General features: G+C 64.5%; 37 protein-coding genes. 19 read left to right on the forward strand and 18 right to left on the reverse strand.

The features are described 5' to 3' along the window. Window positions 1-111: 111 nt before the first annotated feature. A complete protein-coding gene (locus tag ACQ4OD_RS20655) occupies window positions 112-576 on the reverse strand; it encodes a CopD family protein (protein ID WP_139669320.1) in 465 nt (154 codons plus the stop codon). Window positions 577-674: 98 nt separating this feature from the next. Here ACQ4OD_RS20655 and dinG point away from each other — a divergent pair, with 98 nt between their 5' ends. The 5 genes from dinG to pdxH all read left to right on the forward strand — a co-directional run bounded on the left by dinG (window position 675) and on the right by pdxH (window position 8,103). After that, window positions 675-2,819 carry an ATP-dependent DNA helicase DinG gene (gene dinG, locus ACQ4OD_RS20660; protein ID WP_046854477.1) on the forward strand — a complete coding sequence of 715 codons (2,145 nt, stop codon included), beginning with the start codon at window positions 675-677 and terminating at the stop codon, window positions 2,817-2,819. Window positions 2,820-2,900: 81 nt separating this feature from the next. Continuing rightward, a complete protein-coding gene (locus ACQ4OD_RS20665) occupies window positions 2,901-5,117 on the forward strand; it encodes a beta-galactosidase (RefSeq protein WP_430944850.1) in 2,217 nt (738 codons plus the stop codon). A 97-nt stretch (window positions 5,118-5,214) separates the two neighbouring features. Beyond that, entirely contained in the window at window positions 5,215-6,360 is a 1,146-nt protein-coding gene (locus ACQ4OD_RS20670; RefSeq protein WP_139669326.1) for a serine hydrolase domain-containing protein, read from the forward strand. Window positions 6,361-6,459: 99 nt separating this feature from the next. Beyond that, window positions 6,460-7,437 (forward strand): OmpA family protein, encoded by a 978-nt coding sequence (locus tag ACQ4OD_RS20675; protein ID WP_430944851.1) that lies wholly within the window; start codon window positions 6,460-6,462, stop codon window positions 7,435-7,437. An 18-nt stretch (window positions 7,438-7,455) separates the two neighbouring features. Beyond that, window positions 7,456-8,103 (forward strand): pyridoxamine 5'-phosphate oxidase, encoded by a 648-nt coding sequence (pdxH, locus tag ACQ4OD_RS20680; protein ID WP_110704384.1) that lies wholly within the window; start codon window positions 7,456-7,458, stop codon window positions 8,101-8,103. A 30-nt stretch (window positions 8,104-8,133) separates the two neighbouring features. Here the strand turns inward: pdxH and ACQ4OD_RS20685 are convergent, their stop codons facing one another. Further along, complete coding sequence (locus ACQ4OD_RS20685; protein ID WP_139669330.1) at window positions 8,134-8,364, reverse strand: hypothetical protein; 231 nt, start codon at window positions 8,362-8,364, stop codon at window positions 8,134-8,136. A gap of 146 nt (window positions 8,365-8,510) precedes the next feature. Here ACQ4OD_RS20685 and ACQ4OD_RS20690 point away from each other — a divergent pair, with 146 nt between their 5' ends. Then, on the forward strand, window positions 8,511-8,975 hold the full coding sequence (locus tag ACQ4OD_RS20690) for a glycine zipper 2TM domain-containing protein (RefSeq protein ID WP_023632818.1): 465 nt from the start codon (window positions 8,511-8,513) through the stop codon (window positions 8,973-8,975). Window positions 8,976-9,050: 75 nt separating this feature from the next. Here ACQ4OD_RS20690 and ACQ4OD_RS20695 read toward each other — a convergent pair whose 3' ends face one another. The 7 genes from ACQ4OD_RS20695 to ACQ4OD_RS20725 all read right to left on the reverse strand — a co-directional run bounded on the left by ACQ4OD_RS20695 (window position 9,051) and on the right by ACQ4OD_RS20725 (window position 16,560). After that, window positions 9,051-10,664, reverse strand: a complete 1,614-nt coding sequence (locus tag ACQ4OD_RS20695; RefSeq protein WP_139669332.1) for an NAD(P)/FAD-dependent oxidoreductase — start codon at window positions 10,662-10,664, stop codon at window positions 9,051-9,053. Window positions 10,665-10,767: 103 nt separating this feature from the next. Next, entirely contained in the window at window positions 10,768-11,445 is a 678-nt protein-coding gene (locus ACQ4OD_RS20700; protein ID WP_046854484.1) for a COG3650 family protein, read from the reverse strand. Between the two features lie 121 nt (window positions 11,446-11,566). Next, window positions 11,567-12,268, reverse strand: a complete 702-nt coding sequence (locus ACQ4OD_RS20705; protein ID WP_430944852.1) for an ABC transporter ATP-binding protein — start codon at window positions 12,266-12,268, stop codon at window positions 11,567-11,569. Further along, on the reverse strand, window positions 12,269-13,036 hold the full coding sequence (gene livG, locus ACQ4OD_RS20710; RefSeq protein WP_084856089.1) for a high-affinity branched-chain amino acid ABC transporter ATP-binding protein LivG: 768 nt from the start codon (window positions 13,034-13,036) through the stop codon (window positions 12,269-12,271). Next, window positions 13,033-14,289 (reverse strand): high-affinity branched-chain amino acid ABC transporter permease LivM, encoded by a 1,257-nt coding sequence (locus tag ACQ4OD_RS20715; RefSeq protein WP_102684683.1) that lies wholly within the window; start codon window positions 14,287-14,289, stop codon window positions 13,033-13,035. The genes livG and ACQ4OD_RS20715 overlap by 4 nt, the downstream gene beginning before the upstream one ends. Next, window positions 14,286-15,209 carry a high-affinity branched-chain amino acid ABC transporter permease LivH gene (gene livH, locus ACQ4OD_RS20720; RefSeq protein WP_028692119.1) on the reverse strand — a complete coding sequence of 308 codons (924 nt, stop codon included), beginning with the start codon at window positions 15,207-15,209 and terminating at the stop codon, window positions 14,286-14,288. The genes ACQ4OD_RS20715 and livH overlap by 4 nt, the downstream gene beginning before the upstream one ends. Window positions 15,210-15,444: 235 nt before the next feature. Further along, window positions 15,445-16,560 (reverse strand): branched-chain amino acid ABC transporter substrate-binding protein, encoded by a 1,116-nt coding sequence (locus ACQ4OD_RS20725; protein ID WP_139669334.1) that lies wholly within the window; start codon window positions 16,558-16,560, stop codon window positions 15,445-15,447. 359 nt (window positions 16,561-16,919) lie between these two features. Here ACQ4OD_RS20725 and ACQ4OD_RS20730 point away from each other — a divergent pair, with 359 nt between their 5' ends. Next, entirely contained in the window at window positions 16,920-17,225 is a 306-nt protein-coding gene (locus ACQ4OD_RS20730) for a DUF2288 domain-containing protein (RefSeq protein WP_046854488.1), read from the forward strand. 160 nt (window positions 17,226-17,385) lie between these two features. Here the strand turns inward: ACQ4OD_RS20730 and ACQ4OD_RS20735 are convergent, their stop codons facing one another. Beyond that, the gene (locus ACQ4OD_RS20735; protein ID WP_371918144.1) at window positions 17,386-19,467 is read right to left on the reverse strand and encodes a hypothetical protein; all 2,082 of its coding nucleotides are present in this window, start codon (window positions 19,465-19,467) and stop codon (window positions 17,386-17,388) included. A 295-nt stretch (window positions 19,468-19,762) separates the two neighbouring features. Here ACQ4OD_RS20735 and ACQ4OD_RS20740 point away from each other — a divergent pair, with 295 nt between their 5' ends. Beyond that, window positions 19,763-20,650 carry an NAD(P)-dependent oxidoreductase gene (locus ACQ4OD_RS20740; protein WP_102684686.1) on the forward strand — a complete coding sequence of 296 codons (888 nt, stop codon included), beginning with the start codon at window positions 19,763-19,765 and terminating at the stop codon, window positions 20,648-20,650. Here ACQ4OD_RS20740 and ACQ4OD_RS20745 read toward each other — a convergent pair. After that, window positions 20,550-22,814 carry a putative bifunctional diguanylate cyclase/phosphodiesterase gene (locus ACQ4OD_RS20745; RefSeq protein ID WP_198755479.1) on the reverse strand — a complete coding sequence of 755 codons (2,265 nt, stop codon included), beginning with the start codon at window positions 22,812-22,814 and terminating at the stop codon, window positions 20,550-20,552. The genes ACQ4OD_RS20740 and ACQ4OD_RS20745 overlap by 101 nt on opposite strands. A 257-nt stretch (window positions 22,815-23,071) precedes the next feature. Continuing rightward, entirely contained in the window at window positions 23,072-25,918 is a 2,847-nt protein-coding gene (gene rapA, locus ACQ4OD_RS20750; protein ID WP_430944853.1) for an RNA polymerase-associated protein RapA, read from the reverse strand. Between the two features lie 124 nt (window positions 25,919-26,042). Here rapA and ACQ4OD_RS20755 point away from each other — a divergent pair, with 124 nt between their 5' ends. The 7 genes from ACQ4OD_RS20755 (at window position 26,043) to ACQ4OD_RS20785 (ending at window position 30,883) form a co-directional block, all read left to right on the forward strand. After that, on the forward strand, window positions 26,043-26,735 hold the full coding sequence (locus ACQ4OD_RS20755; RefSeq protein ID WP_139669342.1) for a M949_RS01915 family surface polysaccharide biosynthesis protein: 693 nt from the start codon (window positions 26,043-26,045) through the stop codon (window positions 26,733-26,735). A gap of 112 nt (window positions 26,736-26,847) precedes the next feature. Continuing rightward, the gene (locus tag ACQ4OD_RS20760) at window positions 26,848-27,174 is read left to right on the forward strand and encodes an aspartate-semialdehyde dehydrogenase (RefSeq protein WP_198755480.1); all 327 of its coding nucleotides are present in this window, start codon (window positions 26,848-26,850) and stop codon (window positions 27,172-27,174) included. 59 nt (window positions 27,175-27,233) lie between these two features. Continuing rightward, window positions 27,234-27,395: a hypothetical protein gene (locus ACQ4OD_RS20765; RefSeq protein ID WP_173862462.1), complete on the forward strand. Its 162-nt coding sequence runs from the start codon at window positions 27,234-27,236 to the stop codon at window positions 27,393-27,395. 135 nt (window positions 27,396-27,530) lie between these two features. Beyond that, the gene (gene ccoM / locus ACQ4OD_RS20770; protein WP_023629476.1) at window positions 27,531-27,647 is read left to right on the forward strand and encodes a cytochrome c oxidase subunit CcoM; all 117 of its coding nucleotides are present in this window, start codon (window positions 27,531-27,533) and stop codon (window positions 27,645-27,647) included. A 182-nt stretch (window positions 27,648-27,829) separates the two neighbouring features. Beyond that, entirely contained in the window at window positions 27,830-29,818 is a 1,989-nt protein-coding gene (locus ACQ4OD_RS20775; protein ID WP_198755481.1) for an FUSC family protein, read from the forward strand. Beyond that, on the forward strand, window positions 29,805-30,011 hold the full coding sequence (locus tag ACQ4OD_RS20780) for a DUF1656 domain-containing protein (protein ID WP_430944854.1): 207 nt from the start codon (window positions 29,805-29,807) through the stop codon (window positions 30,009-30,011). Before ACQ4OD_RS20775 ends, ACQ4OD_RS20780 begins: the two co-directional genes overlap by 14 nt. A gap of 11 nt (window positions 30,012-30,022) precedes the next feature. Continuing rightward, window positions 30,023-30,883, forward strand: a complete 861-nt coding sequence (locus ACQ4OD_RS20785; RefSeq protein WP_046854497.1) for an efflux RND transporter periplasmic adaptor subunit — start codon at window positions 30,023-30,025, stop codon at window positions 30,881-30,883. Between the two features lie 109 nt (window positions 30,884-30,992). Here ACQ4OD_RS20785 and ACQ4OD_RS20790 read toward each other — a convergent pair whose 3' ends face one another. Continuing rightward, entirely contained in the window at window positions 30,993-31,721 is a 729-nt protein-coding gene (locus ACQ4OD_RS20790; protein WP_198755482.1) for an SDR family oxidoreductase, read from the reverse strand. A gap of 101 nt (window positions 31,722-31,822) precedes the next feature. Here ACQ4OD_RS20790 and ACQ4OD_RS20795 point away from each other — a divergent pair, with 101 nt between their 5' ends. Next, window positions 31,823-32,602: a LysR family transcriptional regulator gene (locus ACQ4OD_RS20795; RefSeq protein WP_102684694.1), complete on the forward strand. Its 780-nt coding sequence runs from the start codon at window positions 31,823-31,825 to the stop codon at window positions 32,600-32,602. 21 nt (window positions 32,603-32,623) lie between these two features. Here the strand turns inward: ACQ4OD_RS20795 and ACQ4OD_RS20800 are convergent, their stop codons facing one another. Beyond that, window positions 32,624-33,382 (reverse strand): SDR family NAD(P)-dependent oxidoreductase, encoded by a 759-nt coding sequence (locus ACQ4OD_RS20800; protein WP_430944855.1) that lies wholly within the window; start codon window positions 33,380-33,382, stop codon window positions 32,624-32,626. Between the two features lie 113 nt (window positions 33,383-33,495). Between ACQ4OD_RS20800 and ACQ4OD_RS20805 the strand changes: the two genes are divergently transcribed. Continuing rightward, window positions 33,496-34,413: a LysR family transcriptional regulator gene (locus tag ACQ4OD_RS20805; RefSeq protein ID WP_430944856.1), complete on the forward strand. Its 918-nt coding sequence runs from the start codon at window positions 33,496-33,498 to the stop codon at window positions 34,411-34,413. Here ACQ4OD_RS20805 and ACQ4OD_RS20810 read toward each other — a convergent pair. Continuing rightward, complete coding sequence (locus ACQ4OD_RS20810; protein ID WP_430944857.1) at window positions 34,352-35,566, reverse strand: GAF domain-containing sensor histidine kinase; 1,215 nt, start codon at window positions 35,564-35,566, stop codon at window positions 34,352-34,354. The two genes, ACQ4OD_RS20805 and ACQ4OD_RS20810, sit on opposite strands and share 62 nt — an antisense overlap. 183 nt (window positions 35,567-35,749) lie before the next feature. Between ACQ4OD_RS20810 and ACQ4OD_RS20815 the strand changes: the two genes are divergently transcribed. Then, window positions 35,750-36,070, forward strand: coding sequence for a DUF2025 family protein (locus ACQ4OD_RS20815; RefSeq protein WP_102684698.1), 321 nt, complete (start codon window positions 35,750-35,752; stop codon window positions 36,068-36,070). Between the two features lie 17 nt (window positions 36,071-36,087). On the opposite strand, the gene ACQ4OD_RS20820 is transcribed toward ACQ4OD_RS20815, so the two are convergent. Both ACQ4OD_RS20820 and ACQ4OD_RS20825 read right to left on the reverse strand, forming a co-directional pair. Next, on the reverse strand, window positions 36,088-38,670 hold the full coding sequence (locus ACQ4OD_RS20820) for a bifunctional diguanylate cyclase/phosphodiesterase (protein ID WP_198755485.1): 2,583 nt from the start codon (window positions 38,668-38,670) through the stop codon (window positions 36,088-36,090). Between the two features lie 52 nt (window positions 38,671-38,722). Next, window positions 38,723-39,799 carry a diguanylate cyclase gene (locus ACQ4OD_RS20825; protein WP_430944858.1) on the reverse strand — a complete coding sequence of 359 codons (1,077 nt, stop codon included), beginning with the start codon at window positions 39,797-39,799 and terminating at the stop codon, window positions 38,723-38,725. Window positions 39,800-39,924: 125 nt separating this feature from the next. Here ACQ4OD_RS20825 and ACQ4OD_RS20830 point away from each other — a divergent pair, with 125 nt between their 5' ends. Next, window positions 39,925-41,019, forward strand: coding sequence for an MBL fold metallo-hydrolase (locus ACQ4OD_RS20830; RefSeq protein WP_430944859.1), 1,095 nt, complete (start codon window positions 39,925-39,927; stop codon window positions 41,017-41,019). Here ACQ4OD_RS20830 and ACQ4OD_RS20835 read toward each other — a convergent pair. Further along, window positions 41,016-41,891 carry a formate/nitrite transporter family protein gene (locus tag ACQ4OD_RS20835; protein ID WP_102684702.1) on the reverse strand — a complete coding sequence of 292 codons (876 nt, stop codon included), beginning with the start codon at window positions 41,889-41,891 and terminating at the stop codon, window positions 41,016-41,018. The two genes, ACQ4OD_RS20830 and ACQ4OD_RS20835, sit on opposite strands and share 4 nt — an antisense overlap. Between the last annotated feature and the right edge of the window lie 218 nt (window positions 41,892-42,109).

Genomic DNA, 42,109 nt, shown 5'->3' on the forward strand with positions numbered 1-42,109 from the left:
ACAAAAGTCGGCCGCCGTAAAGGCGGAAAGGTGACGAAATGTCGACATCGTCTACGAATGTGCTTGCAAATACCAAAACAATCTATCGAGCCGAAGCCGAAGCCGAACCCCTCAAACCAAAACCCGCGAACTCGCCACCCCCACCACCACAACGCCAATCAACAAATTAACCCCAACCAACCGCCGAATCCGCCCCAGCACCCCAGCCCCCGAAGCCCAATCCCCTGCCTCCACCGCCGCACGCAACTCAGGCAACAACAACCCCTGAACCCGCATGAACAACGCAAACATGACAATCCCCCCGCCAATCATCACCTGCACATAACGAGGCGCGGTCTCGAACCCGGCAAACCGCAGGTGGATCATGCCAACCCCGCTGACAGCCAACACCGCCACCGCCAGCCAGACCCATCTGAAGAACCGCTGGAAAACCTCCACCCACAAACGCAGCCGCGCAGGCCCTTCCAGCGCTGCAACCGTGGCCGGCCGCAGCACCAGCCAGGCGAAGAACATCCCGCCGACCCAGACGAGGGCAGCCAGGACATGCAAGGTGTAGGGCAGGGCAAAGGCAAGCATCGGGATCTCCATGCGGCACAAAGGGCAATAGCGGGGTATGATAGCCGGCCCATGCGAAACACTGAAAATATATCCAGCCCTCCGGGCGCCTGCAGACCATGATCAGCAACGAACTCAAAGCCACCATCCAGGGCGCCTACTCGCGTTTCCTCGAAGCCAAAAGCCTCAAGCCGCGTTACGGCCAGCGCCTGATGATCGCCGAAGTGGCCAAGGTGCTCGGCGACATCGCCAGCGATGATGAAGGCCGCCGTGCCGGCGAGCCCGCGGTGGTTGCCGTCGAGGCCGGTACCGGTACCGGCAAGACCGTCGCCTACAGCCTGGCCGCGATCCCCGCCGCCAAGGCCGCCGGCAAGCGCCTGGTGATCGCCACCGCGACCGTGGCGCTGCAGGAGCAGATCGTCTTCAAGGACCTGCCCGACCTGATGCGCAACAGCGGGCTGAACTTCAGCTTCGCCCTGGCCAAGGGCCGTGGCCGTTACCTGTGCCTGTCCAAACTGGACGTCCTGTTGCAGGAAGGCCACGCCCAGTCGGCCACCGCTCAGCTGTTCGAGGAGGAGGGCTTTCGCATCGAGGTCGACGAGCGCAGCCAGAAGCTGTTCAACAGCATGATCGAGAAGCTCGCCGGCAACCGCTGGGACGGCGATCGCGACAGCTGGTCGGAGGCCATCGAGGACCAGGATTGGGCGCGCCTGACCACCGATCACAGTCAATGCACCGGTCGGCACTGCCCCAACTTCCAGCAGTGCGTGTTCTACAAGGCCCGTGAAGGCATGGGCAAGGTCGATGTGATCGTCACCAACCACGACATGGTCCTGGCCGACCTGGCACTTGGCGGTGGCGCCGTGCTGCCCGACCCGCGCGATACAATGTACGTGTTCGACGAAGGCCACCACCTGCCGGACAAGGCCATCGGCCATTTCGCCCACTACTCGCGGCTGCGCTCCACCGCCGACTGGCTGGAGCAGACCGCCAAGAACCTGACCAAACTGCTGGCCCAGCATCCATTGCCGGGCGACCTCGGCAAGTACATCGAGCAGGTGCCGGAGCTGGCCCGCGAGGTGCGTACCCAGCAGCAATTTATGTTCACCCTCTGTGAGCAGGTGGCGGACTTCCGCGCCGGCGAGGACATGGAAGGCCGCGACCGCCCGCGCTATCGCTTCGAGGGCGGCGTGGTGCCGGAGCAGATCCGCGAAGTGGGCATCGAGCTCAAGAAAGGCTTCGCTCGCCTCAACGACCTGTTCACCCGCCTGGCCGACCTGCTCAAGGAAGGCATGGACGGCGAGAACAACATCGGTATCGCCAGCCATCAGGCCGAGGAGTGGTACCCGCTGTTCGGCAGCCTGGTGACCCGTGCCCAGGGCAATTGGGAGCTGTGGACCGCCTTTACCGCGGAAGACCCCGAAGACAACCCGCCCATGGCCCGTTGGCTGACCCTGGCCGAAAGCGGCGCGCTGTTCGATATCGAGGTCAACGCCAGCCCCATCCTGGCTGCCGAGATGCTGCGCAAGAGCCTGTGGAACGTCGCCTATGGCGCCCTGGTGACTTCGGCGACGCTCACTGCGCTGGGCAAGTTCGACCGCTTCCGCATGCGTTCGGGCCTGCCACGCGACGCGGTGCAGTGCGTGGTGCCCAGCCCGTTCGTGCATGGTGACGCCGGGCTGCTGCGGGTGCCCGACCTGGGTGCCGATCCGCGCGACGCCACGGCGCACACCGCGGCGATCATTCGCGAGCTGCCAGCCATCGTCGAGGACGCCCGCGGCGCGCTGGTGTTGTTCTCCTCGCGCAAACAGATGCAGGACGTGTTCGACGGCCTGGACCGCGACTGGCGCAAGCTGGTGCTGATCCAGGGCAATCTGTCCAAGCAGGAAACCCTGAACAAGCACAAGGCGCGGGTCGACGACGGCCAGCACAGCGTGTTGTTCGGCCTGGCCAGCTTCGCCGAGGGTGTCGACCTGCCGGGCGCCTATTGCGAGCATGTGGTGATCGCCAAGATCCCCTTCGCGGTGCCGGACGATCCGGTCGAGGCCGCGCTGGCCGAATGGATCGAAGCCCGTGGCGGCAATCCGTTCATGGAGATTGCCGTGCCCGACGCCTCGCTGCGCCTCATCCAGGCCTGCGGCCGGCTGCTGCGTACCGAGCAGGACCGTGGTGTGATTACCTTGCTTGACCGCCGTCTGGTCACGCAACGCTATGGCAAGGCTATTCTCAACGCGCTGCCACCTTTCCGACGGGAAATCGGCTGACTGCCGGAGCAACACGCACAACCCGTTGTCCATTACTCGATTGCGAGCCCATGACGGGCTCCGAAGGAGAGCCACCGCCCCATGATCCGCCGCGCCTTGCCTGTCGTGTTCTCCGTGTTGTTCAGTGCACCTTTGCTGGCCGGGCAGCAGACTCTGTTCAGCTTCGTGCGCCCGGCCTCGGTGGTGAATGTCATCACCCAGGACACCAGCCTGCCGCAGTACAACGCGGAACAGACAGTCGAAGGCGAGGTGCTGCGGCGAGTGGTGTTCAACCCGGTGGCGCAGCCGACACTGCGGCTCGCGCCGCAGAGCGGGGCGTGGGACTGGTCTGCCGGCCAGGCGCTGACCCTGCGCCTGCAGAGCGGCATGGATTGGGCGCTGACCGTTGATGTGGTGGTGCAAAGCAGCGACGGACGCACGCTCACCAGCCGCATCGACCTGCCGGCCGGGCCTGCGCAGACCGTGATGATTCCGCTCAAGGCCCGTTCACCACTGAGCCAGGGCATGCGCGCCGGGCCGCCGATGCCTTGGACCTACGAAGGCCAGCGCCTGTTGCTGACTAGCAGCGAAGGAGGAGCTGACCTGGCGCAGGTCACTTCGGTCAGCTTGAGCATCCCCGGCCCCAAGGTGGCGCAGAGCCTGTTGATCGAGAAGGTCGGCCTGCAGGATGACGATCAGGCGTTCAAGGCCGCCTACGCCGAGCTGATCGATGGTTATGGGCAATCGACCCGTGGCCGCTGGCCGGAAAAAATCGTCAACGACGAGCAGCTCAAGGCTGCCGACAGCCGTGAACAGGCACAGCTCAAGGGCTGGCTGGCCGAGCGCGACAAGCTAAAACTGGACACCTATGGCGGCCTGCTGGAGGGACCTGCGTTCGAAGCCAAGGGTTTTTTCCGTACCGAGAAACGCGACGGACGCTGGTACCTGGTGACGCCGGAAGGGCATCCGTTCTATTCGCTCGGCGTCAATGCCGTTGCCGCTGATGGCGGGCGCACCTATGTCGCCGGCCGTGAGGGCATGTTCAAAGCCTTGCCGGGAGAAGGCGACACCCTGAGTGCCTTCTATGGCGAAGGCAACAACGATGACGGCAATGCGTCGTCCCAAGGCCGTGGTTTCAAGCAGGGACGCTGGTTCGACTTCTACGCGGCCAATCTTCAGCGCACCTATGGCAAGCCTTGCCCGCAGGGAGAGGTGGCGTGCCCGGTGGCGGTGCTGGATGCCCAGCGCTGGCAGGCCCATACTCTGGATCGCCTGCAGGCCTGGGGCTTCAACACCCTTGGCAACTGGAGCGATGCGGCGCTCGGGCAAGCCAAGCGGCTGCCGTACACCTTGCCGCTGTCGATCGTCGGTGACTACGCCAGCATCAGCACCGGCATGGACTGGTGGGGGCGCATGCCCGACCCGTTCGACCCGCGTTTCGCCATGGCCACCGAGCGTGCCGTGGCCATTGCTGCCCGGGATCACCGTGATGATCCCTGGCTGATCGGTTACTTCGCTGACAACGAACTGGCCTGGGCCGCGCCGGGGGACGACCCCAAGGCTCGCTATGGCCTTGCCTATGGCACCTTGCGGCTGACCACTGATGTGCCGGCCAAGCGCGCTTTCCTCAAGCAACTGCGCGACAAGTACCGCAACCAGCAGGGGCTGTCGAAGGCCTGGGGTATTGAGCTGACCGCTTGGGAGCTGATGGAAGACCCGGGTTTCGAGGCGCCGTTGCCCAACCCTGAGCATCCGGAAATCGAGCGTGACTACCAGTATTTCCAGCAGGTGTTTGCCGAAACCTACTTCAAGACCATTTCCGATGCGCTGAAGTGGCATGCGCCCAACCACTTGCTGCTGGGTGGCCGCTACGCGCTCAGCACCCCCGAGGCAGTGAAGGCCTGCGCCGAGTTCTGCGATGTGCTGAGCTTCAACTTCTATACCTTGAAGCCTGATGACGGCTACGACTTTGCGCGGTTGGCCGAGCTCGACAAGCCGGTGCTGGTCTCGGAGTTCCAGTTCGGCTCGCGCGATCGTGGCCCATTCTGGCCCGGGCCGCTGGAAGTGGCCCGCGAGGAAGACCGTGGCCCGGCGTATGCCAACTTCCTCAAGGCGGCCATGGCCCAGCCGATGATCGTCGGTGCGCACTGGTTCCAGTATCTCGATCAACCCGCCAGCGGGCGCCTGCTCGATGGTGAGAACGGCCATCTTGGCCTGGTCGCTGTCACCGATGTGCCCTATGCGGGGTTCATCGAGGCGGTGCGCCGCAGCAACCTTCAAGCTCTTGGGCATTTGCGCACAGCGTTGGACAAGCCGTAGTTCCTGATAACCACCCAGCCATCTTAAGTAGGCAAATCGCCCAACTACTGAAACAATGCACCCCTTTGCAAGCCAGGCAGTAAAGAGAGGTAGTCGGGTGCAGATCCAGGGTCACTATGAGCTGAAGTTCGAGGCGGTGCGCGACGCTTTCGCCGCGTTGTTCGAAGATCCCCAGGAACGTGGTGCCGCGTTGTGCATCCAGGTCGGCGGAGAAACCGTGGTCGATCTGTGGGCCGGCAGTGCCGACAAGGATGGCCGCGAGGCCTGGCACAGCGACACCATCGCCAACCTGTTCTCCTGCACCAAGACCTTTACCGCCGTCACCGCCTTGCAACTGGTGGGCGAGGGCAAGCTCGCACTCGACGCTCCGGTGGCGCGCTACTGGCCGGAGTTCGCCCAGGCCGGCAAGGACCAGGTCACCCTGCGCCAACTGCTCAGCCACCGTGCCGGCCTGCCGGCCATCCGCGAGCTGCTGCCGGCCGAAGCCCTGTATGACTGGCAGGCCATGGTCGATGCCCTCGCCGCTGAAACGCCCTGGTGGACGCCCGGCAGCGAGCACGGGTACGCGGCGATCACCTACGGCTGGCTGATTGGCGAATTGATCCGCCGTGCCGATGGCCGTGGTCCGGGCGACTCCATCGTCGCCCGCACCGCCAAGCCGCTGGGCCTGGACTTCCACGTCGGCCTGGCGGATGAAGAATTCCACCGCGTGGCGCATATCGCCCGCGGCAAGGGCAACCCTGGCGATGCCGCCGCCCAGCGCCTGCTGCAGGTGACGATGCGCGAGCCCGAGGCCTTGTCCACTCGGGCCTTCACCAACCCGCCGGCGATCCTCACCAGCACCAACAAGCCTGAATGGCGGCGCATGCAGCAGCCGGCGGCCAATGGCCATGGCAATGCCCGCAGCCTGGCGGGCTTCTATGCCGGCCTGCTCGATGGCAGCCTGCTTGAGTCCGAACTGCTCGACGAGCTGACCCGCGAGCACAGCCTCGGCCAGGACCGCACCCTGCTCACCCAGACCCGTTTCGGCCTGGGTTGCATGCTTGACCAGCCAGACGTGGCCAACGCCACCTTCGGCCTTGGCGCGCGTGCCTTCGGTCACCCCGGCGCCGGCGGCTCTGTCGGTTTCGCCGACCCCGAACATGACGTGGCCTTCGGCTTCGTCACCAATACCCTCGGCCCTTACGTGCTGATGGACCCCCGCGCACAGAATCTGGTGCGGGTGCTTGGCAGTTGCCTTTGATCGGGTAACGCGGGTATTGCCACGTCCCTTTGACTATCCTCAATGCCAACGCCTGAAGCGTATGGGCAAAATTTCTTTCTATTTCATGGTGTATCGCTGATGTCTTCACATAAAACCTTAGCACTCGCCCTGTGCCTGGCCATGACCGGTTGTGCCAGCCACTCCCCGGACGCCGCAAAGGACGGTGGCCTGAACTGGTGGCCATTTGATTCGGACAAGGTCGCTGACAAGGAAGTGAAGGAGGCTGTCGTCGAGAACGTGGCCAAGGCCGACGCCAAGTCCGAAAGCGGCAGCCGCTGGTGGTGGCCGTTTGGCAGCGATGAGAAGAAGGACAAGGTCGCGGCGGTGCCGAAGATCGACCATAAGGCCACGCAGGCCTGGCTTGACCAGTACGAGCCGAAGGTCCGCGAAGCGATCAAGGGCAGCAAGTTCGAGCTGGAGCGCCGCGAGGATTTGCTGGCGGTGACCATCCCGGTCGACAGCTCCTACAACCCTGATCGCCCGAACATGCTGCTGCCCGCGACCCTTGGCCCGATCACCCAGGTTGCCAAGGTCATCGAGACCGATACCAAGACCGCTGTGCTGATCCTCGGCCACGCCGACACCAGCGGCGCCATGGCCGCCAACCAGAAACTCAGCCTCGAGCGCGCCGCTTCGGTGTCGGCGATCTTCCGTCTCAGCGGCCTGCAGCGCGACCGCCTGATGCTCAAGGGTATGGGCGCGGTGATGCCGCGTGCCGCCAACGACAGCGCTGAAGGCCGTGCCTTGAACCGCCGAGTCGAGCTGCTGCTGACCCCGCAGAACACCATGGTCGCGCTGCTGGCCAAGTACCAGCAGGCTGCCCCGTCGCCGGCTCCGGCGGCGATGGTTGCCACCCAGGACGCCAAGGCCCCGGCCGCCAAGCCTGTCGTCAAGGCCGCCGCCAAGCCGGCTGCGAAAAAGCCTGCCACCAAAGCCAAGGCGCCAGCCAAGGCCAGCACCGTCGCCAAGAAGAAAGCCGCTCCGGCCAAGCCAGCCGCGAAGAAGGCCGCCACCGACAAGAAAGTCGCCGCCAACAGCCCTGCGAAGACCAACTGATCGTCAAGGAAACGCAGCATGACCCAATCCCTGGCCGATATGCGCCGCGACTACACCCGTGATGGCCTGGCCGAAGCCCAGGCTCCCGGGGAGCCGTTCGCGCTGTTCCACCACTGGTTCGCCGATGCGGTGAAGACCGAGCAGCTACCGGTGGAAGCCAATGCCATGACCCTGGCCACCGTTGATGCCGAGGGGCGTCCGCATTGCCGGGTGTTGCTGCTCAAGGCGCTGGACGCACGCGGTTTTACCTTTTTCACCAACTATGAAAGTGCCAAGGGCCAGCACATTGCGGCCAACCCTTATGCGGCGATGACCTTCTTCTGGCCGGCGCTGGAGCGCCAGGTGCGGATCGAGGGACGGGTGGAGAAGGTCACGGCCAAGGAGTCGGACGACTACTACCAGGTGCGCCCGCTGGGCAGCCGGCTGGGGGCCTGGGCGTCGCCGCAGAGCCGGGTGATTGCCGATCGAGAGGAGCTGGAAGGCCTGGTCAAGGCCACCGAGGCGCGCTTTTCCGACAGCCAGCCGCATTGCCCGGAGCATTGGGGCGGTTACCGCTTGCTGCCCGAGCGCATCGAGTTCTGGCAGGGGCGTGCGAGCCGCTTGCATGACCGCCTGAACTACCGCCTGGTCGATGGCCAGTGGGCGCGCGAGCGTCTGGCGCCCTGACAAGAATGGGGCCGCGACGCGGCCCCATCATCAACGAGACCCCGTCGCTTCCCGCTCCAGCCACGCCGCCAACTCCTTGCGCCGCACCTTCTCCACCCGCGCCCGCTCCAGCAACTTGAGCATTAAGACCTGCTTCGCCGGATCCTCCCCGGCCAGCGACAGCGCCAGGTCCCGGTCCATCCAACGGCGCATGCGCACATACAGCCACCCGTGAAAATACAGCCCGGCGACCGTCACGACGACGACGATGAAGTAATCCATGGCTATCCTTGGTCTCATCTGTAGGCCCGCAATTCAGCCAGCAACGGCTGTACCTGAGCTGAATGAAAACAATTTTATAACGTTTGCGCCGTGACACTTGTCAAGGCGCGGAGTCTAATGGACACCTGTCTTATGGAGATTGTCCCATGCGTAAATCCGCTTTGCTGCTGGCCAGCTTCACCACCGTGTCGCTGCTGCTGGGCGGCTGCCAATCGTCGCTGACCGGCGACAGCTACTCCCGTGATGAGGCCCGCCGCGTGCAGACCGTGCGCATGGGTACCATCGAATCCCTGCGCCCGGTGAAGATCGAAGGCACCAAGACGCCAATCGGTGGTGGTGCTGGCGCCATTGTCGGTGGTGTCGCCGGCAGTGCCGTCGGTGGTGGCCGTGGCAGTATCGTTGCCGCAGTCATCGGTGCCGTGGCCGGTGGCCTGGCGGGCTCCGCCGCTGAAGAAGGCCTGACCCGTACCCAGGGTGTCGAAATCACCGTGCGTGAAGACGACGGCAGCATGCGTGCCTACGTGCAGCAAGTGCAGCAGAACGAGATCTTCCGTGTGGGTGAGCGTGTACGCATCATGACTGTCGACGGCACCAGCCGCGTCACTCACTGACAGCACGCTTGAAAAGAAAACCCCGACCGGCTTGGCCGTGTCGGGGTTTCTTTTTGTCTGCGAAAGACGATCGGGCTAGTCGTTCAACCCGAGGATATCCCGTGCCACCGCTTCGGCGATTCGAATCCCGTCGACGCCGGCGGACAGGATGCCGCCCGCGTAGCCTGCGCCTTCACCTGCCGGGAACAGGCCCTTGAGGTTGAGGCTCTGGAAGCTGGCGTCACGGGTGATGCGCAGCGGCGATGAGGTGCGGGTTTCGATGCCGGTCAGCACCGCGTCGTGCAGGTTGTAGCCCTTGATCTGGCGGTCGAAGGCCGGCAGCGCTTCACGGATCGCCTCGATGGCGAAGTCTGGCAGGCTCGGTGCCAGGTCGCCCAGGGTCACGCCCGGTTTGTAGGAGGGCTCGACGCTGCCCAGCGCGGTGGATGGGCGCCCGGCGACGAAGTCACCAACCAGCTGCGCCGGTGCCTGGTAGTTGCTGCCGCCCATCACGTAGGCATGGGCTTCCAGGCGCTCCTGCAGCTCGATACCGGCCAGCGGGCCACCTGGATAGTCGCGCTCGGGGTCGATACCGACGACGATGCCGGAGTTGGCGTTACGTTCATTGCGCGAGTATTGGCTCATGCCATTGGTGACCACGCGGCCAGGTTCGCTGGTGGCGGCGACCACGGTACCGCCCGGGCACATGCAGAAGCTGTATACCGAGCGGCCGTTCTTGGCGTGGTGCACCAGCTTGTAGTCGGCGGCGCCGAGTTTCGGGTGGCCGGCGTACTTGCCCAGGCGCGCCTTGTCGATCAGCGACTGCGGGTGCTCGATGCGGAAACCGACCGAGAACGGCTTGGCCTCCATGAACACACCCTTGGCGTGGAGCATGCGGAAGGTGTCGCGGGCGCTGTGCCCCAGGGCCAGCACCACATGGCGCGAATGCAGCTGTTCACCGCTCTGCAGCACCACGCCCGTGAGCTGCTCGCCATCCACCAGCAGGTCGGTGACCTTCTGCTCGAAGCGCACCTCACCGCCCAGGGTGATGATTTCCTCGCGCATCTTCTCGACCATGCTGGTCAGGCGGAAGGTACCGATATGCGGCTTGTTGATGTAGAGGATCTCGTCGGGTGCACCGGCCTTGACGAACTCTTCCAGCACCTTGCGGCCGTGGTGGTTCGGGTCCTTGATCTGGCTGTACAGCTTGCCGTCGGAGAAGGTGCCGGCGCCGCCTTCGCCGAACTGTACGTTGGATTCGGGGTTGAGCACGCTCTTGCGCCACAGGCCCCAGGTGTCCTTGGTACGCTGGCGCACCTCTTTACCGCGCTCGAGCACGATCGGCTTGAAGCCCATCTGCGCCAGCAGCAGCCCGGCGAAGATGCCGCAGGGGCCGAAGCCGACCACGACCGGGCGTGCAGGCAGCTCGGCCGGGGCCTGGCCGACGAACTTGTAGCTGACGTCCGGGGCCACGCCGATCTTGGCGTCGCCTTCGAAGCGGCGCAGCAGTTCGTCTTCGTTGCTGGTTTCAAGGTCGATGGTGTAGATGAACAGCAGCTCGCTGTTCTTCTTGCGCGCATCGTAGCTGCGCTTGAACAGGGTGAAGCCGAGCAGTTGCTCATCGCTGATGCCCAGGCGCTGGACGATGGCGGCGCGCAACTCGTCGTCGGAGTGGTCCAGGGGCAGCTTCAGTTCGGTGATTCGTAGCATGGCAGGGTCCAGTATCCCGGCCATGGGCGGCCGGCGGCTTTACACAAACCGCCAAGTATAAGCTGTTAGCCGCCCCGACTGGCAGGATAAAAGCACCCGGTGATCAGAGGTCGCGGGCGCCGCCGTAGTAGGCGCAGCCTTGCAGGGTCTTGCCGTCGATGCGCAGCTCGGCCTTGAGGTGGCGGATGGCGCCGGTGGCGCCGTCGACGCAGCGCTGTGGCGCGACCCACAGTTCGACACGCTGGCCGTTGGCCTCGCTGGACAGGCTCAGGCCGCCGCCGGGCAGCGCTTCTTCCAGGTAAGGCAGTGGCAACGGCTCCTGGCCGATGCGGTTGAGCACCATGCCCTTGCCGCTGGCCTTGATGTCCCAGTCCGGCTCGTGGCCGCCGGCGCGGAGGGTCAACTGCTTGAAGTTGGGGTCTTCGCAGCCACGGTATTCGGAGGTGTCGAGGCGGTACAGGCGGGTCACGTCGAGCTGGCCGTCGCTGCCTGCCTGCTTGCTGCCGGCCATGCGCGCACGGACATCGGCGAACAGCTTGTCACCGGCGTCGTCGGCCAGGGTGGCGGCCTCTTGCAGGATGCCGGTGCCAGCAGCGTCGTTGACGATGAAGCGGCGGCTTTCGTTACAGGGTTTGAACAGCAGATGGCCGCCGGCCGCGCTCAGTTCGCCTTGCAGGCGGGTAGTGCCCAGGTTCGGGTCGACCGGTTTTTCGGCCAGCATCTGGCAGCCTGCGAACAGCGGCAGCAGGGCAGTGAGCAGCAGGGAAGGGGTGAGGCGCATCAGGCGGGCTCCGGTGTTCGGGCAAAAAGTGCCGGTCACGTTACCGAGCCTGCCGGGCCTCTACAAGAGGCACGGCCTCATCGCGGCGCAAGAAAAAAGGGCCTGAAGGCCCTTTGATCATTCAACCCCCGAGGTACGCATCGCGTACCTTCGGGTCGGTCAGCAATGCTTCACCGGTACCCTGCATCACCACCTTGCCGTTCTCCAGCACATACGCCCGATCGGCGACCTTCAGTGCCTGGTTGGCGTTCTGCTCCACCAGGAACACGGTCACGCCATCGCGGCGCAGCTGTTCGATGATGTCGAAGATCTGCTGGATGATGATCGGCGCAAGGCCCAGCGATGGTTCGTCCAGCAACAGCAGCTTGGGCTTGCTCATCAGTGCCCGGCCGATGGCCAGCATCTGCTGCTCGCCACCGGACATGGTGCCGCCACGTTGGGTGTAACGCTCCTTCAGGCGCGGGAACAACTGCAGGACCTTGTCCAACTGCTCCTGGTAGTCGCCCTTGTTGGTGAAGAAGCCACCCATGGCCAGGTTTTCCTCGACGGTCAGGCGGGCGAACACACGGCGGCCTTCCGGCACCACCGCGATGCTCTTGCGCATGATGTGCGAGGACGGCTGGCCGACCAGTTCCTCACCCAGGTACTTGATGCTACCGCTGCTCGCCTGGGGCGAGCCGCACAGGGTCATCAGCAAGGTGGACTTGCCGGCGCCGTTGGCGCCGATCAGGGTGACGATCTCGCCCTGGTTGATCTCGACGTTGACGCTGTGCAGCGCCTGGATCTTGCCGTAGAAGGTGGAAACGTTCTCGAACTTCAGCATTTACGCCTCCCCCAGGTAGGCCTTGATCACATCAGGGTTGCCGCGGATCTCTTCCGGCGTACCGTCGGCCAGGGGCGTGCCCTGGTTGATCACCACGATGTGGTCGGAAATGCTCATCACCAGCTTCATGTCGTGCTCGATCAGCAGCACGGTCACGTTGTGCGATTCGCGTAGGTAGGCGATGAGGGCCTTGAGGTCCTCGGTCTCCTTGGGGTTCAGGCCGGCGGCCGGTTCGTCGAGCATGATGATCCGCGGTTGGGTCATCATGCAGCGGGCGATTTCCAGGCGCCGTTGCTGGCCGTAGGCCAGGGTGCCGGCGGTACGGTTGGCGAACTCGGTCAGGTTGACCTTCTCCAGCCAATACTGCGCGCGCTCCATGGCCTCTTTTTCGCTGCGGCGGAAGCTCGGGGTCTTGAACAGGCCGGCGAAGAAGTTGGTGTTCAGGTGACGGTGCTGGGCGATCAGCAGGTTTTCCAGCGCGGTCATTTCCTTGAACAGGCGCACGTTCTGGAAGGTTCGCACCACGCCCTTGCGGGCGATCTGATGGCCGGCCAGGCCCTGGATCGGCTGGCCGTCGAGCAGGATGGTGCCGCCGCTGGGCTTGTAGAAGCCGGTGAGGCAGTTGAACACGGTGGTCTTGCCGGCGCCGTTCGGGCCGATCAGTGCCACCACCTGTTTTTCCTTGACGGTCAGGCCCACGCCGTTGACCGCCAACAAGCCGCCGAAGCGCATGCTCAGGCCGCTGACTTGCAGAATTTCGCGGCTCATCGCGGCAGCTCCATGTGCGGACGTTGCATGGGCAGCAGGCCCTGCGGACGCCAGATCATCATCAACACCATCAGCGCACCGAACATCAGCATCCGGTATTCGCTGAACTCACGCATCATCTCCGGCAGCAGGATCATCACGATGGCCGCGAGAATCACGCCCAGCTGCGAACCCATGCCCCCCAGCACGACGATGGCGAGGATGATCGCCGACTCGATGAAGGTGAACGACTCTGGTGTCACCAGGCCCTGGCGGGCGGCGAAGAAGCTGCCGGCGAAACCGGCGAAGCAGGCACCCAGGGTGAACGCCGAGAGCTTGATCACGGTGGGGTTCAGGCCCAGCGCGCGGCAGGCGATCTCGTCTTCACGCAGCGCTTCCCAGGCACGGCCGATCGGCATGCGCAGCAGGCGGTTGATCACGAACAGCGCCAGCAGGGCCAGCAGCAGGGCGACCAGGTAGAGGAAGATGACCTTGTTGATCGAGTTGTATTCCAGCCCGAAGAACTCGTGGAAGGTCTGCATCCCCTCAGCGGCGCGGCGTTCGAAGGTCAAGCCGAAGAACTCCGGCTTGGGGATGTTGCTGATGCCGTTGGGGCCGCCGGTCCAGTCGGTGAGGTTACGCAGGAACAGGCGGATGATCTCGCCAAAGCCCAAGGTCACGATCGCCAGGTAGTCACCGCGCAGGCGCAGCACCGGGAAGCCGAGCAGGAAGCCGAAGGTGGCGGCCATCAGGCCGGCGATCGGCAGGCAGACCCAGAAGCTCCAGCCCAGGTAGTGGGAGAGCATGGCGTAGCTGTAGGCGCCGACGGCATAGAAGCCGACGTAACCCAGGTCGAGCAGGCCCGCCAGGCCGACCACGATGTTCAGGCCCAGGCCCAGCAACACGTAGATCAGGATCAGCGTGGCGATGTCGACCGCGCCGCGGGAGCCGAAGAACGGCCAGATCAGGGCGACGACGATCAGGCCCATGATCACCCAGCGCTGGGTTTTCGGCAGGGTCAGGAAGTTACTCACCGACGACGGTACCAGTTTGCGGTCGGAGCGGCGGCCCATCACCGAGCTCCACTGCTTGTCGAACAGCACGCGCAGGAACATCAGCACCGAGCACGCGGCGATGATGCCGATGGTGAACGAACCCTGGCTATGCACCACCAGGCTGATGCCATCGATGCTGAGTTTCAGGCCCAGCACCGGGAAGGCCACGGCCCAGACCAGCAAGGCGCTGAAGAACGCCTGTTTGAGATTTCTGTTCATACTTTTTCAACCTCCGGGCGGCCCAGGATGCCGGTCGGCCGGAACAGCAGGACAAGAACCAAAAGACCGAATGCCACCACGTCCTTGTACTGGTCGCCGAAGATGTCGGCGCCGAACGCTTCGGCCACGCCCAGCACCAGCCCGCCGAGCATGGCGCCCGGGATGCTGCCGATGCCGCCCAGTACCGCTGCGGTGAAGGCCTTCAGGCCCACCAGGAAACCGGCGTTGGGGTTGATCACCCCGTACTGCATGCTCAGCAGCACGGCCGCCACCGCCGCCAGCGCGGCACCGATGACGAAGGTCAGGGCAATGATGTTGTTGGTGTTGATGCCCAGCAGGTTGGCCATCTTGATGTCCTCGGCGCAGGCGCGGCAGGCGCGCCCCAGGCGGGAACGGGAGATGAACAGGGTGAGGCAGGTCATGGCGACGAGAGTTACCACGAACACCAGGATCTGCATGTACGAGACCAGCACTTCCTCTGCGCCCCCCGGGCCGAACGAGAAGCTGCCGGGGATCAGGTTGGGGATGGACTTGTCTTTCGAGTCCTGCGAGAGCAGGACGGTGTTCTGCAGGAAGATCGACATGCCGATGGCGGAGATCAGCGGGATCAGCCGGTTGCTGTTGCGCAGCGGCCGGTAGGCGACCCGTTCGATGCTGTAGCCGTAGGCACTGGTGACGAAGATCGTGGCGACGAAGGCCACGGTCATCAGGATCGGCAACGAGTGGATACCCATCATGGCCAGTCCGGCGAGGGCGATGAAGGCCACGTAGGAACCGATCATGTACACCTCGCCGTGGGCGAAGTTGATCATGCCGATGATGCCGTACACCATCGTGTAACCGATGGCGATCAGCGCGTAGGTACTGCCGATGGTCAATCCGTTAACCAGTTGTTGTAGGAAATGGTAGATCTCAGGCATTACAGCGCTCCTAAAAACCTGATTTGCATTTCTCTGGCGGGGGATGACCCCGGCCCATGTTCTCGTGTTCTACGCCACGTGATCTTGTGCGGGCACAACCAGGAAACCGCGGGTGACGGTTTTAAGATTTTCAGGTGAACCGGCTCCCGGATCACGGGAATCAGGTTCATGAACCTCGTAAAACAAAGCCCACTGCTCGCACAGTGGGCTTCTCGGTCAGCTATTAGTCACGCAGTTACTGAGGGGAGACTTCGGTCTTCGGCTTGCCGAAGTGCCATTCGTAGACCACGAACTTGAAGTCTTTCAGGTCGCCTTTCTCGTCATAGGACAGTTCGCCGGTCGGGGTCTTGAACTTGCCAGCGTGGATGGCGGCGGCCACCTTGTCGGTGTCTTCGGACTTGGCAGCCTTGATGCCTTCGGCGATCAGCTGGACAGCCGAGTAGGCCGGGAACACGAACGGACCGCTCGGATCCTTGCCGTCGGCCTTGATGGCGTCGACGATGGCCTTGTTCGCAGGGTCGGCGTCGAACGACTTCGGCAGGGTAACCAGCAGGCCTTCGGAGGCGCCCTGGGCGATCTGCGAGATGGAGTCGTTACCCACGCCTTCCGGACCCATGAACTTGGCTTTCAGGCCTTTCTCTTGCGCCTGGCGCAGGATCAGGCCCAGCTCCGGGTGGTAGCCGCCGTAGTAGACGAAGTCGACGTTGTTCTGCTTGAGTTTCTGGATGATCGAGGAGAAGTCCTTGTCACCGGCGTTCAGGCCCTCGAAGACGGCAACCTTGGTGCCCTTGCCTTCCAGGGTGGTCTTGACCGCGGTGGCGATGCCTTCGCCGTACTGCTGCTTGTCGTGCAGGACCGCAACGACCTTCGGCTTGACGTGGTCGGCGATGTAGTTGCCGGCGGCCGGGCCCTGGGCGCTGTCCAGGCCGATGGTGCGGAAGATCAGCTTGTAGCCACGGCTGGTGATGTCCGGGGAAGTGGCGGCGGGGGTGATCATGATCACGCCTTCGTCTTCGTAGATGTCGGACGCAGGCTGGGTGGAGCTGGAGCACAGGTGGCCGATCACGTACTTGACGCCATCGTTGACCACTTTGTTGGCGACGGCCACGGCCTGTTTAGGGTCGCATGCGTCGTCGTATTCCTTGGCTTCGAGCATCTTGCCATCGACGCCGCCCTTGGCGTTGATGTCCTTGATGGCCTGTTTGGCGCCGACGAACTGCATGTCGCCGTACTGGGTCACCGGCCCGGTCTTGGGACCGGCGATGCCGATCTTGATGGTGTCGGCGGCAAACGAATGGCTGGCGACTCCGGCCAGAACCATCGCGGCAAACAGCTTGGAAATCTTGATCATAGTGCTCCACTCATTCTGTTGTAATTCTTATAGTCCTGAGGCCAGGGCTACAGACCGGGCGGGATTCGCGGCCTGGCTACGCCAATGCCGTAAGCCCACCTTCCCCCGGAACATGTCCCGGAACTGTACCGGTACAGTGTAGAGCGCTGTCCGAGCGCTTGAAAAGCGGGCGAAAAGCGTCTGTCTCAAGGGGTGTCGCGTGATCGACATAAAGATACAGAAAAGCGCCATCACTTTGCCTGTATTCCCGGCCCGCCCCCACAAGTTCGGGCCTGATCGACCAAATTACGTATTTGAAACCGGGTTTTTCTGCAAAAATGCCGGCCTTTTTGTTGGCCGATCTTTGCGCAGGTAAACCCATGACTGATCAAGTAAGCACCCTCTATGCCAAACTGCTCGGCGAGACTGCCGTCATCGAGTGGAAAGCTCTGGAGCGTTTCTGGGCCAAGGGTGACCTGATTTGGGTCGACCCCAGCCTCGACCTGATCGCTGTTGCCGAGGCGATGGCCGAGAATCGCGGCGAGATCTTCGCCAAGTGGCGCAATGATGGCACTGTCGGGCCGGTCTCTGCCGAGCAGGCGCTCGACCTGCAAACCCGCGATCCAGAGATCTGGGCGGTGGTGGTTTCGCCGTTCATCGTGATCCAGGCGAAGAAAGCGGAATAAGCGCGGGCTTTTTTAGTGCGTGAAAACGCGCAAACGCTCCGCAATGGTGCGCATTGACGCTCACGTAAGGTGGAAGTTGGTAACAGTGGCGGGGTGATTCGGCGGGGCGGTAACAGTTTACGGGATGCGTAAATGGGGCCGCTTTGCGGCCCCCACTGGATCAGTAATCCACGCGCCCGGTATGGCTGTTCAGCGAAATCACCCGGGTCTTGCCGATGCGGTGCCTGAAGATCTCGCGCAGGTACTTCACCGCCTTCTTCACGCACTCGCGCGACAGGCGGATGTCGTTGATCGAGACGAAACGGCTCTTGTCGTTGATCAGCTCGCGGTACTTCTTCTCGTACATCGGCTTGATCGCGTACCAGTTGGTGTCGAGGATCTTCGCCGGGTTCTCGAACTCGTTGAGCAGGTCGTCGATGCTGTCTTCATCGAAGTGCTCGCTGGTGATGAACTCGAGGATCGCATTGTCCATGGTGTCGTCGAAACGGTACGGGTTGCGCGCGAAGCAACGCTTGATGAACGCCACGATCAGCGTGAGGAAATCGTCCGACAGGCACGGGCTCTTGGCGATCAGGGTGGTCAGCGACAGGTTGGCCGAGGCGCCGATCACCAGCGCATAGCGCTTGAGCGTGGTGTTGGGGAACAGGCTGTTGAGGTGGGTCTTGAGCCGGTTCAGGTCCATGTACGACAGTTTGTAATCCTTGGGCAGCGACACGATCGACACCACCGACGAGCAGTTCTTGAAGAAATGCAGGTCGTGCAGCGCCGCGGCGTCGTAGCCCGAGGCCTGGTACTGCTCCAGCGCGGCGCGGTAGCGACGCGACTCGATCGGCAGCAGGCTGATGCCTTCGATGGCCTGGGTCTGCTTGTTGAAGTGCGGCAGGTCGATGGAGCGGAAGAACAGGTCGTCGATGTCCAGGCGCGGCTGCTCGCGCTCGAACACCTTGAACTTGTCCGAGCCAGCCGGCGGCACTTCCGGCACCACCGACTCGGCATAGGCGATGGCCACTGGGCCGGCCAGGCTCATGAACAGGTCGTTGGCGTCCAGGCGGATGGTCTCGCCAATGTCGATGCCGGCGCGGCGGAAGTAGTTCTGGTCGTAGTCGGTGGTCACCGCCTGGGCGGTGAGGATGTTGAAGATCTGCTGGGAGATGTACTGGTTGGCGTGCTTCTCCATGGCATTGACGTCGATGTTCTGGATCGTGCCGTCGTCGCTCTCCTCGGCGTAGCGCATGATGTCGTTGGAGATCAGCATCATCGCGTTCCACGGGCGGATGCGGCCCATGACGCTGGCTTCGCTGCTGTCTTCATTGTCGAAGTTGTACGAGAAGTCCCATTCCTCCGACAGGTATTTGCACAGCAGGCGCCCGGCGTTGATGTGCAGAGCCTCGGACATTTCACTGCGGTGATCGGACGCATTGGGCAGCACGCAGATGCCGCTGGTGAAGATCGGCTCGAACACGAACGAATGCCCGCTCTTGCCGTCGTTCTCGTCGGCCGGTTTGGTATCGAATGTCTTGTTCATGTACGAGTACTGCTGGGCCAGGCCGAATTCCGAGGCCATGCCCGAGCCGGTGCCGCCGCCGGCGCTGAAGATGTAGAAGTACAGGCGCGACTGGTTGGCCTTGATGCCGCAGGAGTCGATCAGGTACGAGTGGATCAGCTTCCAGTCGGCGCTGGAAAAGCGCTGGGTGTCCTTGTTGAGGATGATCTTGGCCAGGTACTGGCCGAGGATCGGCGCGTTGCCGGCGCCACCGGCATGCACCTCGGACAGGTCCATGATCTTCATCTTGCTGTAGTCGCGCAAAAAGCCGCCGCGCTCGCCCTTGCGCGAGAAGCGGATGCGCCCGGCGATGTCCTTGTCCAGGTCGCCGAGCATCACCAGCGGCTCGACCAGGAACACCGGCTTGGCCGCCTTGTTCTGTACCAGGCGCAGGTTCTGGCGGATCCAGCGCGCCGGGCTGTAGCCCGCTTCGCCTTTGAAACGGTCCTCGTTGTTGTACTCATTGAGGAAGAAGGTGCGGGCGTTGTACACCAGTTCCGCCACGTCCAGGGCGATGTTCGAGCCGCAGCGGCCCAGGCCGATCAGGCACACCGACGGGAACTGCTGCTCCAGACGCAACTGGTCCTCGTCCTCGACATGCAGGTTGGGCGGAAACACCAGGTCGCGCAGGCCGTCGAGGTTGTCGAGGATGCGTTGGATGTCCTGTTCGGTGAAGTACAGGTACTGTTGCGCCGGCATGCTGCGCGCCGCGGGCAGGTCTCGAGCACTGCCGGCAGTCAGCGAGGTGGTGCTGAGGGAGGGCTCGGGAGCCGCATTGGCAGAAGTGATCGTAGAGGTCATAGTGCGCCATTTGCCTGGAGTGGTTGGCTTCCCGGTGATGCATATCATCTAGCCATCACGGAGAAATTTCGCGACTTTATCAGTGCGTCTTTTTCTTATGCGATAGGGGGTTTCCTTAGTCGTTCTAAGGTTTTTCCCTTCTCACCCGCATTGCATCGTCCGTTTGTCACGCTTCTTTAATCTGGAGTTGCTCATGAGTACTGCATTGCCTTCGTTGGGGTTTGCCGGGATCGGCCTGATGGGCCTGCCGATGTGCCGTCGGCTGCTGGCCGCGGGGTATCCGCTGACCGTGTGGAACCGCAGCCCGGACAAATGCGCCGAACTGGTTGCCGCCGGCGCCCAGCTGGCCGGTAGCCCTGCCGAGCTGTGCCAGGCGGCGGACATGGTGCTGCTGTGTCTGGCCGACACGGCGGTGGTGCGCGAGGTGGTGTTCGGTGAGCAGGGCATCGCCCGTGGCGGGCGCAGCGGTCAGCTGCTGGTGGACTTCTCCAGCCTCGAGCCGACCGCCACCCGCGAGATGGCGGCGGAGCTGGCGGCCCTGTGCGGCATGGCCTGGCTCGATGCCCCGGTGTCCGGCGGCACGCCGGGGGCCGAGGCCGGCACCCTGGCGATCATGGTCGGGGGCGAGGCGAGCGATCTGCAGCGGGCGCGGCCGGTGCTGTTGACCCTGGGCCAAAGGGTGACGCACATGGGCGCGGTGGGGGCCGGCCAGGTGACCAAGGCGTGCAACCAGATGATCGTGGCCTGCAACGCGCTGGTGATTGCCGAGGTGGTGGCGCTGGCCGAGCAGTCAGGGGTCGATGCGCGGCTGATCGCCGAAGCGCTGGCCGGCGGGTTTGCCGACTCGAAACCCTTGCAGATCCTCGCCCCGCAAATGGCCGAAAGCCGCTTCGAGCCGGTCAAGTGGCACGTGCGCACCTTGCTCAAGGACCTCGACAGCGCGGTGAAATTCTCCCGCGAGCAGGGCTCGGCGACGCCGCTCAGTGGCCTCGCCGCGCAACTGATGCGCCTGCACGGTAGCCAGGGTTATCTGCAAAAAGATCCCGCGACCCTGGTAGCGCTGTATCGCAGCAAGGACTGAGCTCGCCCGGCTGGCGGTCGAGCCGTTCGAGGATCGGCCGCAACTCGGCCAGTGGCACCGGCCGGCTGAGCAGGTAGCCCTGGAGGTAGTCGCAGCCGTGGCTGGCGAGGAATTCGTGCTGCTCGACAGTCTCGACGCCCTCGGTGACCACTTTCAGGTGCAGGGTATGGGCCATGATGATGATCGCCTGGACGATCTCGCGGTCTTTCTGGCTGCCGGGCACGTCCTGGATGAACGAGCGGTCGATCTTCAGCACGTCCAGCGGCAGGCGCTTGAGGTAGGCCAGCGATGAATAGCCGGTGCCGAAATCATCGATCGACAACGCCACACCCAGGGCACGGATGCGCTTGAGCAGGCTGATGGTGTGGTGGATGTCACCCATCAGGGCGTTTTCGGTGACCTCCAGCTCCAGCTGGCGCGGCGCCAGGCCGGCCTGGAACAAGGCCATTTCCACCTCGGTGGCCAGCTCCTCGCGGCCAAGGGTGAGGGCCGAGCAGTTCACCGTGACCTTGAGATCGCCATAGCCATGACGATTGAGCTGGGCCAGGTCCTCACAGGCCCGGCGCAGCACCCACAGGTCCAGCTCGGCGATCAGGCCGTTGGCTTCGGCAATACAGATGAAACGGTCGGGGCTGAGCAGGCCATGCTGTGGGTGTTGCCAGCGCACCAGCGCCTCGAGCTTGGCCACCTGGCCGCTGCGTAGGTCGAAGATCGGTTGGTAGTGCACGCACAGGCCACGCTCTTCGAACAGCGCCACGCGCAGTTCTTCTTCCAGTTGCAGCTCCAGGGTAGCGCGGGTCTTCAGGCCGTTGTTGAAGAAGTTCAGGCTGTTGCGCCCGCAGCCTTTGGACTGGTAAAGCGCCAGGTCGGCGTTCTTCAGCAACTCCTCGGTGCTCTGGCCGTCGTCGGGGAAGATGCTGATGCCGATGCTGGTGGTCATCACCATGCGCCGGCCGGCCAGATCGATCGGCTCCTTCATGCGCTGCATGATGCGCTGGGCCAGGTGGCGTGCCTCGTCACGGCTGTTGAGGCTGGTGACGATGCAGAACTCGTCGCCGCCGAAGCGGGCCACCAGGTCCTGGCCACGGGTGGCGGCCTTGATGTGATCGGCGATCACCTTGAGCAACTCGTCGCCGGCGGCATGCCCGAGGCTGTCGTTGATCCGCTTGAAGTGGTCGATGTCGAGGAACATCACCGCCAGCATACCGTCATGGGCAGCCTGCTCGGCCAGGCGCTCGGCGAAGACCTGGTTGAAGCCGCGGCGGTTGACCAGGTTGGTCAGGGCGTCGTAGTGGGCGGCCTGCTGCAGCGAGGCGCGGGCCTGGTCGAGCTGGCTGAGCAGTACATTGACCCGGCGCAGGTCGTGCTCCTTGCTCTGCAGCTTCTTGTCGGCCAGCGCCGCGCTGATGCTGCCAGCGCTGATCAACAGGGTGATGACGGCAATGGTCAGCGCCAGTTGCAGGCTGTTGTCGGCCGAAGGCAGTCGCAGCGCGGTCTCGCTGGGGATCACCAGGGTCATCGCCGCCATGCCGGTAAAATGGGTCAGGACGATACCTGCGGCCATCAGCAGGCTGGCGCCGTACTTGAGCAGCAGGTGCAGGGTGCCGCTGCCCTTGTTGAAATAGCGCGCCATCAGCAGCGCCACCAGGCTGGCGAGCACGGCGATGCCGACGGAGGCAAACAGCAGGCCGGTCTGGTAGTACTGCAGGGCGCTGGTCTGCAGGGCGGCCATGCCGGTGTAGTGCATGACACTGATGCCCAGGCCGATGAACAGCGCGGTCTGCAGGTAGTGGCGCAGGCGCATCTGGCTGCGGTTGAGGCTGTTCATCGCCAGCCAGGCGGCCAATAGGGCCACCAGCAGCGACAGGCCGGTCAGTGGGGCATCGAAGTGGATTTCCAGGGGCGCCTGGAAGGCCAGCATGCTGATGAAATGCATGGCCCAGATGCCCCCGGCCAGGCAGCAGGCACCGAGCACGCGCCATTGCCGGCGGGCGAAGCGGTCTTCGCATTGGCTCTGGCGTTCGCTCATGTCCAGGGTGGCGAAACAGGCGGCGCTCGCCACGATGAAGGCAAGCAGCACCAGGAAGGGATTGTGTCGGCAGTCGAGGATGATCTGTCCGGTCGCCGGCAGCTCAGCGAACAATTGCAGTCCCAGCCACTCCATTGCAGGCCTCTTCGTCGAGTCTTCACTCGTCCCCAAAAAGCACGGATGGAGACTGTTCCTGCTGGAGTATAGGAACCTGTACCTAAGCCTTCCTGATTAATGGCAATTTGATTTCTACCATTTGGATATGAAAGCAATAGCCAGATGGTCTAAATGGATGGCTTGCAGGACGAAACGAGCGCGGGGCAAGCCCGCTCCCACCAATTCCGAGCCGGAATTGTGGGAGCGAGCTTGCCCCGCGATGGCCTCTATGGCGATCAACCGGCGACGAGCACCCGGATCGCCTCGAGGCGCAGTGCCGCTTTTTCCAGCGCCGCCAAACCCTCTTCGCGCTGCTTGCGCAGGGCGTCGATCTCGCTGTCGCGCACGCTCGGGTTGACGGCCTTCAACGCGGTCAGGCGCGCCAGCTCCTCGTCGGCTTCGGCGGTCAGGCGCTGCCGGGCCTGGGCCACGCGCTCGTCGTGGGTTGGCAGGACCTTGGCCTCGCCTGCGGCGATGCGCTTGGCCAGCACGTCGCGCTGGGCCTGGACGAACTTGTTGGCGCTGGCCTTGGGCACGCTTTCGAGCTGGTCGTTGAGGGTTTCGAAGGCCACCCGCGGGCCAAGGTCGTTGCCGTTGGTATCGAGCAGGCAGCGCAGCGCGGCCGGTGGCAGGTAGCGCCCCAGCTGCAGGCTGCGCGGTGCCACCACTTCGCTGACGTAGAGCAGTTCGAGCAGCACGGTGCCGGGCTTGAGCGCCTTGTTCTTGATCAGCGCCACGGCGGTGTTGCCCATCGAGCCGGACAGCACCAGGTCCATGCCACCCTGGACCATCGGGTGCTCCCAGGTGAGGAACTGCATGTCTTCGCGCGACAGCGCCTGGCCACGGTCGTAGGTGATGGTCACGCCTTCGTCGTCACCCAGCGGGAAGCTGGCGTCGAGCATCTTCTCGCTCGGCTTGAGGATCAGGGCATTTTCCGAGTGGTCCTCGCTGTCGATACCGAAGGCGTCGAACAGGGTTTCCATGTAGATCGGCAGGGCGAACTGGTCGTCCTGCTCGAGGATTGCCTCGACCAGCGCCTGGCCTTCGCCGGCGCCACCGGAGTTGAGTTCCAGCAGGCGGTCGCGACCGGTGTGCAGCTCGGCCTCCAGGCGCTCGCGCTCGGCTCGGGCCTCGCCGACCAGCTGGGTCCAGCCCTTGTCGTCGCCACCGGCCAGCAGTTGCAGCAGGCGCGGGCCGAACTGATGCTGCAGGGCGTTGCCGGTCGGGCAGGTGTTGAGGAAGGCGTTGAGGCCTTCGTGGTACCACTGGAACAGGCGTTCCTGCGGGCTGTCCTGCAGGTACGGGATGTGCAGTTGGATCGTGTGCTTCTGGCCGATCCGGTCGAGGCGGCCAATGCGTTGCTCGAGCAGGTCCGGGTGTGCCGGCAGGTCGAACATCACCAGGTGATGGGCGAACTGGAAGTTGCGGCCTTCGCTGCCGATCTCGGAACACACCAGCACCTGGGCGCCGAACTCTTCGTCGGCGAAGTAGGCGGCGGCGCGGTCACGCTCGAGGATGCTCATGCCTTCGTGGAACACCGAGGCCGGGATGCCGGAGCGCACGCGCAGGGCGTCTTCCAGGTCCATGGCGGTCTCGGCGTGGGCGCAGATCACCAGGACCTTGGTGCGCTTGAGCATCTTCAGGGTGTCGATCAGCCAGTCGACCCGAGGGTCGAAACGCCACCAGCGCTCGTCGTCGCCGGTTTCGCCCTGGGCCTGGAAGGCCACTTCCGGGTACAGCTCGGCGCGCTCGCCCGAAGGCAGGTCGGCGTAGGCCTCGGGGTTGGCCAGCGGGTAGGGGTGCAGCTGGCGTTCGGGGAAGCCCTGGATTGCCGCCCGGGTGTTGCGGAACAGCACGCGGCCGGTGCCGTGGCGGTCGAGCAGTTCGCGGATCAGGCGCGCGCTGGCCTGGCTGTCGCCGTCGCTGACCGCGGCCAGCAGCGCTTCGCCTTCGGCGCCGAGGAAGCCCTGGATGGTGGCGTGGGCTTTCGGCGACAGGCGACCCTCGTCGAGCAGCTCCTGTACGGCTTCGGCCACCGGGCGATAGTGCTCGCTTTCGGCGCGGAAGGCAGCCAGGTCGTGGAAGCGGTTGGGGTCGAGCAGGCGCAGGCGGGCGAAGTGGCTGTCCTGGCCGAGCTGTTCAGGTGTGGCGGTGAGCAGCAGCACGCCGGGAATCACCTGGGCCAGCTGCTCGACCAGCGAGTATTCGGGGCTGGCCTGCTCTTCGTGCCAGACCAGGTGGTGGGCCTCGTCGACCACCATCAGGTCCCAGCCGGCGGCGAACAGCGCGTCCTGGGCCTTCTCGTCCTCGACCAGCCACTCCAGCGCGACCAGCGCCAGTTGGGCATCTTCGAACGGGTTGCTGGCGTCGCTTTCGATGAAGCGCTCGGCGTCGAACAGTGCAACCTGCAGGTTGAAGCGCCGGCGCATTTCCACCAGCCACTGGTGCTGGAGGTTTTCCGGCACCAGGATCAGTACACGGTTGGCACGCCCGGACAGCACTTGGCGGTGGATGACCAGGCCGGCCTCGATGGTCTTGCCCAGGCCAACTTCGTCGGCCAGCAATACGCGCGGGGCGATGCGATCGGCGACTTCACGGGCGATGTGCAACTGGTGGGCGATGGGTTGGGCGCGCACGCCACCCAGGCCCCAGAGCGTGGAGAGCATCTGCTTGCTGGTGTGCTGCAGGGTGTTGTAGCGCAGCGAGAACCACGACAGCGGGTCGATCTGTCCGGCGAACAGGCGGTCGCTGGCCAGGCGGAACTGGATGAAGTTGGACAGCTGCGTCTCGGGCAGCGTGCGTGGCTGGTTCTGCGGGTCGATGCCGTGATAGACCATCAGGCCGTCGATGTCCTCGACCTCCTGCACGGTCAGCTTCCAGCCTTCGAAATGGGTGATCAGATCGCCTGGCGAGAAGCGCACGCGGGTCAGCGGCGCATTGCGTAGCGAGTACTGGCGCGTGTCGCCCGTGGCCGGGTAGAGCACGGTCAGCAGGCGGCCATCCTGCGCCAGGATGGTCCCAAGACCGAGCTCGGCCTCGCTGTCGCTGATCCAGCGTTGCCCCGGTTGATACTGCTGCGCCATACTGCCAAAACTCCCGCGGTGAAAAAGCTGGCCATGTTACCGGATCGGCTGCGCCAGACCAAAGAATCTCAGTGAGTCTAGCGTGTTCATCGACGAACACCCGTCACGAGGGCCATGCGCCAACATGTTTGCCAAGCACCGCTGGTTGAACGTCACCTTGGGCCTGGGCAGCCTGGCGCTGCTGGCCGCCTGTGAACAGAAAAGCTTCGAGATCCTGCCGCCGATCCCGGTCGAGCAACTGGAAGTGCTCGGCGTGCAGACGCCGATCAAGAGCGTGCATTTCCATGACCGCGAGGGCGAGGGCCTGCTGGTGCTGAGCCGGGTCGACGGCCAGGCCACCGACCCTGATACCGAGGAGGAAGTCGACAAGGTGGTGCTCAAGGCCACCCTGTATGGCCGCGCCGCCAGTGCCGATGTCTTCAAGGCGCGCTGGCAGATCGAGCAGGAGACCACCTGCGCCGGCCTGGACCTGGACGTCGACTTCTACACCGATGTCAGTGATGTCGGCGACCTGAACAAGGACGGTGTCGCTGAAGTGACAGTGGCCAGCCATGCCTTCTGCGGTGGCGGTATCGACCCCCACGACATCGCCATCGAGATGCGTGAAGGCCAGGCGATCTACACCATCACCGGCCAGTCGCTGATCAGCCCGCCAGGTGAAGACCCGTTCGGCGGCGAGCGCGAAGACAGCGCCTCGTTGAAGAACGCCCCGCCAGGGGTGCGCGAACATATGGATGCGGTCTGGCAGCAGGTCTACAAGCGGCCATGGAGCGAGTCGAGCCCTTCACCCGACGATCCGGACGAAGACGCCGAGTAGGCCCGCGCTATACTCCAGCGCAATGCGGCGTTGTGACACGCCGCACACCTTCGACCGCAGGCATTCAAGGCGGCGCGCCATCAGCCGACAACAAGGCTACAGGAGACCTCCCATGCTGCCGCCGATCATCCCGCTCAGTGCCGCCCCCGTGACCTCGCAACACGACCCGGTCAAACCGCCGCCGACCATTCCACCGGTGGTGCCCACGCAGCCGACCTCCAGTGATGGCACCATCGACCTGAAGAATCATCGTGATCCCGAAGAGCAGGCCTTGCTGTTGCGTGACGAGCAACGCCGCCAGCAAAAAAGGCGCAAGCAGGCTGAGGGCGATCGTTACGAGGCGGTTCCGGGCGAGGAACTCAATGCCGACAACACCGTGCCGGTGGCGCCGCTGGGCGAGCGCACGCGCCAGGGGCTGCTGGTGGATATCGAAGTCTGACTAGTCAGCGCCCAGGCAAGCCTTCATCATTAAGGCCTCTGCTGTCCGTCGAGCCCACCATGAGCCAAGACAAACTGATCGACTTCGGCGCCGAACGCGCCAAACGTATCCACGACCTCAATGACAAGCGCCTGGACGACATGCGCCAGGCCTTCGAGCAGGCCTTGCCGCTGGGGCAGGGCAAGAAGAAAAAGCCCAAGGGCAAATCGAAGAAGCGCTGAAACTTGATGCAGGTCAAACCTGCACCCGCCTCCCGCGCCCGGCCCCGGGCGCCATTGACTCCGGTCAATTTTCCCCCTCCTCGCATTGGTTACCTTGCACCCATCGGATGACGGCACATCAAGGGAGGAGCCGACATGTTCTTCGACAACGTGGTTATCGCCGGGGTGGTAACAGTCGGGTTGATGTTGGCCTTCTTCGCCGGTCTGGGCATTTTCATCTGGAAGGACTCGAAAAAGCGCAACCAGCGCTGATCCTTCCCGATACACGAGCACGCAAGGCATTTAGGGCGACTTCGGTCGCCCATTTTTTTGCCTGCGAAAATCTGCCTGCGATTACTTAGATGATTAGCTAGCTAATTAATCGTTTCCGCTTTATCCTTCTTCCCGTTGTCTATCTTTCTTCCTATTACCCCAGCGCGCCCAAGGTCCGTTTCGTGCCCATCACCTTCCAGGCTCTGTTTGCCCCCAGCAGCCTCGCCCTCAAGTTCGCCATCAAGACCTTGCTTGGTGGCGGCCTGGCGTTGTGGCTGGCGATGCGCTGGGGCCTGGAGCAACCGTCATGGGCGCTGATGACTGCCTTCATCGTCGCCCAGCCGTTGTCGGGGATGGTGGTGCAGAAGGGCCTGGCGCGGTTGGCCGGCACCCTGGTCGGCACTTGCATGTCGGTGGTGTTCATCGGCCTGTTCGCCCAGACCCCGTGGCTGTTCCTGCTGACCCTGGCCTTGTGGCTGGCCCTGTGCACCGCCGCCTCGACCCAGTTGCGCAGTGCCTGGGCCTACGCGTTCGTGCTGGCCGGCTACACCGTGGCGATCATCGCCCTGCCGGCGGTCGACCACCCGTTGCAGGTCTTCGACCAGGCCGTGGCGCGCTGCACCGAGATCTGCCTGGGCATCGTCTGCGCCACCGTCACCAGCGCGCTGCTCTGGCCCATGCGCGTGGAGCAGCAACTGGCCGACCAAGCCCGCCAGGCCTGGCAGAATGGCCTGCAGGCGGCCAACGCCATGCTTGGCGGCGAAGACGAGGCACGCGGCGGTCTGCTCGACAGCCTCGGGCGCATCGTCGCCATCGATGCCCAGCGCGAACATGCCTGGTTCGAAGGCAGTCGTGGCCGCCAGCGCGCCCGGGCGATCAGCGGCCTGAGCCAGACACTGATGGTGCTTTTGCGCATCTCACGCTCAGTGCGCAGGCAGTGGCGCCAGCTTGACGAGGGTGAAGCCAGGCATCTGGCGCCATGGCTGGACGAGGTTCGCGCTCACCTGGCCAGCACCGAGCAGCCCAGCTTGCTGGTGTTGCGCCAGCGTGTCTGGGACGCCGCCCACGACGAGCGGATCAGCCCCGCCGAGCATTACTGTCTGGCGCGCCTGACCTTGCTGCTGGACTACACGATGGCTTGCGCCCAGGCCCTCGACGACGTCGAGCAGGGGCGGGCGCCGAGGCAGGCGACGCAGAGCCTGGCAACCCATCGCGACTTGTCCCTTGCCCTGTTGTTCGGTTCGCGCAGCGCCCTGGCCTTCCTGGCCATGAGCAGTTTCTGGCTGGCCACGGCCTGGCCATCGGCGCCAGGCGGCCTGGTGCTCACCTGTGTGGTCTGCAGCCTGTTCGCCAGCCGCGAGAATGGCGCGCAGATCGGCCTGAGTTTCCTGCGCGGCATCCTCCTGGCCATCCCGGTGGCGTTCCTGGTGGGGCAGATCCTGCTGCCGCAATGGAGCAGCTTCGCCATGCTCTGCCTGGGCATGGGTGTGCCGTTGTTCTTTGGCGCCCTGGGCATGGCCCACCCGCGTACCGGGGCGACCGCCACGTCCTATTGCCTGCACTTCATCGTCCTGGTCGCGCCGCTCAATGCCATGCATTTCGATGTGGCGACCATGCTCAACAGCGCCCAGGCCATGCTGCTGGGCGTGGGCGCCGCGGTAATGGCGTTCCGCTTGCTGGTGCTGCGTCACCCGGCCTGGCTTGGCCGGCGCCTGCGCGCCGCCACGCAAGGCGATCTGGTGCGCCTGACCCGGCGCGACCTGCGCGGCGCCGACAGCTGGTTTGGCGGGCGCATGGCCGACCGCCTGATGCAACTGGCGCGGCATGCCAGCGAATTGCCCGAGGCCGAGCGCAAGCGCTGGGACGACGGCCTGCACGGCCTGGATATCGGTGACGAACTGGTGCACCTGCGCATGTGCCTGGCCGTGGCCAAGGCGCCGCTGGGTAATGCCGAGCGCCAGTACCTGCAGCAGTTGCAGGCGGTCCTTGCCAGCGGCCCGGCGCCGGGGCGTGGCCAGCGCCTGGACGCTGCCAGTGAACAGTTCATCGAGGCCCTGCGCCGCCAGCCGCCCAGCGACCCGCTGCGCCTGGCCATCGGCGCGGTGCTGCAATTGCGCAAGAGCTGGGGCAAGTGGTGCCGCTGGCAGGAGGAAACCCATGGGGTTGCGTGAGTGGGCACTGGGCGGCGTGCTGCTCAGCCCGTTTCTGATCTATGTGCTGCTGGCGCTGGTGCTCACCGGGCTGTTGCGTTTCATCGTGCAGGCCACCCCCCTGGGGCGATGGATCTGGCACGAGGCTTTGTTCGACGCTGCGCTGTTCGTCTGTGTGCTGTATGGGGTGGTGCGCCTGTTAGGCCCTTTGTAAGGAGTAAGTCCATGCGTACAGTCGTACGTACCCTGGTCACCCTGTGTGTGGTGATCCTTGCTGTTTTTGCTGGCTATCAACTGTGGCAGTACTACATGCTCACGCCTTGGACCCGGGATGCCCGGGTGCGTGCCGACGTGGTGGTGATCGCCCCAGACGTGTCGGGCTGGGTCAGCGCGTTGAAGGTGCATGACAACCAGCAGGTGAAGGCCGGCGACCTGCTGATGAGCATCGACCGCGAACGCTTCCAGGCCGCCTTCGACCAGGCCACCGCCGTGGTCGAGACGCGTACCCAGCAGTTGCGCCTGCGCGAGCGCGAGGCCGCCCGGCGCACCGCGCTGGGGCCGGAGGCGATCAGTGCCGAACTGCGCGAGAACGCCCAGATCAACGCCGCTGTCGCCCGTGGCGAACTGCACGAGGCCGAGGCTCAGTTGCAAGTGGCGAAGATCAACCTGGCCCGCAGCGAAGTACGCGCCCCGCGGGGCGGGCATATCACCAATCTGCGGCTGGCCGAGGGCAATTTCGTCAACACCGGGCAGTCGGTGATGGCGCTGGTGGACGATGCCACTTTCTATATCCAGGCGTATTTCGAAGAAACCAAGCTGCCGCGGATTCGCGTCGGTGACCCGGTCAAGGTCTGGCTCATGGGCGCCGGCGACGCGATGCAAGGGCAGGTAGAAAGCATCAGCCGGGGGATCACCGACCGCAACTCGACGCCGGATGGGCAGTTGCTGCCAGAGGTGGAGCCGACGTTCAACTGGGTGCGGCTGGCGCAGCGCATACCCGTGCGCATCCGCCTGGACCAGGTGCCGGAGGGCGTGACCCTGAGCGCCGGCATGACCGCCAGCGTGCAGGTGCACGAAGCGCCTTGAAGGGGCAGGCCAGCTCCCCCTGGGATTGCACATGACTTGAAGCCGGCGCGGTCGGTGTGGGAGCCGCCTGGCCGGCGAAAGGGGCGTATGGCGCCCCCAGTACTCAGCCTCAAGGCTGCTGGGCGGTCGCTGCCAGCACGATCTCGCGAATGCATACCTGCTGCGGCTGCTGGTAGGCCCAGACGATTGCCCCGGCGACATCTTCCGCCGACAGCACCACGCCGCCCATGTCATTGGCCTTCCAGGCCTCGTAGTCGCGCTTGATGCCCGCGTCGGTGGTATGCCCGAGCAGCTCGGTCTCCACTGCGCCCGGCGCGATGGTCACCACCCGCACATTGTGCGGCGCCAGCTCCTCGCGCAGGTTTTCCGACAACCCGTGCACGGCGAACTTGCTGCCTACGTAGGCCACATGGTTGGGGAAGGTCTTGCGTCCGGCCACCGAGCTGACGTTGATCAGGGTGCCATGGCGCCGCTCGACCATCCCGCCGACCAACGCGTGCACGCCGTTGAGCAGGCCTTTGACGTTGATGTCGAACATGCGCTCCCATTGTTCCGGGTCCTGTTCGTGCATTTGCCCCAGCAGCATCACCCCGGCATTGTTCACCAAGGCATCGGCGGGCCCGTACACGGCTTCGGCCTCGGTCACGGCGGCGACCAGTGCTGCGCGGTCGCGGATGTCCACGGCGCGGCACAGGCAATCGGGCAACGCCAGCGCCTCCAGGCGATCCAGGCGGCGGGCGACCAGCAACAGCGGATGGCCCGCGGCGGAAAAGCGTTGGGCGGTGGCGGCGCCTATGCCGGAGCTGGCGCCGGTGATGATGATCAGGGGTTTGTTCATGGTTGCCTCCCAGGCATAATCGCTTTCGATGGCCAGGATTCTAGATAGCCCTTTCGGCCATGAAAAACGGCTTATTTCTCTGGCTGGCATCGGTTCTATCTATGGATATCCGTCATCTCAAGGCATTTATCGCGGTCTTCGAAGCGCGCAACATCACGGTAGCCGCCCAGCGCCTGTGCGTGGCGCAACCCACCTTGTCGGTGACCATCCGCCAGTTGGAGGACGACCTGGGCGCCGAGCTGTTCCTGCGTCAGGCCCGTGGGGTCGAAGTCAGCGAGCAGGCGCGTGAGCTGTATCCCCAGGCCTGCCGCATGGTGGCCGAGGCCGACGCGCTGCGCCTGCGCTTTCGCCAGGGGCAGGAGCGGGTGCCTTTGGCCCTGGGCATCGAGGCGGACATCGCGCCGGCCCAGGTCGAGGCTTGCGTGCGCCTGGCCAGCCAGGCGGTTGCGGGCCTGCAATTGACCTTGCTGGCGGGGTGCGACGGGGATGCGCGGCTGGCCGACGAGGCCCAGCGCTGCGAGGACGAACTGTTCCTGCCGTTGTGGGAGGAGGCCTTCGTGCTGGTAATGGCGACCGGCAGCCAGCCGGACGGGCGCTGGATCACCTGTCCGCAGCATCCTTCGCACCAGCGCCTGATGGGGTTGTACGGCGAAGGCGAGCAGGTTGGCCAGGCCGGTTCGTTGCAACTGGCGCTGGCCATGGTCGCCGCCGGGCTGGGCGCGGCATGGTTGCCGCAGTCCCTGGCCGAGCGCTGTCCCGGGGTCTACTGGCGGCCCGGCAGCGGCCTGGCACTGCGGCGCCGGGTCGGCCTGTGCATCACCCATGAGGCTTTGTCACTTCCTGCCGTCGCTGCGCTGCACCAGGCCTTGAACCGAGCTTGAGCGCATTGCGCAGCGTGCTCCTCAGAGGAACATACCCCCCGACACCTCCAGCCGCTGCCCGTTGATCCAGCCATTGCCATCTTCCAGCAACAAGGCGATGGCCGCGCCGATATCGTCGGGCAGGCCGACCCGGCCCAGTGCGGTATTGCCGGCGATGTAGTCATTGACCTGCTGGTTGTCACGCACCACGCCCCCGCCGAAATCGGTCTCGATGGCGCCCGGCGCGAGAATGTTCACACGGATGCCGCGCGCGCCCAGCTCCTTGGCCTGGTAGCGGGTCAGTACTTCCATGGCGCCCTTCATGGCCGCATAGGCGGCATAGCCGGGCAGGGCGAAGCGGGTCAGGCCGGTGGAGATGTTGACGATGCGCCCGCCATCGGCCAGCAGCGGCAGAAGGCGCTGGGTAAGGAAGAACGGGCCTTTGAGCTGGATGTTCAGCAACTGGTCGAACTGCGCCTCGCTGGTCTCGCTGAATGGCACGTTCAGGCCGATGCCGGCGTTGTTTACAAGGAAGTCCAGCTGATGGCGCCCGAACTGCTGTTCAAGCGTGTCGCCCAGGCGTTCGGCGAAGCCTGCGAAGCTGGCGCTGTCGCTGACATCCAATTGTAACATGGCGGCGCGCACGCCGGCCTGCTCCAGCGTGGCCGCCACGGCGCGGGCTTCGTCGGCCTTGCTATGGTAGGTGCCGATGATGTCGATGCCACGGGCGGCCAGGTGTTCGGCGGTGTTCCTGCCCAGGCCGCGGCTGGCGCCGGTGATCAGTGCGATCTTGCGAGTCATGTCGGTTACCTTTGGTGGGTGGCTGTGGCTGACAGGTTATTGGTCGGACAGGTGCTGTTAAATCCAGGAGATCCGGAAATACTGTTCGCGCCAATTGGACAATTAGGGGCCGTATGAACAAGTTGGAGCTGCTGCGTACCTTTGTCAGGGTCAGCGAGCTGAGCAGTTTCACCCTGGCCGGCGAAAGCCTGGGCCTGCCGCGCTCGACCGTTTCCGAACAGGTGCGGGCGCTGGAAAGCCTGCTCGGCACGCGCCTGCTCAACCGCACCACGCGCCGGGTGCGCACGACCCAGGACGGCGCCTTGCTGTACGAGCGCAGCAAGGACCTGTTGTCGGGCATGGACGAGATCGAGAGCCTGTTCAGCGCCGACGACGCCGAGCTGGCCGGGCGTCTGCGCATCGACCTGCCGACCATGATGGCGCGGCGGGTCATCGTGCCGGCGCTGCCGCGTTTTCTCGAGCGTTTCCCGCGCCTGGATGTAGAGATCAGCTGCACCGACCGCCAGGTCGACCTGTTGCGCGAAGGCTTCGATTGCGTGATGCGCATCGGCGCGCTCAGCGACCTTGACGTGGTGGCGCGCCCGGTCGGGCGCCTGAGCATGCGCAATTGCGCCAGCCCCGCCTATCTCGAACGCCACGGTGTGCCGCGCCGCCTGGAGGACCTGGATAGCCACCGGCTGGTCCACTACGTGCGCAACCTCGGCGCGCGCAGTGCCGGGTTTGAATACGAGCAGGGCGGCGAACTGCGCTTCCAGGCCATGGCCGGCGTGGTCACGGTGAACAACGCCGAGGCCTATTCCGCCGCCTGCCTGGCTGGGCTAGGCCTGATCCAGGTGCCGGCGGTAGGTGTCGATGAACACCTGCGCGCGGGTGAACTGGTGTCGCTGCTCGAGCCCTGGCAGGCGCGGGCCATGCCGGTGTCGCTGTTGTATGCGCGGCAGCGCCATGTGCCGCGCCGGGTCCAGGCGTTCATGAACTGGCTGGCGGTGCTTCTGGAGTCCCAGGTCGATCCTTCGGTAGGCGAAAACTGAACAGGGTGCCGCCCTCGGCACTGGAGGTCACCTCCATGTGGCCGCCGTGGGCGAGGGCGATCTGCTTGGCAATGTACAGCCCCAGGCCCAGGCCGGGCTGGGGCGCGCCAGAGATCGGCCGGCTGAAAGGTTCGAACAGCAAGGGCAGGGTTTGCGGGGCGATCGGCGTGCCCTGGTTGTGCACGCTCAGGTCGAACGTACTGTCGCTGAGGCTGGCGCGCACGGTCACCGGGCCTTGTGGGTCGCCATGAAGGAGGGCATTGGCGATCAGGTTGGACAACAGTTGCATGATTCGCTCGCGGTCACACAGCAGGCCGCCGACCTGGCCAATGTCGAGGATGATGCGCCGCTGCGGGTGGACACGCTGCAGCTCGGAGGCCACATGGCCGAGGGCGTCCGGCAGATCGTGGCAGGGTTGCAGGTTCAAGGGGATCCCGGCACCAAGGCGGCCACGGGCGAAATCCAGCATGTCGCGCACCAGCTCGGTGGCCCGCTGGCCACAGGTGAGGATATGCAGGGCGATGGCCCGCTGCTTGTCGTGCGTCAGGCGCTGGCTGAGCAGTTCGGCACCGGCGGTGATGGCGAACAGCGGGTTGCGCAGGTCGTGGCCGAGCACGGCAATGAATTGCTCGCGGACCTCGGCCATGGCCCGCTCTTTGTGCAGGGCGAGCTCGGTGCGCTGGGCGTTTTCCTCGCTTTCGATCTGAATGGCCAGCAGGCGAGCGAACGATTCCATCATTGGCTGTATCGCCGTGCCCTTGAGCGGCGTTGGCTTGGCGTCCAGGGCGCAGATGGTACCGAAGAAGCTGCCGTCGGTACGTAGCACCGGAACTGAAATGTAGCTTTCGAAGCGGTACTGGCGCGGGGCGTGGTGACGGCAGTACTGCTCGTCCTCGCTGGCCTTGTCGATCACGATGGTACGGCGTGTGCTGCGGATTTCGTGGCACAGTGTGGTGGCGACCTCGAGTTCGCCGCCAACCTCGAGGCCGAATCCCAGGGTGTCGAGCACCGCGCAGGCCGTCCAGTTGCTCTCGGTCACCCGGGCCACGGCGGCAAAGCGCAGGCCAGTGGTCTCGCAGATGACCTGGAGGATGGCCGGCACGGCGTTGATGCGACCAATAATGGCAATGTCGGCGGTGACGGCCTGGGTCATGAGGGGCGGATCCGATAACAACGAAGGGGCTCGAAAATCCAGTCTAGCGGGCCTTGGCGCGAGGGGCGAAAAACCTTGGCGGACGGTCTGGCACTTGGGTTAGGCTGGCACTTGCGCGTTGCCCGCGAGAGGCGACCGCCCCCTCTGCGTGCGTCACTTCCGAATTCTTTGCGAGGTTACGCCATGGCCATCACATCCCAGGACATCTGCATCGCCGCCGACCAGCTCAAGGGCTTCGTCGGCTTTCACGGCAAGCGCGGCACCCATATCGTGCGGTTTTCAGAGGACGCGTTCGGCATGGACGTGGCCGACGACAGCATCACCCCCTGCAGCGAGTTCGTCTGGCGGCCCGAGGCCGATGCGCGCATGGCGCTGTGCCGGGAGCGCCTGGCGTTGCTGCTGGAGCAGCATGTGGACGATCGCTTGAACATCGGCGAGCCCTTGCGCATCTACCTCAACCGTACCGACCTGCCCGAAATCGTGGCTGAGCGCAGCCTGCGCTGAATCCCGTGGCAGCGCGTTCAGGACGCATCCTGGCGAACTTCCCGGTTCGCCAGCAGCGCCTCGAACCCTGCCCGGTCCACGGGCTTGCTCAGGTAGTAGCCCTGCACCTCGTGGCACTGCTCCTTGTCCAGCGCCTTCAATTGCTGCTCGGTCTCCACGCCCTCGGCGGTCACCGTCAGCCCCATGGCCTTGCCCAGGTTGATGATCGCCTGGACCACGGCTCGGTCGTTGCCGCTCTGGCTGCTCAACCCGGCGATGAAGCGCTTGTCGATCTTGATGCTGTCGAAGGGGTAGGTACGCAGGTAGCCCAGTGACGAGTAGCCGGTGCCGAAGTCATCCATGTTCAGGCGCACGCCCAGTTCCTTGAGCGCGAGCATGGTGCCCAGGGCGCCTTCGATGTCGTTGAGCATCACGTTCTCGGTGATTTCCAGCTCCAGGCGCTGGGCCGGGAAGCCGGTGTCCAGCAACACCTGGCGCACATCGGCGACCACATCGCTGCGGGAGAATTGCGCAGGCGACAGGTTGACCGAGACCAGCAACTCTTCGGGCCAGTCACGGGCATTGCGGCAGGCTTCTTCGAGTACCCAGCGACCCAGCGGGACGATCAGGTCGCTCTGTTCGGCCAGTGGGATGAAGGTGTCTGGCCCTATCAGCCCTTCTTGCGGATGCTCCCAGCGCAACAGGGCTTCCACCGAGACGATGCGCAGGTCGTCCAGGCGATAGCGTGGCTGGTAGTGCAGCACGAACTCGTGCTGCTTGATCGCCCGGCGCAGGTCGTTTTCCAGTTGGCGACGGTACTGGATCTGCTGGTTCATCTCCAGCGAGAAGTAGCGCCAGGTGTTCTTGCCGTCGGCCTTGGCCTGGTACAGGGCGATGTCGGCGCAGCGGATCAGTTCGCCGGCATCGTAACCCTGGGCCCGGGTCTGGGCGATGCCGATGCTGGCGCCGATGTGCAACTGGTGTTCCTCGAAGCCAATGGGCTGCTGCAAAAGGTCGAGCAGGCGCGCGCAAAAACGGTCGATTTCACTGCGGTTGTCCAGACCGTGCAAGACCAGGACGAACTCGTCGCCGCCCAGGCGAGCGACCAGGTCATTGTCGCGGGTGGTGTCGCGCAGACGGCCGGCCACCTCCTGCAGTACTGCGTCGCCGGCCGGATGGCCGAGGGAATCGTTGATCGGCTTGAAACTGTCCAGGTCCAGCAGCAGCAGGGTCAACGGTGGTGAATCGCTGCCGCGCAACAACGCCTGCTCGAGGTGGCGCGACAGTTTGTTGCGGTTGGCGAGGCCCGTCAGGGCATCGTGCATCGACAAGTGCTGGATGCGGGCATGGGCGGCGACCTCGTCGGTGATGTCGCTGGCGGTGCCGCGAAAGCCGGCGAGCTTGCCCTCGTAGACGATCGAGCGCGCCGAAACGCGGCAGTAGCGGTTCTGGCCGCTGGCGTCATCGTAGTTGCAGCGCAGGTTGGCCAGTTGCTGCGGGTTGTCGTCGGCCTGGCTGTCGAGCCACGGCAGCAGGGGCGTGGTGTCGCAGGCCAGCAACTGGTTGAGCGGCTGGCCGAGCCAGTCCTCGATGCGGTAGCCGGTCACGCTGACGAAGCGCTGCGACAGGTAGGTCAGGCGGTGATGGCGGTCGGTTTCCCAGATCCAGTCGGAGGCGGCTTCGGCCACTGCGCGAAAGCGCTGCTCGCTGGCTTCCAGGGCGCGGTTGCTCTGCTGCAATCGCAGCAGGCTTTCATCTATTGCCCGGGAACTGCGCAGGGCGTGGCGGAACAGGTAGAGCAGCACCAGGCCAAGTACCAGCAGTACTGCCAGCAGCGGCGGCAGGAAGGCATGAAGCAGTTGGCGGCCCGGCAACGGTGTGTTCCAGACCAGGTGATAACCGGTTTCGCCGAGGGCGATATGCGGTTGCCCGGCCTGGGCAACAGCGTTTTTCTCCAGGCGCATGCCGGTCAAACCCGCGCCTTTGCCCAGCACTGCGAGCTTGGCTTCGGTCAGCTGGTCGACGAACACCATCACCGGCGCCTGTTTTACATCAGCCTCGGTCACTTCCTTGTCCGGGCGTACTGCCGCGGCGCTGAGTACTGCGGGCCAGCCGTTGAAACGTACGAAATGGGTTACCTGCTCGCGGGCCGGGGCCGCCCTGCGCGCCGCGGCGATGATCGCTGCCAGGGGGCTGTCGATATGGGCGCTAGCCGGCGAATCGGTGGGTTTGCCCTTGAACAGGGCGTAGGTGGTGCGGCCATCCTCGACCACGAACACGCCTTCGTAGCCGCTGGCGCTGTACAGCGACTCACCGACGTTCTTCTCGTCATACGCCCACTGCCAGTCGACCTTGCCTACCAGATGTTCGTAGGCGACGTCCCAGACGGCGTAGCTGGAGAGGAACTGACGCGAGGCCACCAGCCGCTGCTCCAGCGCCTGGGTGGCCTGGAAGGTGCTTTGCTCCAGCGCCTGGCGGTCCAGCGTGGCGGCGATGTTGAACAGCGCCACCAGGGTGAACACGCAAGCGAGCCCGAACAGCGCGCAGAAACCGCCGACCAGGCGGCGCACCTGCAGGCGCGAGGTGGGGCTGGAGGGTGAAAGGTCGACGTTCCTGTCCATGTACGGGCGACTCCTTCAACTGCTGTCTTGCGCCCGAGGCCTGGGCGAAGGTTCAGTCAGGATAGGCCAGCCTGAGCGTGGCGGCCTCGCCGCGAGCGAAATTGACCTGGTCGCGACCCTGGCGCTTGGCGGCATACAGGGCCTTGTCGGCCTGTTCCAGCCAATGCTCGGGCGAGGCGAGGTCGGGTCGAAAGTCCGCCAGGCCGATGCTCAGGCTGATGCGCAAGCCCGGCAAGTGCGGGTTGCGGTAGGCGGCCACGCGTTCGCGCAGGCGCTCCATGGCCTGGCAGGCCTGGGCTTCGTGGGTGCCGGGGAGGATCACGCAGAACTCGTCGCCGCCATAGCGCCCGGCCAGGTCGTCCTCGCGCAGGGTGCGCTTGAGCTCCTGGCTGAGCTGGCGCAATACGCAGTCGCCGACCACATGGCCGTAGGTATCATTGATGGTCTTGAAGTGGTCGATGTCGATCAGCGCGATGACCGCTGGCAGCCGCTGCTGCTGGCAGATCTGGAACTTGAGCAGCAGCAGGTCTTTCCACGAGCCATGGTTGAGCAGTCCGGTGAGGCTGTCGGTACGGCTCAGGGCGCTGAGGCGGCGCTTGTGTTCGGTCAGCTTGATCGCCAACTGGTAGCACACCCAGCCCAGGGCCAGGGGGTAGAGGGTCAGCATCGGCAGGCAGGCGAGGACCTGCAACTGCGTGGCCTGTGTCTGTAGGCCGGTGCCGAGCAGCGTGGTGGCCAAGAGCATGCCGCACAGCTGCGCCAACAGGCCGCGCAGCAGCACGCGTTTGCCACCGGCGGCGACGTTGTTCATGGTCATCATCGACAGGATGGTGACGCTGGGTAGCGGGTTGAAGTGGATAGCTGCGGCCCAGAAACCGCCCATCAGCGAATCCAGCAGGATGTTGCGCTGCTCGGCCTGGTACGGGGAGGCCGAGCGCAGGGCCCACTGGTAGGCCACGTGTGGCCAGGCCAGGCCATTGAACAGCAGCAGGGCCCAGGCCCAGGGCGGTGGGGTCAGCGGGGCGATGGCAGCCATCACGCTGAACAGGCCGATTCCCAGGCCGATGATGCGCGGCAGGTAGATGCGCCTGACGAAAGAGAGCCCCTTGCCGCTGCGATTGTCGATCATGGTTGTCGTTCTTCTGTGGAGCGCCGTTTATCGCATAAGTAATGTGAATATTGTTCAACAATCGTTCATCGGCGAAAAATGACCTTACAAGCCATTTCACGGTTGATCCGACCCTGTGGAGTAATATGAAGGCTTTCCTCTTTTGCGGAGTGCTGTTGCTCATGGTCTCCATGGCTACCCCCGCCGGCGAGCCGGCTCCGTATCGGGACGGGCGCTTTCACAACCAGGTCGAACTGCCCAAGGACGGCGTGCTCAAGAAGTTGCGCATCGGCGTCAAGTACCTGCTGCTGCGCAAGCCACCAAAGACCCGGCCAGACGCAGCGCTCAGCCTGCAGCCGATGACGCGCCAGCAGGTGGCTGACGCACCGGATCACAGCTTGTGGCGCCTCGGCCATTCCACTGTGCTGCTCAAGTTGCGCGGGCGCTTCTTCATTACCGACCCGGTGTTCGCCGAGCGCGCCTCGCCGGTGCAGTGGGCCGGGCCGTTGCGCTTCCATGCGCCGCCGCTGGCGCTGGGCGACCTGCCGCCACTGACCGCGGTGATTCTCTCCCACGACCATTTCGACCATCTGGATGAGCAGGCCATCCGCCAGCTGGCACCGCGCACCGAGCATTTCCTCGCGCCGTTGGGCGTGGGGGACCTGCTCGTCGAGTGGGGCGTGCCGCCGGCCAAGGTGCGGCAACTGGACTGGTGGCAGGAAACCGAAGTCGAAGGCGTGCGCTTCGTCGCCACGCCTGCCCAGCACTTTTCCGGGCGCGGGCTGTTCGACAGCAACCGCAGGCTCTGGGCGTCCTGGGTGATGATCGACGAAGGGCTGCGGCTATTCTTCAGCGGCGATACGGGCTATTTCGACGGTTTCCGTGAAATCGGCGAGCAGTATGGGCCGTTCGACCTGACCCTGATGGAGACTGGCGCCTATAACGTTGCCTGGCCCAATGTGCACATGCAGCCGGAACAGACCCTGCAGGCGCATCTGGACTTGCAAGGCCGCTGGTTGTTGCCGATTCATAACGGCACCTTCGACCTGTCCATCCACGGTTGGCAGGAGTCCTTCGAGCGTATCCTGGCCCTGACCAACGCCGCCCAGGTGCAATTGAGCACGCCGCAGATGGGCGAGCGGGTCAGCCTCGACTCGCCGCACCCCGGGCAGAACTGGTGGCGGCCACGGCCATTGCCGCAGCGGGGCAGGGGAGCCGAGCGGGCGGTTGCGGCGCGCTAGTCCTTTTTCGGCTTTTCATCCTTGAGCAATTGCGAGGGGGGCTTGCCGCTGTCGCTGCGAACCTGGGCGTGGCTGATCAGGGCAAAAATGAAGCTGCCGCCGATGATGTTGCCCGCCAGGGTGGGTAGTGCGAAGTCCAGCCAGAACGCCTGCCAGGTTTCATCGCCGGCCCAGACAAGGTACGACACTTCCACCGAGCCCACGACAATGTGGGTGAAGTCGCCCAGGGCCATCAGGTAGGTGATCACCAGGATGATCCAGATCTTGGCGTGCTCCATGGAGGGGATCATCCAGACCATGGTGGCGATCATCCACCCGGAGACGATGCCTTTGGCGAACATCTGGCTGATGTCGTTGGTCATCACCTTGCGGCCCACCTCAAGGAAGGCGATGTCGGTCTTGCTGTCGAAGATTGGCAGTTCGAGCATCACCCAGGCCACCAGCAGCGTGCCGGCCAGGTTGCCGAGCAGCACCACGCTCCACAGGCGCAACAGCCGGCCGAGGTTGCTCAGGGTGGGCGCGGTCATAACTGGTAGCACGGCGGTCAGGGTGTTCTCGGTGAACAGTTGCTGGCGGGCCAGGATCACTGCCAGGAACCCCGCGCTGTAGCCCAGGCTGGCGATCACCTGGGCGCTGTCGCCTTCCGGCAGGCGGGCATAGAACAGCCCCATGGCCATCAATGACAGGCCCATGGTCAGGCCTGCCGCCAGTGCCGACCACCACAAGGCGGCGAGGGTGCGCTCCAGTTCCTGGTCACCCTGGTAGCGGATGATCTCGTGCAACACTGCCGCCCGCGGCGGCTGGTTGTGGCTGACTTCCTGCTCTTCGTCCGCCGACAGCCCCGGGGTCTTCTCATTCTGTGCATCGCTCATGGCAAAGCCGCTCCGCTTGCGTGTTTCTCTACAGAGCGGCAACCGTGGCGAATAGTTGCCGACGTGCCGCTGGATGGTGATCGAAAGTTTTTTCAGATCAAGGTGTTGACTCTGAAATCAAACCGCGTATTATTCGCCTCCTCGCAGCGTTGAACGCCACGAGGCAAGCGGTAAGTTGTTGAGGTAGAAGGTGTTTTGCAAAAAGCGACTTCTGAAAA

Source organism: Pseudomonas sp. WC1 (assembly GCF_050586565.1).
GTDB lineage: Bacteria > Pseudomonadota > Gammaproteobacteria > Pseudomonadales > Pseudomonadaceae > Aquipseudomonas.

Bases quoted from the DNA above. Each gene is read 5' to 3' on its own strand.
- pdxH (WP_110704384.1), top strand. From the start codon at position 7,456: ATGACCCAATCCCTGGCCGATATGCGCCGCGACTACACCCGTGATGGC.
- ACQ4OD_RS20805 (WP_430944856.1), top strand. From the start codon at position 33,496: ATGAACAAGTTGGAGCTGCTGCGTACCTTTGTCAGGGTCAGCGAGCTG.
- ACQ4OD_RS20730 (WP_046854488.1), top strand. From the start codon at position 16,920: ATGACTGATCAAGTAAGCACCCTCTATGCCAAACTGCTCGGCGAGACT.
- ACQ4OD_RS20785 (WP_046854497.1), top strand. From the start codon at position 30,023: ATGCGTACAGTCGTACGTACCCTGGTCACCCTGTGTGTGGTGATCCTT.
- ACQ4OD_RS20735 (WP_371918144.1), bottom strand. From the start codon at position 19,467: ATGCCGGCGCAACAGTACCTGTACTTCACCGAACAGGACATCCAACGC.
- ACQ4OD_RS20820 (WP_198755485.1), bottom strand. From the start codon at position 38,670: ATGGACAGGAACGTCGACCTTTCACCCTCCAGCCCCACCTCGCGCCTG.
- ACQ4OD_RS20700 (WP_046854484.1), bottom strand. From the start codon at position 11,445: ATGCGCCTCACCCCTTCCCTGCTGCTCACTGCCCTGCTGCCGCTGTTC.
- ACQ4OD_RS20810 (WP_430944857.1), bottom strand. From the start codon at position 35,566: ATGACCCAGGCCGTCACCGCCGACATTGCCATTATTGGTCGCATCAAC.
- livG (WP_084856089.1), bottom strand. From the start codon at position 13,036: ATGAGCCGCGAAATTCTGCAAGTCAGCGGCCTGAGCATGCGCTTCGGC.
- ACQ4OD_RS20835 (WP_102684702.1), bottom strand. From the start codon at position 41,891: ATGAGCGATGCACAGAATGAGAAGACCCCGGGGCTGTCGGCGGACGAA.
- ACQ4OD_RS20705 (WP_430944852.1), bottom strand. From the start codon at position 12,268: ATGCTGAAGTTCGAGAACGTTTCCACCTTCTACGGCAAGATCCAGGCG.
- ACQ4OD_RS20790 (WP_198755482.1), bottom strand. From the start codon at position 31,721: ATGAACAAACCCCTGATCATCATCACCGGCGCCAGCTCCGGCATAGGC.
- ACQ4OD_RS20825 (WP_430944858.1), bottom strand. From the start codon at position 39,799: ATGATCGACAATCGCAGCGGCAAGGGGCTCTCTTTCGTCAGGCGCATC.
- ACQ4OD_RS20765 (WP_173862462.1), top strand. From the start codon at position 27,234: ATGAGCCAAGACAAACTGATCGACTTCGGCGCCGAACGCGCCAAACGT.
- ACQ4OD_RS20795 (WP_102684694.1), top strand. From the start codon at position 31,823: ATGGATATCCGTCATCTCAAGGCATTTATCGCGGTCTTCGAAGCGCGC.
- ACQ4OD_RS20690 (WP_023632818.1), top strand. From the start codon at position 8,511: ATGCGTAAATCCGCTTTGCTGCTGGCCAGCTTCACCACCGTGTCGCTG.
- ACQ4OD_RS20755 (WP_139669342.1), top strand. From the start codon at position 26,043: ATGTTTGCCAAGCACCGCTGGTTGAACGTCACCTTGGGCCTGGGCAGC.
- ACQ4OD_RS20655 (WP_139669320.1), bottom strand. From the start codon at position 576: ATGCTTGCCTTTGCCCTGCCCTACACCTTGCATGTCCTGGCTGCCCTC.
- ACQ4OD_RS20760 (WP_198755480.1), top strand. From the start codon at position 26,848: ATGCTGCCGCCGATCATCCCGCTCAGTGCCGCCCCCGTGACCTCGCAA.
- ACQ4OD_RS20685 (WP_139669330.1), bottom strand. From the start codon at position 8,364: ATGGATTACTTCATCGTCGTCGTCGTGACGGTCGCCGGGCTGTATTTT.
- ACQ4OD_RS20715 (WP_102684683.1), bottom strand. From the start codon at position 14,289: ATGAACAGAAATCTCAAACAGGCGTTCTTCAGCGCCTTGCTGGTCTGG.
- ccoM (WP_023629476.1), top strand. From the start codon at position 27,531: ATGTTCTTCGACAACGTGGTTATCGCCGGGGTGGTAACAGTCGGGTTG.
- ACQ4OD_RS20725 (WP_139669334.1), bottom strand. From the start codon at position 16,560: ATGATCAAGATTTCCAAGCTGTTTGCCGCGATGGTTCTGGCCGGAGTC.
- ACQ4OD_RS20800 (WP_430944855.1), bottom strand. From the start codon at position 33,382: ATGACTCGCAAGATCGCACTGATCACCGGCGCCAGCCGCGGCCTGGGC.
- ACQ4OD_RS20695 (WP_139669332.1), bottom strand. From the start codon at position 10,664: ATGCTACGAATCACCGAACTGAAGCTGCCCCTGGACCACTCCGACGAC.
- ACQ4OD_RS20675 (WP_430944851.1), top strand. From the start codon at position 6,460: ATGTCTTCACATAAAACCTTAGCACTCGCCCTGTGCCTGGCCATGACC.
- rapA (WP_430944853.1), bottom strand. From the start codon at position 25,918: ATGGCGCAGCAGTATCAACCGGGGCAACGCTGGATCAGCGACAGCGAG.
- ACQ4OD_RS20830 (WP_430944859.1), top strand. From the start codon at position 39,925: ATGAAGGCTTTCCTCTTTTGCGGAGTGCTGTTGCTCATGGTCTCCATG.
- ACQ4OD_RS20815 (WP_102684698.1), top strand. From the start codon at position 35,750: ATGGCCATCACATCCCAGGACATCTGCATCGCCGCCGACCAGCTCAAG.
- ACQ4OD_RS20665 (WP_430944850.1), top strand. From the start codon at position 2,901: ATGATCCGCCGCGCCTTGCCTGTCGTGTTCTCCGTGTTGTTCAGTGCA.
- ACQ4OD_RS20780 (WP_430944854.1), top strand. From the start codon at position 29,805: ATGGGGTTGCGTGAGTGGGCACTGGGCGGCGTGCTGCTCAGCCCGTTT.
- ACQ4OD_RS20740 (WP_102684686.1), top strand. From the start codon at position 19,763: ATGAGTACTGCATTGCCTTCGTTGGGGTTTGCCGGGATCGGCCTGATG.
- ACQ4OD_RS20745 (WP_198755479.1), bottom strand. From the start codon at position 22,814: ATGGAGTGGCTGGGACTGCAATTGTTCGCTGAGCTGCCGGCGACCGGA.
- livH (WP_028692119.1), bottom strand. From the start codon at position 15,209: ATGCCTGAGATCTACCATTTCCTACAACAACTGGTTAACGGATTGACC.
- dinG (WP_046854477.1), top strand. From the start codon at position 675: ATGATCAGCAACGAACTCAAAGCCACCATCCAGGGCGCCTACTCGCGT.